General features: G+C 37.3%; 56 protein-coding genes and 1 other annotated feature (1 of these 57 running past the window's edge). Of the genes, 51 read left to right on the top strand and 5 right to left on the bottom strand.

Features of this window, described 5'->3' with window-relative positions:
* Both AC6UD4_RS05070 and rpsD read right to left on the bottom strand, forming a co-directional pair.
* A protein-coding gene (locus AC6UD4_RS05070; RefSeq protein ID WP_500694368.1) for a YueI family protein crosses the window boundary here: on the bottom strand, positions 1–183 show its 5' end (the start). It extends 276 nt beyond the left edge of the window; 183 of the gene's 459 nt are visible here — the first part of the coding sequence; the start codon lies at positions 181–183; the stop codon falls past the left edge of the window.
* Positions 184–291: 108 nt separating this feature from the next.
* Complete coding sequence (gene rpsD, locus AC6UD4_RS05065) at positions 292–897, bottom strand: 30S ribosomal protein S4 (RefSeq protein ID WP_039144319.1); 606 nt, start codon at positions 895–897, stop codon at positions 292–294.
* 329 nt (positions 898–1,226) lie between these two features.
* Between rpsD and ezrA the strand changes: the two genes are divergently transcribed.
* From ezrA to trxA, 33 genes are all read left to right on the top strand, one after another.
* On the top strand, positions 1,227–2,945 hold the full coding sequence (gene ezrA / locus AC6UD4_RS05060) for a septation ring formation regulator EzrA (protein WP_500694369.1): 1,719 nt from the start codon (positions 1,227–1,229) through the stop codon (positions 2,943–2,945).
* 113 nt (positions 2,946–3,058) lie between these two features.
* Positions 3,059–4,204, top strand: coding sequence for a cysteine desulfurase family protein (locus AC6UD4_RS05055; RefSeq protein WP_500694370.1), 1,146 nt, complete (start codon positions 3,059–3,061; stop codon positions 4,202–4,204).
* A 33-nt stretch (positions 4,205–4,237) separates the two neighbouring features.
* Positions 4,238–5,461: a tRNA uracil 4-sulfurtransferase ThiI gene (gene thiI, locus AC6UD4_RS05050; RefSeq protein ID WP_500694371.1), complete on the top strand. Its 1,224-nt coding sequence runs from the start codon at positions 4,238–4,240 to the stop codon at positions 5,459–5,461.
* Between the two features lie 42 nt (positions 5,462–5,503).
* Positions 5,504–5,707, top strand: a binding site (T-box leader).
* A 36-nt stretch (positions 5,708–5,743) separates the two neighbouring features.
* Positions 5,744–8,410, top strand: coding sequence for a valine--tRNA ligase (locus AC6UD4_RS05045; RefSeq protein ID WP_500694372.1), 2,667 nt, complete (start codon positions 5,744–5,746; stop codon positions 8,408–8,410).
* A 49-nt stretch (positions 8,411–8,459) separates the two neighbouring features.
* The gene (locus AC6UD4_RS05040) at positions 8,460–9,803 is read left to right on the top strand and encodes a bifunctional folylpolyglutamate synthase/dihydrofolate synthase (RefSeq protein WP_500694373.1); all 1,344 of its coding nucleotides are present in this window, start codon (positions 8,460–8,462) and stop codon (positions 9,801–9,803) included.
* Between the two features lie 107 nt (positions 9,804–9,910).
* Positions 9,911–10,915 (top strand): rod shape-determining protein, encoded by a 1,005-nt coding sequence (locus AC6UD4_RS05035; RefSeq protein WP_500694426.1) that lies wholly within the window; start codon positions 9,911–9,913, stop codon positions 10,913–10,915.
* A gap of 59 nt (positions 10,916–10,974) precedes the next feature.
* Positions 10,975–11,823: a rod shape-determining protein MreC gene (gene mreC / locus AC6UD4_RS05030; protein WP_500694374.1), complete on the top strand. Its 849-nt coding sequence runs from the start codon at positions 10,975–10,977 to the stop codon at positions 11,821–11,823.
* A complete protein-coding gene (gene mreD / locus AC6UD4_RS05025) occupies positions 11,807–12,355 on the top strand; it encodes a rod shape-determining protein MreD (RefSeq protein WP_500694375.1) in 549 nt (182 codons plus the stop codon). Before mreC ends, mreD begins: the two co-directional genes overlap by 17 nt.
* 18 nt (positions 12,356–12,373) lie before the next feature.
* Positions 12,374–13,054: a septum site-determining protein MinC gene (locus tag AC6UD4_RS05020; RefSeq protein ID WP_500694376.1), complete on the top strand. Its 681-nt coding sequence runs from the start codon at positions 12,374–12,376 to the stop codon at positions 13,052–13,054.
* Positions 13,054–13,857, top strand: coding sequence for a septum site-determining protein MinD (gene minD / locus AC6UD4_RS05015; protein WP_500694377.1), 804 nt, complete (start codon positions 13,054–13,056; stop codon positions 13,855–13,857). The genes AC6UD4_RS05020 and minD overlap by 1 nt, the downstream gene beginning before the upstream one ends.
* Before the next feature lie 67 nt (positions 13,858–13,924).
* Positions 13,925–15,187 (top strand): EF-P 5-aminopentanol modification-associated protein YfmF, encoded by a 1,263-nt coding sequence (gene yfmF, locus AC6UD4_RS05010; protein ID WP_500694378.1) that lies wholly within the window; start codon positions 13,925–13,927, stop codon positions 15,185–15,187.
* On the top strand, positions 15,180–16,466 hold the full coding sequence (gene yfmH / locus AC6UD4_RS05005; RefSeq protein WP_500694379.1) for an EF-P 5-aminopentanol modification-associated protein YfmH: 1,287 nt from the start codon (positions 15,180–15,182) through the stop codon (positions 16,464–16,466). The genes yfmF and yfmH overlap by 8 nt, the downstream gene beginning before the upstream one ends.
* Before the next feature lie 71 nt (positions 16,467–16,537).
* Positions 16,538–17,503 (top strand): helix-turn-helix domain-containing protein, encoded by a 966-nt coding sequence (locus AC6UD4_RS05000; protein ID WP_500694380.1) that lies wholly within the window; start codon positions 16,538–16,540, stop codon positions 17,501–17,503.
* 73 nt (positions 17,504–17,576) lie between these two features.
* On the top strand, positions 17,577–18,158 hold the full coding sequence (pgsA, locus tag AC6UD4_RS04995) for a CDP-diacylglycerol--glycerol-3-phosphate 3-phosphatidyltransferase (protein ID WP_500694381.1): 582 nt from the start codon (positions 17,577–17,579) through the stop codon (positions 18,156–18,158).
* Positions 18,159–18,181: 23 nt separating this feature from the next.
* Entirely contained in the window at positions 18,182–19,420 is a 1,239-nt protein-coding gene (locus tag AC6UD4_RS04990) for a competence/damage-inducible protein A (RefSeq protein ID WP_500694382.1), read from the top strand.
* Between the two features lie 139 nt (positions 19,421–19,559).
* Positions 19,560–21,116 carry a ribonuclease Y gene (gene rny / locus AC6UD4_RS04985; RefSeq protein WP_500694383.1) on the top strand — a complete coding sequence of 519 codons (1,557 nt, stop codon included), beginning with the start codon at positions 19,560–19,562 and terminating at the stop codon, positions 21,114–21,116.
* 83 nt (positions 21,117–21,199) lie between these two features.
* Positions 21,200–22,009, top strand: coding sequence for a TIGR00282 family metallophosphoesterase (locus AC6UD4_RS04980; protein WP_500694384.1), 810 nt, complete (start codon positions 21,200–21,202; stop codon positions 22,007–22,009).
* A gap of 15 nt (positions 22,010–22,024) precedes the next feature.
* The gene (mutS, locus tag AC6UD4_RS04975) at positions 22,025–24,673 is read left to right on the top strand and encodes a DNA mismatch repair protein MutS (RefSeq protein WP_500694385.1); all 2,649 of its coding nucleotides are present in this window, start codon (positions 22,025–22,027) and stop codon (positions 24,671–24,673) included.
* 12 nt (positions 24,674–24,685) lie between these two features.
* Entirely contained in the window at positions 24,686–26,602 is a 1,917-nt protein-coding gene (mutL, locus tag AC6UD4_RS04970; RefSeq protein ID WP_500694386.1) for a DNA mismatch repair endonuclease MutL, read from the top strand.
* A gap of 24 nt (positions 26,603–26,626) precedes the next feature.
* Positions 26,627–27,223, top strand: coding sequence for a Holliday junction branch migration protein RuvA (ruvA, locus tag AC6UD4_RS04965; protein ID WP_500694387.1), 597 nt, complete (start codon positions 26,627–26,629; stop codon positions 27,221–27,223).
* 15 nt (positions 27,224–27,238) lie between these two features.
* Entirely contained in the window at positions 27,239–28,252 is a 1,014-nt protein-coding gene (gene ruvB, locus AC6UD4_RS04960) for a Holliday junction branch migration DNA helicase RuvB (RefSeq protein ID WP_500694388.1), read from the top strand.
* A 63-nt stretch (positions 28,253–28,315) separates the two neighbouring features.
* Positions 28,316–28,693, top strand: coding sequence for a preprotein translocase subunit YajC (gene yajC / locus AC6UD4_RS04955; RefSeq protein WP_500694389.1), 378 nt, complete (start codon positions 28,316–28,318; stop codon positions 28,691–28,693).
* Positions 28,694–28,766: 73 nt separating this feature from the next.
* Positions 28,767–29,888: a DNA polymerase IV gene (gene dinB / locus AC6UD4_RS04950; protein WP_500694390.1), complete on the top strand. Its 1,122-nt coding sequence runs from the start codon at positions 28,767–28,769 to the stop codon at positions 29,886–29,888.
* Between the two features lie 55 nt (positions 29,889–29,943).
* Positions 29,944–30,900 (top strand): DHH family phosphoesterase, encoded by a 957-nt coding sequence (locus AC6UD4_RS04945; protein ID WP_500694391.1) that lies wholly within the window; start codon positions 29,944–29,946, stop codon positions 30,898–30,900.
* Entirely contained in the window at positions 30,900–32,261 is a 1,362-nt protein-coding gene (locus tag AC6UD4_RS04940) for a DEAD/DEAH box helicase (protein WP_500694392.1), read from the top strand. Before AC6UD4_RS04945 ends, AC6UD4_RS04940 begins: the two co-directional genes overlap by 1 nt.
* Positions 32,262–32,521: 260 nt before the next feature.
* The gene (gene alaS, locus AC6UD4_RS04935; RefSeq protein ID WP_500694393.1) at positions 32,522–35,173 is read left to right on the top strand and encodes an alanine--tRNA ligase; all 2,652 of its coding nucleotides are present in this window, start codon (positions 32,522–32,524) and stop codon (positions 35,171–35,173) included.
* 57 nt (positions 35,174–35,230) lie between these two features.
* A complete protein-coding gene (locus AC6UD4_RS04930; RefSeq protein ID WP_500694394.1) occupies positions 35,231–35,509 on the top strand; it encodes an IreB family regulatory phosphoprotein in 279 nt (92 codons plus the stop codon).
* Positions 35,510–35,517: 8 nt separating this feature from the next.
* On the top strand, positions 35,518–35,943 hold the full coding sequence (gene ruvX, locus AC6UD4_RS04925) for a Holliday junction resolvase RuvX (protein WP_500694427.1): 426 nt from the start codon (positions 35,518–35,520) through the stop codon (positions 35,941–35,943).
* Positions 35,944–35,962: 19 nt separating this feature from the next.
* Positions 35,963–36,271 carry a DUF1292 domain-containing protein gene (locus tag AC6UD4_RS04920; RefSeq protein WP_500694395.1) on the top strand — a complete coding sequence of 103 codons (309 nt, stop codon included), beginning with the start codon at positions 35,963–35,965 and terminating at the stop codon, positions 36,269–36,271.
* Positions 36,272–36,367: 96 nt separating this feature from the next.
* On the top strand, positions 36,368–36,622 hold the full coding sequence (locus AC6UD4_RS04915) for a cell division protein ZapA (protein ID WP_500694396.1): 255 nt from the start codon (positions 36,368–36,370) through the stop codon (positions 36,620–36,622).
* Positions 36,622–37,116 (top strand): CvpA family protein, encoded by a 495-nt coding sequence (locus AC6UD4_RS04910; RefSeq protein ID WP_500694397.1) that lies wholly within the window; start codon positions 36,622–36,624, stop codon positions 37,114–37,116. Before AC6UD4_RS04915 ends, AC6UD4_RS04910 begins: the two co-directional genes overlap by 1 nt.
* Positions 37,117–37,130: 14 nt before the next feature.
* Positions 37,131–39,491 (top strand): endonuclease MutS2, encoded by a 2,361-nt coding sequence (locus tag AC6UD4_RS04905; RefSeq protein WP_500694398.1) that lies wholly within the window; start codon positions 37,131–37,133, stop codon positions 39,489–39,491.
* A gap of 78 nt (positions 39,492–39,569) precedes the next feature.
* A complete protein-coding gene (gene trxA, locus AC6UD4_RS04900) occupies positions 39,570–39,890 on the top strand; it encodes a thioredoxin (protein WP_500694399.1) in 321 nt (106 codons plus the stop codon).
* A gap of 23 nt (positions 39,891–39,913) precedes the next feature.
* Here trxA and AC6UD4_RS04895 read toward each other — a convergent pair whose 3' ends face one another.
* Positions 39,914–40,384: a YslB family protein gene (locus AC6UD4_RS04895; RefSeq protein ID WP_500694400.1), complete on the bottom strand. Its 471-nt coding sequence runs from the start codon at positions 40,382–40,384 to the stop codon at positions 39,914–39,916.
* 136 nt (positions 40,385–40,520) lie between these two features.
* On the opposite strand from AC6UD4_RS04895, the gene murI reads away from it, so the two are divergent.
* Complete coding sequence (gene murI, locus AC6UD4_RS04890; protein WP_500694401.1) at positions 40,521–41,330, top strand: glutamate racemase; 810 nt, start codon at positions 40,521–40,523, stop codon at positions 41,328–41,330.
* Positions 41,330–41,920: an XTP/dITP diphosphatase gene (locus AC6UD4_RS04885; RefSeq protein ID WP_500694402.1), complete on the top strand. Its 591-nt coding sequence runs from the start codon at positions 41,330–41,332 to the stop codon at positions 41,918–41,920. Before murI ends, AC6UD4_RS04885 begins: the two co-directional genes overlap by 1 nt.
* A 35-nt stretch (positions 41,921–41,955) precedes the next feature.
* Here AC6UD4_RS04885 and AC6UD4_RS04880 read toward each other — a convergent pair whose 3' ends face one another.
* Positions 41,956–42,939, bottom strand: coding sequence for a mechanosensitive ion channel family protein (locus tag AC6UD4_RS04880; RefSeq protein WP_500694403.1), 984 nt, complete (start codon positions 42,937–42,939; stop codon positions 41,956–41,958).
* 139 nt (positions 42,940–43,078) lie between these two features.
* On the opposite strand from AC6UD4_RS04880, the gene AC6UD4_RS04875 reads away from it, so the two are divergent.
* From AC6UD4_RS04875 to AC6UD4_RS04800, 16 genes are all read left to right on the top strand, one after another.
* Positions 43,079–43,495, top strand: coding sequence for a DUF948 domain-containing protein (locus AC6UD4_RS04875; RefSeq protein ID WP_500694404.1), 417 nt, complete (start codon positions 43,079–43,081; stop codon positions 43,493–43,495).
* Positions 43,496–43,509: 14 nt separating this feature from the next.
* The gene (locus AC6UD4_RS04870) at positions 43,510–43,962 is read left to right on the top strand and encodes a YtxH domain-containing protein (RefSeq protein WP_500694405.1); all 453 of its coding nucleotides are present in this window, start codon (positions 43,510–43,512) and stop codon (positions 43,960–43,962) included.
* A gap of 136 nt (positions 43,963–44,098) precedes the next feature.
* Positions 44,099–45,100 carry a catabolite control protein A gene (ccpA, locus tag AC6UD4_RS04865; RefSeq protein ID WP_500694406.1) on the top strand — a complete coding sequence of 334 codons (1,002 nt, stop codon included), beginning with the start codon at positions 44,099–44,101 and terminating at the stop codon, positions 45,098–45,100.
* Positions 45,101–45,176: 76 nt separating this feature from the next.
* Positions 45,177–45,911 carry a YebC/PmpR family DNA-binding transcriptional regulator gene (locus tag AC6UD4_RS04860; RefSeq protein WP_500694428.1) on the top strand — a complete coding sequence of 245 codons (735 nt, stop codon included), beginning with the start codon at positions 45,177–45,179 and terminating at the stop codon, positions 45,909–45,911.
* Between the two features lie 80 nt (positions 45,912–45,991).
* Positions 45,992–46,963 carry a competence type IV pilus ATPase ComGA gene (gene comGA, locus AC6UD4_RS04855; protein ID WP_500694407.1) on the top strand — a complete coding sequence of 324 codons (972 nt, stop codon included), beginning with the start codon at positions 45,992–45,994 and terminating at the stop codon, positions 46,961–46,963.
* Entirely contained in the window at positions 46,944–47,951 is a 1,008-nt protein-coding gene (gene comGB, locus AC6UD4_RS04850) for a competence type IV pilus assembly protein ComGB (protein WP_500694429.1), read from the top strand. The genes comGA and comGB overlap by 20 nt, the downstream gene beginning before the upstream one ends.
* Positions 47,951–48,247, top strand: a complete 297-nt coding sequence (gene comGC, locus AC6UD4_RS04845) for a competence type IV pilus major pilin ComGC (protein ID WP_500694408.1) — start codon at positions 47,951–47,953, stop codon at positions 48,245–48,247. Before comGB ends, comGC begins: the two co-directional genes overlap by 1 nt.
* Positions 48,231–48,677 (top strand): prepilin-type N-terminal cleavage/methylation domain-containing protein, encoded by a 447-nt coding sequence (locus AC6UD4_RS04840; RefSeq protein ID WP_500694409.1) that lies wholly within the window; start codon positions 48,231–48,233, stop codon positions 48,675–48,677. The genes comGC and AC6UD4_RS04840 overlap by 17 nt, the downstream gene beginning before the upstream one ends.
* A gap of 152 nt (positions 48,678–48,829) precedes the next feature.
* Positions 48,830–49,252, top strand: coding sequence for a competence type IV pilus minor pilin ComGF (locus AC6UD4_RS04835; protein ID WP_500694410.1), 423 nt, complete (start codon positions 48,830–48,832; stop codon positions 49,250–49,252).
* A gap of 261 nt (positions 49,253–49,513) precedes the next feature.
* Positions 49,514–50,506 (top strand): class I SAM-dependent methyltransferase, encoded by a 993-nt coding sequence (locus tag AC6UD4_RS04830; protein WP_500694430.1) that lies wholly within the window; start codon positions 49,514–49,516, stop codon positions 50,504–50,506.
* Positions 50,507–50,527: 21 nt separating this feature from the next.
* A complete protein-coding gene (locus AC6UD4_RS04825) occupies positions 50,528–51,736 on the top strand; it encodes an acetate/propionate family kinase (protein ID WP_500694411.1) in 1,209 nt (402 codons plus the stop codon).
* A gap of 203 nt (positions 51,737–51,939) precedes the next feature.
* A complete protein-coding gene (locus AC6UD4_RS04820; protein ID WP_500701380.1) occupies positions 51,940–53,298 on the top strand; it encodes an amino acid permease in 1,359 nt (452 codons plus the stop codon).
* 88 nt (positions 53,299–53,386) lie between these two features.
* Entirely contained in the window at positions 53,387–54,775 is a 1,389-nt protein-coding gene (locus AC6UD4_RS04815) for a bifunctional metallophosphatase/5'-nucleotidase (RefSeq protein WP_500694413.1), read from the top strand.
* A gap of 1 nt (position 54,776) precedes the next feature.
* Entirely contained in the window at positions 54,777–55,307 is a 531-nt protein-coding gene (locus tag AC6UD4_RS04810) for a YutD family protein (protein ID WP_500694414.1), read from the top strand.
* Positions 55,308–55,318: 11 nt separating this feature from the next.
* Positions 55,319–56,104, top strand: coding sequence for a TIGR01457 family HAD-type hydrolase (locus tag AC6UD4_RS04805; protein WP_500694415.1), 786 nt, complete (start codon positions 55,319–55,321; stop codon positions 56,102–56,104).
* Positions 56,085–56,732 (top strand): TIGR01906 family membrane protein, encoded by a 648-nt coding sequence (locus AC6UD4_RS04800; RefSeq protein ID WP_500694416.1) that lies wholly within the window; start codon positions 56,085–56,087, stop codon positions 56,730–56,732. The genes AC6UD4_RS04805 and AC6UD4_RS04800 overlap by 20 nt, the downstream gene beginning before the upstream one ends.
* A gap of 40 nt (positions 56,733–56,772) precedes the next feature.
* On the opposite strand, the gene AC6UD4_RS04795 is transcribed toward AC6UD4_RS04800, so the two are convergent.
* Positions 56,773–57,426 (bottom strand): VTT domain-containing protein, encoded by a 654-nt coding sequence (locus AC6UD4_RS04795; protein WP_500694417.1) that lies wholly within the window; start codon positions 57,424–57,426, stop codon positions 56,773–56,775.
* Positions 57,427–57,671 lie beyond the last annotated feature (245 nt).

Below are 57,671 nucleotides of genomic sequence, written 5' to 3'. Positions count from 1 at the left end.
CATTTCTTTACTTAACTGATCGATTGCATCCTGGTTTTTATCTTCAGAAACCGTAATGGCGAAGTCGACCCGTTCTCGAAAAGTTCCCAAGTATTTTCGTTGCTCATCTGGGTTAATTTGAGGGGAGTTTCCACTCATTGCTTGATCAAGTCGATTTTGAACTGATCCTTTGTCATCTGTCATAATATTTGCTCCTTATTGAGTATTTACTACATTTTAACATTAAAGAAATTGGAGATACAAAAAGGCGGTCTCAATCGAGATCGCCTTTTCTTTAACAGACACAATATTTTAACGGTTGTAGTATTCAACAACTAATGAAGTATCGATGTCTGCATTTAATTCATCTGGTTGTGGATATCTAGTCAATGAACCCTCAAGCTTATCAGCATCAAATGATACATAAGCAGGGCGGCTCACAACTGATTCGACAGCTTCTTTGATGATGCCCATGTCCTTATCCTTTTCACGAACACCGATCACTTGACCGGGCTTTACTTCGTAAGAAGGGATATCAACCCGCTTGCCATCAACGGTAATATGACCGTGGTTAACTAATTGTCTAGCTTGTCGTCTAGTGGTAGCTAAGCCTAAACGGTAAACCATATTATCTAAACGGCTTTCAAGCATAATTTCAAAGTTATCACCATGCTTACCCTCACGGATTTTACCAGAGCGGTTAAACAATGAGTAAAATTGACGTTCAGTTAAACCATACATGTAACGTAATTTTTGCTTTTCACGTAATTGAACACCATATTCTGAAAGTTTTTGACGACGACCTTGGCCGTGAACACCTGGAGCATATGGACGACGTTGTAATTCCTTACCAGTACCTGATAAAGAAACTCCAAGACGACGAGAAATTCTCCAACTTGGACCTGTATATCTTGACATAAATGAATCCTCCAATAAAATATTTGGAGTAAAATAACGATGTATGCTTAGTATTCGTGCATATCCCTCTGAACTTTCGCCTCAGCAGCCAGTGGGTTACTAATTAAACTACAAGTAGCAAGGACATGTTGACGAGCTTACCGCATACTGCTGCATTATTTTACACAAGCCCAATTATATGAAATTAGCACCTAAAAGTCAATGCAACGTTGCAATTGATGATCTTAAAACTCAGAATGCTATCATAAATTTTTCTCATTTATGATATAATTACTTTAATAACGAGGAAAAGTTTATACATAATTAATTTGTTGAAGGACGGGTATTTAATGGTTAACGTCATTATTGGAATTTTAGTTGTAGTAGCTGTAATTTATTGTGCCGTGGTCATGTATCAGCACCATTTATTAAAAATTGCTGAAACAATTGAAAAACGCGTTAAGCGCCTAAATGATTTGAATCTGCAAGATGAGATTAATAAGGTGAAAGATATCGGCCTCACCGGTGATTCATTAAGTAGCGTTAATAGTGCTCAAGCTGATTTTGATAACGTTACTAATAACTTACTTCCTTCCGTCAAAAATAACGTTGAAGCGGTAAAAAGTGACGCAAAGGGAATTAACTTTGTTAAGACACGGGAAGTTTGCTCAGATGTGGAACAACAAATTAAAACCTCAGAAGATGATGTAAGGGTAATTCGTCAGTTTTTAGCTAAAATGAATCAGCTGAATTCTGAACATAAGAAGGCCATTACTGATTTAGAAGGTCGTTATAAAGAACTTCGAAAAGAATTGCTTACTAAGAATGCTTCCTTTGGGCCCGCAATTGATGCGCTTGAAAATCAGTTGTCGACGATTGAAGGGACCTTTGATGATTTTTCTAATCTATCAAAAAATGGTGATCACGAAAAGGCTGATAAAATTCTTGGTGATTTAAATAAGTCAACTAATCAGTTAGAAGCTGATGTGCAACAAATTCCTCATTTATATGCTACTAATAATGTAGAATTTAAAAATCAAATTGATGAGATTAGCTCAACTCATTCTAAAATGAATGCAAGTGGGTATGAATTTGCTGATGATGAATTTGACGTCTCTTTAGAGGAATTAAGAACAGCCGTTTCCGATAACCTTGAAAATATTGCTCACCTTGATTTAAAATTGGCCAAGGATTCTGATAGTGAGATTGAGACCAAGATTGATCGTCTTTACGATTTAATGGAAAAGCAATTAATTGCTAAGAAAAAAGTTGATAAAGGATTTAAGATCACCGGAGAATATATCCAACACGCCAAAAAACAAAATCAGGTTTTAATCGATGAATTAGATCGACTCAGTCATAATTACTCACTAGAACATGGTGAAATTGATAAGGCCAATGCTTTAGGAAAACAAATTGATGAGATTGAAGCTACCTATAAAAAAGATCGTGAGGCAATTGACAACAAGAAAGCCATTTATACTCACATCCTTGACAACGTTACTAGTAGCGATAGTCAATTAACGGAGATTGAAAAGAAACAACGGGCCATTAATGATTCGGTTGCTGACTTTAAGGATGAAGAGCAGAAGGCCCATCAGGTCTTAGATGATCTTGATTTGGAACTTCATGGGATTCAGCGTAAGATTGATGAGCTGAATTTACCGGGTATATCACAGGATTACATTGACTACTTTGGCATTGTGGCTGACGAGATTAAGGATCTTAATCGGACGATGGATAAGGTCAAGATTAGTATGGATGATGTTCAAAAACAGTTAAGCGTGATTAAATCAGATCGGGATACTCTTGAAGAGAAGACTGATGATTTGATTGATAGCTCATCGCTTGCTGAGCAAGTGATGCAATATGCCAATCGTTATCGAAATTCTGATCCAGAGATTAATAGAGCACTGGTAAAAGCTAAGCATCTGTTTGACGATGAATATAAGTATCCTGAAAGCTTAGAAACCATTGCCACTGCGATTGATAAAGCCAATCCTGGATCCTACAAGCGAATTGAAAATACTTATTACAAAAATAAGCAAGATTCACAAAATCAAAAGTAAGCACGAACAAGCTGAATTAGAGTTGGAACAATTCAGCTTGTTTTTATTATGTTTCAATGCTGGTATAATAAATCTTGTTGTAATTTGGACGAATTAGAAAGAGAGGGTACCAAATGATTTACTTTGATAATAGTGCGACGACTAAAGTAGATAGTCAGGTTTTGGATACCTATAATCAGGTAAGTGAAAAGATCTGGGGAAATCCTTCCAGTCTTCATAACTTTGGTCAACAATCGTTTAATCTATTGAATCAATCAAGAAATCAAATTGCGAGAATTTTAGGAGTAGAACCTAACGAAATCTACTTTACTAGTGGAGGAACTGAAGGTGACAATTGGGTTATAAAGGGGACCGCCAAAGAGAAACATCAATTTGGTAAGCATATCATCACTTCTTCTGTTGAACATGCAGCGGTGAAAAATTCAATGCACGCTTTAGAAGATTTGGGATTTGACGTTACTTATTTACCCGTCGATAAAGAGGGACGAGTTTCAGCAAAAGATTTAGAATCCGCTATTAGACCGGATACTATCTTGGTGTCAATCATGGCGGTTAATAATGAGATGGGCGCTATTGAACCCATCAATGAAATTAGTGATGTCTTAAAACAATATCCCAAAATTCATTTTCATGTTGACGCCGTCCAGGCTGTTGGTAAAGGTCTACACGATTTGGTTTTCAATGATCGAGTTGATTTTGTCACATTTTCTGGGCATAAATTTCATGCTCCCAGAGGAATTGGTTTGATATATGGGAAAAACGGTCGTAAGATTGCTCCATTAATGGATGGTGGTGGCCAAGAACGAGGGCAACGGAGTGGGACTGAGAATCTGCCTGCGATAGTAGGGATGGCTAAAGCACTCAGAATCATTTCGGATCATGAATCTGAAAGCATTGCACGTGAACAAAAGATCAGAGAACGAATTTATGCTCATATTACTAAGTTCAACAAGGTTCATCCTTTCTCCGGTTTATCAGACCACTTTGCTCCACACATTCTTTGCTTTGCAATTGAAGGAGTGAAAGGTGAAACGATCGTGCATGCCTTTGAAGAACATGGGATTTACATTTCTACTACGAGCGCTTGTTCATCCAAAAAAGAGGAAACGGCAGGAACTTTAGATGCTATGGGAGTAGACCCAAGCATCGCTCGCAGTGCCGTTCGAATCTCCTTAGGAGACAAAAATACTTTAGATGAAGCTGATAAGTTTAATCAAGTATTTGATGAATTGTACGAAGAATTCAAAAAGTTAAGTTAGATAATCATTAAAGAATAGTAAAGGAGTGAGGGTGTGAAGTATAGTGAGATTATGGTTCGTTACGGCGAACTGTCCACAAAGGGAAAAAATCGCAGGGTCTTTATTGGGCAATTGGGACATAACGTTAGGCAAGTTTTAAAACAGTTTGATGGAGTCACCGTTGACGCCCAACGGGATCGGTTACATGTCAGTTTGCATGGTGAAGATGCAGCCCCAGTGATGGCAGCCCTAAAAAAGGTCTTTGGAATTGAGACTTTTTCACCAGTTGTTAAGTTGGAAAAAAATACTCCAATTGAAGATATTCAGAAAAAGGCACTCGCAATGATTTCGAATCAATTCCAGAGTGGTCAAACATTTAAGATTTCAACTAACCGTCAAAATAAAGATTATCCATTAAACACTTATCAAGTAAATGATGAGGTTGGCGGGTATGTCTTAGATCATTTAGATGGGATTAAAGCTCAAATGAAAAGACCTGACATTAACTTACAGATTGATGTCAGAATGTCTGGCATTTATTTATCAAGTGAGACGATTCAGGGAGCATTAGGACTACCAGTTGGAACTGGCGGACGTGGTACCATGATGATTTCAGGAGGCATTGATTCACCCGTTGCGGCGTACATGGCCATGAAGCGTGGGGTAAAGTTAGATATGATTCATTTCTACAGTCCTCCATACACTAGTGAACAAGCGCTAGCAAAAGCTAAGGATTTGACGGCTAAACTTTCGGCATTGGGTGGAACCGTTGATTTTATCCAGGTCCCATTTGCTAAGATTCAAGAAGAGATTAAAGAAAAAGTTCCAGAAGGTTACTTGATGACGGTTCAGCGCCGGATGATGTTGAGAATTGCCGCAGCAATTACCATTGCACGTCATTGTGATGGAGTATTTACCGGTGAGTCGTTAGGACAAGTTGCTTCACAGACTTTAGAAAGTATGCGCGCCATTAATGATGTGACTAATTTGCCAGTTCTACGTCCGTTGCTTTCTTTGGATAAAACTGAGATTATTAAGATTGCTGAACAGATCGATACCTATGATTTATCAATTCTTCCTTATGAGGACTGCTGTACGATCTTTACTCCACCAGCACCGAAAACGAAGCCGGACGTGGAGAAAGCCAGAAAGTTTGAAAGAAACATTGACGTGGATGGTTTAATGAAAGAAGCCATTGACGGTATTACGATCAGTAAGATTCACCCAAATGATGATTATTTGAACGCTAATGAAGATGTTTTTTCAGAATTACTTTAATGTGATTGACTAAAGATTATAAATTGAGTAATATTTATTATGTTAAATGCTTTGATCAAGAGGTTGGTTGTTATGACGCGCAGAGAGTGGGCACGTGCTGGAAAGTCCATGCGTTAAAATGGTCATTGTTGCTTGTGAGCAGTTATGTTGAATGAATTAAGATGTAATCGGTACTAGCCGTTATCTAGTTAAGTTGGAATTAGCAATAATTCAATTTAGGTGGTACCGCGAGCATTCGTCCTATTCTGGACGGATGCTTTTTATTTTAAATGAGGTGAAGAAATGGCAAAAGAAGTAGATATGTCAACGAAATATGATCCCAACTCAGTTGAAGCAGGGATGTATAAGAAATGGCTTGATGAGGATGTTTTCAAGCCAAATGGGGATAAAAAGGCAAAACCATATTCAATTGTTTTACCTCCGCCAAATGTGACCGGTAAGCTTCACTTGGGTCACGCCTGGAATACTACTCTTCAAGACATGTTAATTAGACAGAAACGGATGCAAGGTTATGATACAGTTTGGATTCCTGGGATGGATCATGCGGGAATTGCAACTCAAGCAAAAGTTGAAGCCATGCTTAACGAGAAGGGGATCTCGCGGTACGATTTAGGTCGTGAAAAATTTGTCGATAAGGTTTGGGAATGGAAAGACGACTTTGCTGATACGATCCATAAACAGTGGGCCAAACTTGGGTTATCACTTGATTACAGTCGTGAACGCTTTACGTTGGATGATGGTTTGTCAAAAGCCGTCAGGAAAGTATTTGTTGACTTGTATAATCAAGGGTTAATTTACCGTGGTGAATACATTATTAATTGGGATCCAAAGGCTCGGACTGCTTTATCTGATATTGAAGTTATTCACAAAGATGATAAAGGCGCTTTCTATCACGTTAAGTATCCGTTTGCTGATGATACTAAATTTAATGGAAAGAATTACATTGAAATCGCTACAACTCGTCCTGAGACTATGATGGGTGATACTGCTGTCGCAGTGAACCCAAGTGATGATCGTTATAAAGATTTAGTAGGTAAAGAGGTCGTTGTTCCACTCGTAAATCGGACGATTCCGATTATTGCCGATCAGTACGTTGATCCTGAATTTGGGACTGGAATGGTTAAGATTACCCCAGCCCACGATCCTAATGATTTTAAAGTTGGGAACAGACATGATTTAAAACGGATTAATACCATGAACGAAGACGCTACGATGAACGAAAATGCTGGGAAGTATGAAGGCATGGATCGTTTTGATGCTCGAAAGGCAATGGTCAAGGACCTTGAAGATCAAGGCTTGATGATTAAAATTGATCCCATTGTTCACTCAGTTGGTCATTCTGAAAGAACCGGAGTTCAGGTTGAAGCTCGTCTTTCGACTCAATGGTTTGTAAAAATGAAACCATTGGCCAAAAAGGCAATGGAGAATCAAAAGACCAATGATGCGGTTAGTTTCATTCCAGAACGATTTGAGCATACCTTTATGCAATGGATGGAAAACGTTCATGATTGGGTTATTTCAAGGCAACTATGGTGGGGACATCGGATTCCTGCCTGGTACAATAATGAGACTGGCAAGATTTACGTTGGCGAAAACGCTCCTAAGGATCCCGAAAACTGGACGCAAGATCCAGACGTGTTGGATACCTGGTTTTCATCAGCTTTATGGCCATTTACAACCCTTGGTTGGCCTGATACTGACTCAAGAGATTATCAACGCTATTTTCCTACCAACACGCTTGTAACTGGTTATGATCTGGTGTTCTTCTGGATCTCAAGAATGATTTTTCAAAGTTTACATTTTACCGGTAAGCGTCCATTTAAAAACGTGCTGTTACATGGTTTAATCCGTGATGAACATGGGGTTAAGATGAGTAAGTCTTTAGGTAACGGGATTGATCCAATGGATGTTATTGATCAGTACGGAGCCGATGCCTTGAGATGGTGCCTTTCAACTGGAACAACGCCTGGACAGGACATGAAGTTTAGTTATAGTAAGGTCGAATCAGCCTGGAATTTTGTCAATAAGATTTGGAATGCCAGTCGTTATGTCATCATGAATTTAGGTGACATGTCTAAACCAGAGTTACCAGCTCAATCAGAATGGAATTTATCCGATCGATGGATTCTTTCGAAATTAAACTCTGTTGTTAAGCATGTTACCGAAGAATATGACAAGTTTAACTTTGGTGAAGCCAACCGTTCACTTTATGATTTTATTTGGAATGATTTTTGTGATTGGTACATTGAAATGAGTAAGGAAATTTTGACTGGCTCAGATGAAAAAGCCAAACAAAACACGCGAAATATCCTAGCGTACGTTTTGGATCAAATCTTGCGATTACTCCAACCAGTTATGCCATTTGTTACTGAAAAGATTTGGCTTTCAATGCCGCACGTTGGTGAATCATTGGTGGTAGCTGCGTATCCAGTAACTCATGATGAATTTGATGATAAAAAAGCAGAATCAAATATGAATCATCTGATTGATGTTATTAAAGCAGTCAGAAATATCCGTTCGGAGGTTAATGCACCCCTATCTAGTCCAGTTGACATTCTAGTTAAAACTAAGAATTCCGATTTGAAAAAGGTACTAGAAGATAACAGTGACTACATTGAACGATTTGGTCACCCTGATAAGTTAGAGATTGGTTCTGACATTAATATTCCTAAATTGGCTATGACATCGATAATTACTGATGCTGAGATCAGCATCCCACTGGATGAACTGGTTGACCTCAATGATGAAAAAGAACGGCTACAAAAAGAAGTCCAAAAATTTGAATCGGAAGTCAAACGAGCACAGAAAAAACTAGCTAATAAAAAGTTTGTAGACAATGCTCCAGAGACAGTTGTCAATGAGCAAAAAGAAAAGCAAACCGACAATGAGGCTAAACTTAAAGCCGTTAAAATCCGACTTAAAGATGTAATCGATGCTTTAAATAAGTAAAATACGAGGCTCAGCTAAACAGCTGAGCCTTCTTTTTAGAGGAGTTGCAATGGTGATTGATAGTTACAGTGCAGCATTAAAGTATATCCATGGTAGACCACGAATTAAAAAAGAACCACCTAAAAAGCGGATGGCTCACTTTATGAAGAAATTGGATTTTCCAGAAAAAACGCTAAACTGCATTCACGTAGCGGGAACTAATGGAAAGGGCTCATGTGTTGCCTATTTGAGTAACATGTTAATGGCTTCTGGACTCTCAGTTGGAACCTTTACTTCACCATTTATGATTAAGTTCAACGAGCGGATCAGTGTGAATAATCAACCAATTTCAGATGATGAAATTTTAGAGTTGGTGCGTGAAATTAAGCCGATTGTCGATGAAATTGATAAGAATGATCCTGATTTAGGTCCCTCTGAATTTGAAATCATTTGCGCTATGATGTTCATCTATTTCCGTGATCATCCCGTTGACGTTGTGATTGTGGAGGCCGGAATTGGAGGAAGATCCGATTCAACCAACGTGGTTAATTCGGAAATGTCAATTATTACTACCATTGGGATGGATCACATGGCACTGCTTGGTGATTCGGAAGAGAAAATTGCGGATAATAAGGCTGGAATTATTCGCCAAAACCGTCCATGTGTGATTGGAGGAATCAAAGAAGGTCCGAGAAAGGTGATTGAACGAGCAGCTATAAAATTAGATAGTCCAATTTGGGAATTAAAGCGTGATTATCAATTCGTGCCGGTAAATCAAAATCATTTTAATTTTTCAAGTGATCATTTGAACATTGATAACATTTCAATGAAACAAATTGGAAGCTTTGAAATGGAAGATGCTGCAATTGCGATTGAAGCTTTCTTGGTTTATGCGTTTAATTATTTAAACATGACAGAACCATCCATGATTTCTTCGGTCAAAGCGGGAATTAGTTCAACAAAATGGATTGGAAGGATGGAAGTAATTAATAATGATCCCACGATTATGATTGATGGGGCACATAATGTCCCAGCAATTCAGAGCCTTTTGTCGTCGCTTCGTTTTAGAAGTAGTAAGTGGAGGAATTCTCATCTTACAATTGTGATGGGGGTTTTCGCTGACAAACAGTATCCAGAAATGCTAAAAATTGTTAAGTCTTTATCTAATAGTGACGTTATTTTGACACGGTTTTCTGCGGGAGAAAAGCGAGCAAGTGCTGACTTTTCTAAACTTGATATCAATAACTTTCCCAATGTTTCATTAGTTAGCGATTGGCATAAAGCACTGAACAAATCGGTAAAAAAGGTCCGTGACAGTAAAAATGATAATCAGTTAATTTTGGTTACTGGATCGCTGTTATTTATCTCGGAAGTTAGAAAATATATTAAAGAAAATGAAGAAAAACTTAAGTAACTAATTTTGGCCTTATATTTCTGACTGATATAAATGCAGTATGATATACTAGTCTTATCAAAGTAATTACTTAAAAATTAAAACTTAAAATTGAAGGGATGAATAAATTGTTCGGATTAGGTACAAAAAACATCGGAATCGATTTAGGAACCGCTAATACCATTGTTTATGTTGATGGAAAAGGAATCGTTTTACGAGAACCCTCTGTGGTTGCTAAAAATACAAAAACTGGCGAGATTGTTGCTGTTGGTCAACAAGCCGAATCTATGATTGGTAGAACGCCTGCCAGCATTGAAGCTATTCGTCCAATGAAAGACGGTGTAATTGCTGATTATGATACTACTGTGACCATGATGAAATATTATATCGATAAAGCATTGGGAAGCCACGGTGGTAAGCCTTACGTAATGGTTTGTGTTCCAAGTGGTATCACTGCTGTGGAAAAGCGTGCCGTAATTGATGCTACTCGAGTTGCTGGAGCAAAGGATGCTTATGTAATCGAAGAACCATTTGCTGCTGCAATTGGTGCCGGTCTACCAGTTATGGATCCAACTGGAAGCATGGTTGTTGATATTGGTGGTGGAACTACCGACGTCGCTACTATTTCTCTTGGTGGGATCGTATCATCACGTTCGGTGAGAATGGCTGGTGATAAGTTGAACGAAGTGATCGTTACCTTTATTAGAAAAAATTATAATGTGCTAATTGGTGAACCAACTGCAGAACATTTGAAATGCACCATTGGTTCTGCATCAATTGGTGCCGCAAAGGACATGAATGATGAAACCGTTCGTGGAAGAGACTTACTGACTGGCCTTCCTAAGTCAGTTGAAGTAACTGCGGAGGATGTGGCTTCTGCAATGCACGAAGACATTCTTGAGATCATCACTACGATTAAAGAAACTCTAGAAGAGACATCTCCTGAAATTTCTGCTGATGTGATTGATCATGGAATTGTTCTTACCGGTGGCGGTGCTCTACTCAAAAATCTCCCAGAAGTAGTATCAGATGCCACTCAAGTTCCTGTGACAATTGCCAAAGATCCGATGGATTGTGTAGCAATTGGAACCGGTGAATCGCTTAAAAGTATTGAGGCAATGAATAGAAAATAAATTGGATAAGCGGGGATGAATTCCCGCTTATTTATTTTAAGCACGTACGGAGGATTATTATGCACAAGTTTTTTTCAAGTCGAAAGCTAGTAATCATTGTCGTTTGCTTAATTATTGGCTTAGGTTTGATTAGTGGGTCAGTGGCAGTGCGAAAAAATCGTGCTACTCCTCCATTGATTCAACAAGTTGGAAATGATGTTGTTGGATTTGGCGATCGAATTGTTAGTATTCCTGCCAATGGCGTTGGCTCATTGTTTGGTGCCACTGATAATTTGTTAAATACTTATCAGGAAAATAATCATTTAAAGGGTCAGGTTGAACAATTAGCTCAAACTCAAGTTAAAAATCAAGCACTGGAAAATGAAAATGAAAAATTAAGACAACAGTTAAATATCAAGGGGACTCCCACGGACTACAAGGCGATTAATGCTAGCGTAATTACTAGGACGCCATCCTCATGGCAAAATCAACTGATCATTAATAAGGGATCGGCTGCAGGAGTTCAAAAGAACATGTCTGTAATTGTTAATTCTGGATTAGTTGGTCGGGTTGCTGAAGTTAATAAGACCAACAGTAAAGTCGAACTAATCACCGACAAAAGTGATACTGCTAGTCGTTTTGCGGTTCAGGTTCAAGGAGAAAAGAAAGTCGTTAATGGATTAATTGACGGTTATAATCGTGATACTAATGAGTTGGTAATGGGAAGTGTTACTAATCAAGACAAGATCAAGACTGGGACGAAAGTTATGACTAATGGTCTTGGTGGCGTGACTCCTAAGGGACTTTATGTCGGAAAAGTTGCTGGAACTAAACAAAATAGTGATGGTATTTCTGAAAAAGTCAACATTAAACCAGCTGCAAACATGGATGATATTGAGGCGGTGACCGTAATTGGCAAGAAGGATTAGAAGAGGAAGTCCAATGAGACGTCCTTCCCGGTTAAAGTTCTTATATCCAATTGGGTTGGTCATTTCATTTCTACTGGAAGGAACGATTTCTAAACTTTTTTCACCAGTACTTTTTGGCAAATTTTCAATGGTACCTTACTTAACCTTATTGTGGTTGGTAATGGCCACTCTTTTTGCGCGCCATGAAAAATTACACATGGGCTGGTGGGCCTTAGGAATTGGAATCGTTTATGATATTTATTACGTTGGAATTATTGGGATCTTTACGTTTGCATTTCCGCTGGTGGTTTATATTAATCGAATGGTTTTAAAATTTGTGCGTGAAAACATGGTCACTTCATCTCTACTTTATGTTGGGGATGTTTTGGTGGTATTTATTTTGAGCTACTTAGGTGACCGAATTGCACATATTGCCTCTCTTAGTGGTGTACAGTTATTGATTTATACTTTAGGGCCAACGTTAGTGTTGAACCTGATCTTATTTGTAATTCTGTATCTCCCAATCAGGGCACTTTTCAATTATTTTAGTTAAACTAGGAGCATTGACTGTATGGAAAATGTAGTTTTAAAGGGTACTCAAAATGGTTATGAAATTAATATTTCTGATACCAGTAGTTTTGATAGTGACATTAATGAATTCAAGAACTTGATGGAACAACTTAGTAGTGGAAAAGAGTTAGGGAATGCTAAACAATTTTCTTTTGATGTTTTTACCGGGAATCGGATTCTCACTGGAGCGCAAAAGCAAACATTAAGGGAGATTGTTTCTAAATATCCAAGGATGAGTATCAGGCGATTTATGGCTGATGTGGTTACTACATCAGAAGCATACCGAATCCGGGACTTAAATAAGGTTTCCGTCATTGGGAGAACCATCAGAAATGGTGAAGAGATTACAGCCAAGGGCGACGTCCTTTTTTTTGGTGCCATTCATGAGGGAGGTAAATTACTTGCGGGCGGTAACGTTTATAATTTAGGATATGTGAGAGGAATTGTGCACGCTGGATTTCCGAACGATGAAGAGGCCATTGTAATTGGCAACTTAAACGATGCCCAGCAGGTTCGGATCGGAGAACAGTTTGATATCGTCAGCGATAATAAGAATAGAATTTCTGAAAACAGCCGTACTGTTATTTACATTAATGACTTACATACTATCGAGTATGGCAATTTAGATCAGATTAAAGACATTAGTCCGAAGTTTTATAATCGAATAGGAGGAACCGAATAATGGGAAAAGCAATCGTTATTACCTCTGGAAAGGGTGGAGTTGGTAAGACAACTACTTCAGCTAACATCGGGACTGCTTTAGCCTTAATGGGGAAGCGCGTCTGTTTGATGGATTTGGATATCGGCCTTAGAAACCTTGACGTGGTTCTTGGACTAGATAATCGAATTATGTATGACATCGTTGACGTTGCCAATGGACGGGTTCCACTGCAAAAAGCATTGGTAAAGGATAAACGCTTTGACGATAATTTATACTTATTACCAGCCGCTCAAAATACAGATAAATCGGCCTTAAAAGAGGACCAAGTTAAAGATATTGTTGATGAATTAAAGCCACAGTTTGATTTCGTGTTGATTGATTGTCCGGCAGGAATTGAACAAGGGTTTCTTAATTCTGTTGCTGGGGCAGATAGTGCCATTGTGGTTACCACACCGGAAATTTCTGCAGTTCGAGATGCAGATCGAATTGTAGGGCTATTAGGGAAGCATCCTTTAAAAGAAGCTCCAAGGTTGGTTATTAATCGAGTTCGACCAAGTATGATGGACAATGGCGATGTAATGGATGTTGACGAAATTACTCATCACCTGGGAATTAGTTTACTTGGAGTTGTAGTTGATGATGATAAGGTGATTACTACTTCAAATCATGGCGAACCAGTAGTTTTAGACACTGATGATCCTGCATCAACGGCTTATCGTAACATCGCACGACGCTTGCTTGGAGAAACCGTTCCATTGATGAAAATTAAGCCACAGAAAAAAGGTTTTTGGTCTAAATTCAAACACGTATTTACAAAGAATTAGTTATACTAATTGATAAAGTTCTCTTAGAATTCTTTCTATGGGAACTTTTTATTTTGGAGGAATTAGTTTGAAAAAAACAATCACAGATGGGGTTCATTTAAATGTTCATGAGAGTAATAAATTCAAAACAACATCGATCACAATTGACTTTGTTGCCCCGTTAAACTATGCAGATTATTCTGCTAGAACCATGGTTTCTGAAATGATGGAAAATTATAGTCACAAGTACGATTCAAAATTAAAGTTGGCTAGAAGACTTTCCGAACTATTTGGTGCCAGCTTTGGAACAAATGTGTTTAAAGTTGGCAATCGTAGTGTGTTGAGAGTGGTTATGAGCTTTGTTAATGATGAATTTACGCTGGATAATTCTGACGTTTTTGACGATGCGTTGACTTTTCTTTCAGAAGTTATTTTTCATCCCAACCTTGATGGTGAACATTACGTCAAGGAACAATTTGAAATTCAACGAAAAAATTTAATTCAATATTTAGATTCTCTTAATGATGACCATCGTTATTATGCAGCGAAGAGAGTTCGAGAGCTTTACTTTTCCGACCAACCCAATTATGCCAATTCAATCATTGGAAATCAGGAGCAAATTAAAAACTTAGAAAATGTAGCTGTTGTAAGAGAGTGGGAAAACCTTCTTAAAAACGACGATATTTATATTTCGATTTTAGGCGATCTTTCGGAGAAACAAACTCAGATGATTGAGACGCATCTACCGTTTTTACCCAGAAGGAAATTTAATGAGCCAATGAATCGCAATTTTAGCTCCTTACCGATCAGGACTCAGGTTGAAAAAATTAATGGAGAACAATCCAAGTTTGATTTAGCTTTTGATTTTCCTATTTTCGTAAATGATAATGACTATTACGCGGCAATTGTTTTTAATGCTTTACTTGGGGGAGCCCAACAATCATTAATGTTTCATAATATTCGTGAAAAACATAGCTTAGCATATTACATTTCGAGTAATTATAATTCTACTTTGGGGTATGTATTAATTGAAAGTGGCATTAACTCGGGAGATGTGGATCAAGTTAACCAGTTAATTGATGAGCAAGTTAGTTTAATTCAGAAACAAGAGTATTCGGATCAGCGATTTTTAGACATTAAATCAGCATTGATTGATGGATATTATTCTAAATTTGATAGCCAACGCCGAACGCTTAATGGTGATTTTATTAATGAACTATATGGGATCGATTTGAGCCCCAGTCAATGGATTAATAGAGTTAGAGGGGTTACCAGTGACGATGTAAGTCAAGTAGCTTCGAAGTTTAAATTGCGGGCTAAATTTTTATTGGAAGGAATTAATAATGGTTGAAATTAAGTATGACAAGCTAAATGAAACGGTTTACCGCTATCAATTAGATAACGGAATGAAAGTATTTATTGACTCTAAGCCAGGCTTTCATTCGACCTACGGTATTTTAAACGTTCATTTTGGTGCAATTAATAATTTGATTTTGGAAAATAAACGATCCCGAAAGATGCCGCTCGGAATTGCTCATTTTTTGGAACATAAAATGTTTGATAAACAAAATTATGATTCAAGTGATCAGTTTGGCAAATTTGGATCGGATTCAAATGCGTTTACGAGTTTTGATCAAACCAGTTATCTTTTCAATACAACTAATCATGTTGGTGATAATTTAGATGTTTTAGTTGATTTGGTTCAGCATCCGTATTTTGACGAAAAAAAAGTTCAAAAAGAGCAGGGCATCATTGGACAGGAAATTATGATGTATCAAGATGATCCCGGTTCTAGAATTTATTTTGATACGATCGGAAATATGTATCATAACTCTCCACTTGATCATGATATTGCGGGCACAATTGATTCAATTGCCAAAATTACGACAGAAGACTTGTATGCAATGTATAACCAGTATTATGTTCCAAACAATATGGATTTAATGCTCGTTGGAAATGTCAACGAGAGTGATGCGATTGAAAGGATTGAAAGACTTGAAAGAACCATTCCCTCAATTAGTCAATCTGAGATTTTAACCCTGAAGCGGCAAACGAACGATGCCATTAAGAAAAGCTCGATTATATCAGATGAGCACACTACTATGAATTTGACAAGAGGGAAAGTTGCGGTTGGATTTAGAGGACCTGACGAGATTAGTAGTGGGGTCCAATTCACTAAAAACGAATTATCACTGGGATTGTTTTTGTCGATGATTTTTTCTGAAGATGCTGAGCCATATCAAAAACTCTATTCCAAGGAGATCATAAATGATTCGTTTGGTTATGACTTTGATCTAGAAGATGGTTATCAATTTGTGATCTTTGCCGAAGACTCAAATCGTCCAGAAGAGTTTCAAAAAGCCGTTGAACGTGAAATTGAGAATGGATTAAATGACGACGCAAAATTGTCTAAGATTTTTAACCTAATTAAACGAGAAGAGATTGGACAGTATATTTCACTTATGAATTCCAACTCGGCTATTGCGAATCAAATGGGAGATCCACTAAATGGATATACCAATCTTTTTGATGAAATTCAAATCTTAAACCAACTTTCCGTTCATGAGGTAATTGATTTTGCTAGTAAATTCTTTGACTTTAATAAAACAACTTTGAAGGTTATTTCCTAATGTATATCTTTTTTTAAGGTAACGCGTTGTGATATACTGACAATGAAATCTAAAACGATGGGGTTTTACATATGGATAAAGAAGAAAAAAATCAAAAAAGTGTAAACATTGGTCAATTATTGCGTAAGGCTAGAGTTGACTCAGGAATTTCAATTGATGACGTTCAAAAGAAAACTAAAATTCAAAAACGTTATTTAGAAGCAATTGAACAAGATGACTTTAAGGCACTGCCTGGTGATTTTTACGTTCGTGCTTTTGTTAAACAGTTTGCAGATGCAGTTGGTTTAAACGGAAGCGAGTTTATTCAAAAATATGACTCCGAGCTTCCTGGTGGAGAAAAGTTTGGCTCTTCTGAGGACGATAACGGTGAGGGTCAAAATAACATTAAGGAAAATCCTCAACCAGTTCAGTCTGAGATGCCCAAACAACGTTCTGTTAGACATCACTCAACGAGTCCAGAATCAGGTCCTTCAGGATCTGGTGTGAAGAAACTAATTCCGATTGTTGGAATTGTGGTCATTGTGATTATTATCATTGGCGTCATCTGGGTTGGAGCCGGAAAGTTAGCTCATCACAATTCAGATACTACTTCAAGTACAACGTCTGTTTCCGTATCTTCGGATAGTTCAAGTTCGATGGCCAGCTCGCGTTCGAAGAAGGCCGCTCAGGATAAGGCCAAAGAGGCCAAAACAAAGAATCAGAATAACCAAGGAACCCAGATTGCTAAGGGTGCTAATGAGAACGAGTACAATGTTAAAACCAATGAAAAAGAAACAAAGGTCACTTTAAAGGGAAATGCTAAGTCTTGGTCAGCTGTTTCGGTTAATGGATCACAGGTTTGGCAGGGAACTTTAAATCCCAACCAGACTCATGATGTCACCATTCCTGCTAACACGAAAGAATTTAACGTTAACCTCGGCAATGCCCCCGCTACTGACATCACGATTAACGGTCAAAAAGCTAATTTAGAGAAGCCCGCTAACAATGGGAATGCTCAAGTTAGAAATGTCACTTTTAAAATTACAAATAAACTTTAACCCAAACCTAAATAACGATCTGTTAAAGATAGCAGGTCGTTATTTTAGCGTTTAACCTCAGGAGGATAAACTTTTGAACTTACCAAATAAATTAACTTTATTTAGAATAATTTTAATACCAATATTTTTAATTTTACTGGTTGTGCCAATGGATCTTGGCAGCGTGATGATCGTGGGAACCATGATTCCAGTTACACAGGTTTTAGCTACCGTGGTATTCATTGTGGCAGCGTTAACGGACTTTTTGGATGGTCAAATTGCGAGAAGACAACACCTAGTGACTAATTTTGGGAAATTCGCTGACCCGTTAGCGGATAAGATGTTGGTAATGTGTGCCTTCATTGTCTTAGTTGGTCTTGGCAGTGTTGCTAGTTGGATTGCGGCTATCATTGTTTGTCGTGAATTAGCCGTGACTGGTTTACGTTTAATTGTTGTTGAAAATGATGGTGAAGTTGTTGCGGCTGCGTGGCCAGGCAAGATTAAAACCTTTTTCCAGATGATTGCGATTATTATTCTGTTATTAAATAATGCATTATTTAATAACATTAATCTTCCGATGGGCCAAATCTGTTTATACATCTGCTTATTCTTTACCATTTACTCTGGTATTGAGTACTTTTACAAGAACCGAAAAGTTTTTTCTGATTCATTTTAATTAATACAGTTAGGAGTGGTTTGATGAATGCTGAAATAATATCAGTTGGGACGGAAATTCTCCTTGGTGAAATTACTGACACCAGTGCGCCCTTTATTGCGCGTCATCTGGCAAATTTAGGAATTGATGTTTACTTTCAAGACACCGTTGGAGATAATTACAAACGGTTAGAAGCTGTTATAAAGCTTGCTGAAAGTCGAAGTAACTTAGTGGTTTTGACAGGCGGGTTAGGTCCTACCGAAGATGACATTACTAAGATTGTGCTAGCTAAGCGTTTGGGTCTTGGGTTAGATACTAATCAAAAAGCACTGGAAAAAATTAATCATTTTCATAAAAATTATCCAATGGAAAAGCCTCAAAATGCTGATATTCAAGCTGAATATATCCACGGTTCGACTGTATTACCAAATGATAATGGTTTTGCTGTTGGTATGTTTTTAAGGACTAAAAACTGTGATTACTTGGTTTTACCGGGACCACCAGTTGAGATGCAACACATGTTTACTAAATATGCACTTCCAATTTTAACTAAATTAGCTAGTGGTAATCCCGTTATTGCTTCCAAAGTAATGCGTTTCTTTGGAATTGGTGAAACAGAACTTGAGGACCAATTAAAGCACTTGATTTCTCATCAAACGAATCCAACTTTAGCAACGTACGCCAAGCGAAATGAAGTTACCCTAAGAATTACTGCGAGTGGAAAGAAAAAATCAGATGTCGATCATTTAATTGATGAAATGATCTTTAAAGTAAACTCAATTGTAGGGAAATATTTCTATGGTTTTGGTGATGATAACTCATTGGCTAAAGTAGCTGTTAATATCCTTAAAAAGAAAGCATTGTCGATCACTGCGGCAGAATCACTTACTGCTGGGATGTTTCAGAGTCGGCTTGGTGATGTCTCAGGTGTCTCTGAGGTTTTCCCAGGTGGATTTGTGACTTATTCGGTTAAAGTGAAAGAGGATGTCTTGCACATTCCAAGCGAAGTGATTGATAAGCATGGAGTGGTTTCATCTGAGACGGCTGTTTGGATGGCTAAAAATTCGAAAGCAATTCTCAATACTGACGTTTCGGTTTCTTTTACTGGAGTTGCTGGACCTGATGAATTGGAAGGACATCCTGCTGGGAATTTCTGGGTAGGAATTTCATTACCTGATGGTGAGGTTAAGACCCGTGAATTTAATTTTGGCAAGGATCGAAATGAAATTCGTGATTACGCTACAAAATGCGGTCTTAAAATGATTTATGATAATTTAAAGTGAAAATAGGAGGATATTGGTTCTCCTATTTTGTACATACTAGTTGACACTAATTTTTCTAAACTTTAGAATTAAGAAGTGAATAACGTTTATGCTAGTTATTTAAATAAATTTTTTATTAGTGATACGGAGGCATATGTAAATGATAGTTACAGTTGTTTCCGCTGTTATCGCTGTCGTTGTTGGTTTTTTGATTGGTCAGTTCACCTATAAGCAGGTATCTGAGAAGAAGTTAGATGCTGCTCATGAAAGTGCAAAAGATATCCTTTCTGATGCTGAAAAGCAAGCTGAGAACTCGCTTAAAGAAGCTAGTTTAGAGGCAAAAGAGAAGGGGAATGCTTATCGACTTCAAGTAGAAAAAGAGTTGAAAAAGCGTCGTCTTGAAGTTCAAAAACAAGAAGATCGTTTGTTGAAACGTGAAGAAACGCTTGATCGAAAGGATAGTGCGTTTGAGAAACGTGATAATTCTTTGGAACGGCAAGAAGAAAAACTTGAAAAAGAAAAGCAAGAACTGACAAAGAAACAACAAAAAGCAGATTCACTTATTGAAAAACGGCAACAGGAAGTTGCCAGAGTTTCTAATTTAACTAAAGAGGAAGCTCGTACGATGGTAATTGATGAGACTAAGCAAGAATTGGCTGATACCCGTGTTCAAATGATTAAAGAGAGTTACGATGCTGCTAAAGAAGCTTCTGCTAAGGATGCTAAAAACTTGATTGTTGAAGCACTTCAACAGAGTTCTGCTGATATTGTCTCAGAGACTACTGTGTCTGTAGTAACTTTACCCAATGATGATATGAAAGGTAGAATCATTGGACGTGAGGGTCGAAACATTAGAACCTTTGAATCATTGACTGGGATTGATCTAATTATTGATGATACTCCCAATGCGGTGGTTTTAAGTGGTTTTAATCCAGTTCGACGTGAAGTCGCCAAAATGGCACTTGAAAAGTTGATTAAAGACGGAAGGATTCATCCAGCACGTATTGAAGAAATGGTTGAGAAGAGTAAAAAAGAACTCGATGCTCAAATTCAAGAGACTGGGGAAAACGTTGTCTTTGATTTAGGGATTCATTCAATGAACCCTGATTTGATTAAATTAATTGGTCAATTGAAATATAAAATTTCATATGGACAAAATGTTTTATCACGCTCCATTCAAGTAGCAAAATTGGCGGGAGTGTTTGCTGCTGAGTTAGGTGAAGATGTTACATTAGCGAAAAGAGCGGGATTGTTGCGTGAGATTGGTCTGTCGTCAAATAGTGGAACTGATGTTTCATATGTTGATGCTGGGATTGATATTGCAAAGAAATATGGTGAGAGCCCAGAAGTAATTGATACAATTCAATTAGGTGGTCAAAAAAGTGAGCCACATTATATGATTTCAGAATTAGTTGATGTTGCCGATAAGATTTCAATGGCACGACCTGGTGCAAAGAGTGATTCACTTGAAAGCTTCGTTCATCGTTTAGATAAACTTGAAAAAATTAGTAATAGTTTTGACGAGGTTTCCAAGAGTTATGCAGTTCAGGCGGGTCGCGAAATTAGAGTGATTGCCAAACCCGAAAAGATTTCTGACACAGAAGCAATTGTACTTGCCAGAGATATTAAAGATAAGATTGAAAAGGAAATGAATCATCCTGGTCATGTCAAGGTAGATGTGATTCGGGAAGTCCGCTCAGTTGAATATGCCAAGTAAAAGATCAGAGATTATCCTGGTCTTTTTTATTTTGATTTATCAGTGTAAAATAAAGGTATTACAGTAGAAGATGGAGAGCGGATATGCGATTTTTATTTTTAGGTGACACGGTTGGCAATATTGGGGTGGCAACGGTAGAAAAATATCTACCCTTGCTAAAACATGACTTAAAACCACAGGTAACCATTGTGAATGGCGAAAATGCAACAAAGGTGGGACGTGGGATTAATCATGATCTTTATTTAAAAATTATGCATGCCGGAGCAGACGTGATTACTTTGGGGAATCATGCCTGGAATAATCCAGAAATTTTTGATTTTATTAATCAAACCCAAAATTTAATTCGTCCCCTTAACTATCCTGGAAAAGATGTCCCAGGAAAGGGCTACATAGAAATGAACGTTAATGGTAGTAAGGTAGCTGTGATTAATCTTCAAGGTCGCGTGTTTATGGATGAAATTGATGATCCATTTAGTAAAGTGGATGCGCTTCTTGATAAGCTACATACCAATGGGTTTAATATCATCTTTGTGGATTTTCATGCCGAAACTACTAGTGAAAAGAAGGCCATGGCGCTTCATTTGGATGGGAAAATCTCCGCATTAGTGGGTACCCATACCCACGTGCAGACTAGTGATGGGCAAATCTTACCAAGTGGGACGGCCTTTTTAACTGATGCAGGGATGACTGGACCAGATGATGGAGTGATTGGGATGAAGTTTGAACCCGTTATTAATAAGTTTATGACGGCACGCCCTAATCGGTTTGAGGTTCAAGAGACTGGCGCAGCAGTGTTGTCAGGTTGCTACATTGATGTCGATAACCAGTCTGGCAAAGCTAAAAAAATTAAGAATATTTTAATCAACAAGGATCACCCATATCAAGAATTTTAAAGAGGAGCGATGTTAATGGCAAAATCAAAACAAACTACGCCAATGATGCAACAATATCAAAAAGTTAAGGATCAATATCCTGATGCTTTTTTGTTTTATCGAATTGGCGATTTTTATGAATTGTTTAACGAGGATGCTATTAAGGGTGCGCAATTGTTGGAGTTAACTTTAACCAAACGAAGTAGGAAGTCAGATAATCCCATTCCGATGTGTGGCGTTCCTCATCAATCCGTTCAAAATTACATTGATACCTTAGTAGATAAGGGATACAAGGTAGCAATTTGTGAACAGATGGAAGACCCTCGGACTGCTAAGGGAATGGTAGATCGGGATGTTATTCAGCTAATTACGCCTGGAACTCAAACTGATGCCAATGCCGAAAATGCCAAGGTCAACAACTACTTAACCGCGGTTACTTATAATAAAGATGAGCATTCTTTTGGATTTTCTTACATTGATCTTTCTACAGGTGAGTTAAAGGTTAGCTTGTTAGCAAGCGATGAAGCTGTCTTAAACGAAGTGATTAATCTTAATTCAAAAGAGATTGTAGTTAACGACTCGATCGATGATAATTTGATTCATCAACTAAAGGAAATCGGTGTTCTTATTTCAAAAGAGAATCAAACTTCTGAGGTGGGGTCAAATGTCATTACTAATATTGATGATCCAACGCTAATTGACTCCCTTAAAATGTTATTAACTTATATTTCGGACACACAAAAGCGTAGTTTATCTCATATTCAACCAGCAGTTAGATATGAGCCAAGTTCTTTTTTGAAAATTGATCATAATTCGCAATATAATCTGGAACTAACTAAAAACATTAGGACCGGCAAAAAGAGTGGCACGTTGCTATGGATCGTTGACGATACTAAAACGGCAATGGGTGGTAGAAAACTTAAGCAATGGTTAGAGCGGCCGCTAATTAATCGGAAAGAGATTGAGCAACGCCAGAATCTAGTTGGGACGCTCTTAGATAATTATTATGAGCGGAGTGAGCTTTCCGACAATTTGATTAAAGTTTATGATTTAGAGCGACTTTCTGGACGAATTTCATTTGGCGGAGTAAACGGTAGAGACTTGATTCAGCTGGAGACTTCACTTGAACAAATTCCCAAAATTAAGCATGTTTTAAATGACCTAGATACTCCAGAGTTTGATGAAATTTATCAAAAACTCGATGATGTTAATGATGTGTATGAATTAATAAAAGACGCCATCGTTTCAGAACCCCCAATTTCTGTCACGGATGGTGGAGTCATTAGAAATGGTTATAATAAACAACTTGATCGGTATCGGGATGCCATGAAAAATGGTAAAAAATGGTTAGCTGATATGGAAGCTAAAGAGCGTCAGGAAACTGGGATCCATAACCTCAAGATTGGTTATAATCGAGTATTTGGCTACTATATTGAGGTATCGAAAGGTAATCTTGGTAAACTTGATGATAGTAGGTATGAACGTCTTCAGACACTTACCAATGCGGAACGTTTTTCAACACCAGAACTAAAAGAAAAAGAATCGATTATTTTAGAAGCAGAAGAGAAATCTAAAAGTTTAGAATATGAAATTTTTGCACAGGTCAGAGATAAGATTAAAAAGCAGATTCCGCGAATTCAGAAGTTAGCGAGTGGGATTTCACGTTTAGACGTTTTGCAGAGCTTTGCGACTATTTCTGAGAAGTATCAATTTGTAAAGCCCAAGTTTAATAATGGTCATGATTTGAACATTAAAGCAGGACGTCATCCCGTTGTGGAGCATGTGATGGGGGCTCAAAGTTATGTTCCAAATGATGTGATAATGAATCCAGATATTTCTGAATTATTAATTACTGGTCCGAACATGTCCGGTAAAAGCACATACATGAGACAGCTAGCTCTAATTGTAATCCTGGCACAAATGGGGTGTTTTGTTCCAGCTGATGCAGCCGAGATGCCCATATTCGATCAAATTTTCACTCGAATTGGTGCTGCCGATGACCTTATTTCGGGTAAAAGTACGTTTATGGTGGAGATGAGGGAAGCCAATGAAGCCTTGAAACATGCTTCCGCTAATTCACTGATTTTGTTTGACGAAATTGGACGAGGAACTTCCACATATGATGGCATGGCACTTGCACAATCTATCATTGAGTATATTCATGATAATATTGGTGCTAAAACACTATTTTCGACTCATTACCACGAATTAACCGAATTAGATCAAGAGTTAAAGCATTTAAAGAACGTTCACGTTGGGGCAGTTGAAAAAGATGGCAACCTGGTTTTTCTTCATAAAATTATGGATGGACCAGCCGATCGTTCCTATGGGATTAATGTTGCTAAGTTAGCTGGCCTTCCTGATCAGTTGTTGAAGCGGGCTAGCACGGTTCTTTTAAAGCTAGAAGATGATGAGCAACAAAAAAGTAATGATAATCATGCTACTCAAGCTCAAAATCCCGTTCATAAGGATAACCCAGCATCTACCACGCCATCTAGTTCAATTGATTTAAATGATTCGGAACAAATGGCGTTGTTTAAAGTGGATGATCCCAAAAGTGATAAGTCATTAGATAAAAATAAAAGTAAGATTATTGAGGACATTGAGAATACTGATCTTATGAGTAAGACTCCAATTCAGATTATGAATTTGGTGTATAAATGGAAAACTAAGTTAGAAAATTAAGGTGGTGATATTGTGTCCGACATTCATCAATTACCGACAATTCTTTCCGATCAAATTTCGGCTGGAGAAGTTGTTGAGAGGCCAGCATCGGTAGTTAAAGAACTAGTTGAAAATTCAATTGATGCCAGTAGTAGTAAAATTGACATTGAAGTGGTTGATTATGGCCTTAAAAAGATTAAGGTGATTGATAATGGATCTGGAATTGCTCCTGATCAAGTTGAGTTGGCGTTTCGACGTTTTGCTACGAGTAAAATTAATAATAAACGTGATTTGTTTCGAGTTAAATCATTAGGATTTCGTGGCGAAGCGTTGCCTAGTATTGCCTCTGTCTCTGATGTGGAAATGAGGACTTCGGATGGTAGAGAACAGGGGTCTGAAATTAAAATTCATGGTGGCAAGGTTGTAAAGATGGAGCCATCACAGGCACGAAGAGGGACATCGGTCGTCGTTTCTGATCTATTCTTTAATACCCCTAACCGGCTAAAATATTTAAAGGCACCATCTACGGAACTATCTAAGATATCTGATATTGTCAATCGATTGGCTCTTAGCCATCCTGAAATTGCTTTTTCTTTGACTCATAATGGTCGAGAACTCCTACGGACTTCGGGTCGAAACAACATGCAACAAGTTATTGCTGGAATCTATGGCAATCGAAGTATGAAGCAAATGATTCCGATTAGTGCTGAAAATCCGGACTTTAAATTAAGCGGCTACGTCAGCTTGCCAGAGTTAACTAGAGCAAGCCGTAAATATACATCTGTGATCGTTAATGGGCGATTTATTCGTGACTTTGGCATTGATCACGCGATTATTGATGGGTACGGATCAAAACTGATGGTTGGAAGATATCCGATTGTCGTTTTAAGTATCGAGATGGATCCAACTTTAGTTGATGTTAATGTACATCCTTCAAAAGAGGAAATCAGAATCTCCAAAAAGAAGGAATTAAGTTCATTCGTCTCACAAACAATTTATGATGCTTTAGCCAAACAAAATCTGATTCCGGATGCTATGAATAACCAGACTTTAAAAAATGGGGTTGCACGTCATAACTCTACGGAAATTTCACTTAATTTAAATCAACTCTATGAAGATCAAAATACACAAAAAAGTTCGATTCCACAGGTTAGTAAGTCAGACTCGATGAAGTCAGTGGCTAATCACAATGCTTATCCAGCTCATCATCAACCGATTATGATTTATCGAAAAAATGATTTAGATTCGAATTCCGCTCGTAAATTTAAAGCAAAGTACGAAAATGAAGAGGTCGACTTACCGTTTGGTGACAATCAGCAAAGTCCAAATTCGTCTCATGATTTTCCACAATTACGGTATGTTGGTCAAGTTCATGGTACGTACCTAATTGCTGAAAGTTCAGATGGGATGTATGTTGTTGATCAGCACGCTGCTCAAGAACGGATTAATTATGAATACTATCGAAGACAAGTTGGCAATGTGAGTGAAGACGAGCAGAAATTATTGGTTCCAATTGTTCTTGATTACACTTCCAGTGATGCTTTAATTATTTCAAATCATTTGGATCTTTTAGAGCAGAATGGAATCCATTTAGAGTCATTTGGGAAAAATAGTTTTGTCATTAGGCAGCATCCGGTTTGGTTTAAAGCTGGTCAGGAAGAAGATACCATTAAAGAAATGATTGACTGGGTTTTGAGTAATCAACAGCTTTCGATTGCACAGTTTAGAGAAAAAGCTGCCATCATGATGAGTTGTAAACGAGCAATTAAAGCTAATCATCATCTGGATAAGCGCCAGGCTCAAGCCTTGTTAGATAAATTACCACAGTGTGAGAATCCCTTTAATTGTCCCCATGGCCGTCCTGTTTTAGTTCATTTTTCTAATTCAGATCTGGAGACCATGTTTAAGCGAATTCAGGACCCGCATCAAAGTAGAGATGTGAATTTTTAATCCAATAGGAAATGAGTTGATTGTATGTATGAATACTTGTATGGGATGATTACGGATGTGACCCCCAAGTACATTGTTTTAGACGTTGATGGAGTTGGTTACTTAGTTTATGTAGCTAATCCATATCACTATAGTACTGACCAACAGGTGCGAGTTTATATCCACCAATCGGTTTCAGACAATGGGATTGCATTATATGGATTTATTTCGTTAGCGGATAAACAACTTTTTGAACAATTACTGAATGTTTCAGGGATTGGATCAAAAAGTGCCTTGGCAATTATGGCTGGTAATGACAGTAATGGTTTAATTAGTGCCATTAATGCTGGAAACATTAAGTATTTAACTAAATTTCCCGGAATTGGGAAAAAGACTGCCCAACAAATTGTGTTGGACCTAAAGGATAAGATTACATCTAATGACGTATTTGTTGGTAGTGTTTCGGTAAATGACGTTGAAGACACTGGAAATAAGCAATTAGATGATGCACTGAGTGCATTACAAGCTCTTGGCTTTAAGCAACGCGAGGTTGATAAAGTTAAAACAAAACTACAGAAAATAGAAGCAGACTATACAACTGATCAATATATTAGTTCAGGTCTCAAACTATTGACTAAGTAGATTAGGAGGAAGTTAATGGCAGATGATCGAATAGTTTCTGGATCAAGTGATGATGAAAACGATGATTCTTTTGAAATGTCACTTCGGCCCCAAAATTTTGACCAGTATATTGGTCAAGATGATTTAAAAAAGAAACTTAAGATTTACATTCAAGCCGCTAGGCAGCGAGAAGAATCGCTTGATCATGTCTTATTGTATGGACCACCTGGTCTTGGAAAGACCACACTAGCAAACGTGATTGCAAATGAGATGGGCGTTGATATGAAGACAACTACTGGTCCCGCCATTGAAAAAAAAGGTGACTTGGTGGCTCTTTTAAACGAATTAAAACCCGGTGATATTCTTTTTATTGATGAAATTCATCGTCTACCTAAAGAAGTTGAAGAGATGTTATATTCCGCGATGGAAGACTACTATGTTGATATTATCATTGGAAATGACGATTCAACCAAGCACCCCGTTCACTTTGAATTACCACCGTTTACGCTGATCGGAGCTACCACAAGGGCTGGATTGCTTGATTCACCATTTAGAGATCGGTTTGGTATTGTTGAACGGATGAATTATTATAATGATCGTGATTTAGAAAAGATTGTGAAACGTTCAGCTAAAATCTTTCATAGTAAGATTAAAGAAGATGGTGCTCACGAAATTGCGCTGCGCTCCAGAGGAACTCCCAGAATTGCTAATCGATTGTTAAAACGGGTGAGAGATTTTGCACAGGTGGCCAATCATGATGAGATTGATGTTGATAGCGTTGATACCGCACTTAATGCCTTAGGCATTGATAAGAACGGATTAGATCGAACTGATCTCAATTTGCTTTCAACGATGATCGACTTTTACGATGGTGGTCCAGTTGGATTAAATACCTTAGCCGCCAATATTGGCGAAGAATCAGAAACAATTTCTGAGATGTATGAACCATATTTGTTACAGATTGGATATCTCAAGCGGACTGCTCGGGGGCGGATGGTAACAAGAGCTGGTTACAAACACTTGGGCCGAAAATATCCTGAAGCTAATTAAATTAATTGGAAATTTTATCGACAATTTGGTAAGCTATTGTTAAATAAAGAATGAGGTGAAAATATGCAGAACATATCACAATATGCTGGAATTATTGTATTAATTCTTTTGTTCGTTTTAATGTATTTTATGATGATCAGACCACAAAAGAAGCAACAACAAAAGCATCAAAACACTTTGAAGAACTTGCGTAAGGGTGATCATGTGGTTACCATTGGCAGACTTCATGGAATTGTTGATCAAATTAATAATGAAAAGCGAACGGTTACTTTAGACTGTGATGGTCTTTATTTAGTATTTGACCTCAACGCGATTGCAAGTGCAAGTCGTCCAGGAGAAGATAGTGCTTCAGATGATTCAAAAAAGAGGGATACTTCCAAAAAGGACGAATCAGAAAAAGCATCTGATGTAAGTAATAATTCAAATGATGACAACGCTTAATAAGAGGGTCGGATGAGTCCGATCTTTTTTATTGGATGAACAAGAACGTACGTTTGGGACAGAAGGTGAACTTTTGGAAGAATCAATTCAAATCAATCATTCACGTCGGATTTTACATGTTGATATGGATGCTTTTTTTGCCTCAATTGAGCAACGTGAGCATCCTGAATTTGTTGATCAACCACTCATTATTTCTAAAGATCCAAGGACGACTGGTGGTCGTGGAGTAGTGACCACTGCTAATTACCCAGCGAGAAAGTTTGGTGTTCATTCAGCAATGCCTGCTAGTAAAGCACTTGAACTTTGTCCTAAGGGAATTTTTAAGGCACCCGAATTTGAATTGTATCGAAGCGTCTCGCATCAAATTCATGCGATTTTTCATGAATATACCGACCGAATTGAAACCGTTGCGCTTGATGAGGCTTACCTTGACATCTCAGATAACAAAAAGGGAATTGATAATCCGGTACTGATTGCTCATTTGATTCAAAGTGAAATATGGGAAAAGACTCATCTAACTTCTTCCACCGGGATTTCTTACAATAAGTTTTTGGCCAAGGAGGCTTCTGATTACCGGAAACCTGCTGGAGTTTCTGTGATCGATGTGGAAGATAGTCACGAATTTTTGATGAAACTTCCCATTGAACGTTATCGGGGTGTTGGAAAAAAGACGCTTCAAAAAATGCAACGATTAAACATCCAAAATGGTTATGATTTATACCAACAATCAGAGATGGATCTTATCAAGAATTTTGGTAAGTTTGGTTATTTTTTGTATCGTCGAGTTCGCGGATCCGATGATCGACCGGTTGAGTATCAAAGAGAGCGCAAATCAATTGGAAAAGAAAGAACTTATGGTCCTGAGTTAAAAAGCCGACAAGAAGTGGAATCACAACTCCATAAGATTTCTGAGATGGTGGAGCAGTCATTAAATCAGCATGAGAAACATGGAAAAGTTTTAGTCTTAAAGGTCAGGTACAGTGACTTTACTACGTTAACCAAAAGAGTTTCGTGGAATGATTTTATGGAAAACGATGCCCGTCTTTTTTATGATTTGGCAATGGAGCTTTTTGATTTGCTTCCTGATGCCACTAATGGCGTTAGATTGTTGGGAATAACACTTACTAGTCTCTCAGACTTAGGGTTTCAAAACGTTAAGCTTCCCTTGTATTCAGATCCTCACTTTGAATTATAGTGTTTGTGGGTTATACTTAACTGTTAAATAATTAAGATTATTAGAGGCTATTTTAATGAATACAAAGCAGCAAATTAACGAAAAAATCAAGGAATATCCGACGATTATTATTCACAGACATCAGAGTCCTGATCCAGATGCGGTTGGTTCTCAAATTGGGTTGGCTAGCATTATTAAGGCATCTTATCCGAATAAAAAGGTTTTGACCGTTGGAAAACAGTATCCAGGCTTTGATTGGTTAGGAAAAGTTACGAAAGCAAGTGACGATGATTACAAGAATGCTTTAGTGATTGTGGTTGATACTGCTAACCAGCCGCGAGTTGATGATGATCGTTATACAAAGGGAAAATATTTAATTAAAATTGATCATCATCCAAATGACGATCAATTTGGGGATTTGATGTGGGTTGAACCAGAAGCATCAAGCACTTCCGAATTAATTTATGATTTATTTGCTGCTAATGATGATTTAAAGATGACAGATGATGCAGCTCGTTTATTGTATGCTGGAATCATCGGAGATACCGGTAGGTTTAAGTATTCATCGACTTCATCGCATACGTTTGAAGTGGCAGGCAAATTAGACCAGTACGATTTTTCGATTACCAACGTGGCCCAAATTGAAGATGAAATTGATACTGCCCAAGCCCGTTTGGCTGCTTATGTATACAATAATTTGAAAATTGACGACAATGGGGCTGCATATGTAGTTTTGACTAATGAAGTAATTAAGGACCTCAACCTAGGTGATGATAGTACGTCATCAGTGGTTCCGTTGCCCGGTAATATTGGCACTGTGGTTTCTTGGGCGATTTTTGTCCAACAAAAAGAAGGAAATTATCGCATTCGATTGCGTTCTAAAGGACCATCCATTAACGAATTGGCTAAAGAACACAACGGTGGTGGTCATGCGCTTGCAAGTGGAGCTAAAGCTGCTGATGAGGATGAGATTAAACAAGTTGTTAAGCAGCTAGGAGAAATTGTGAAACAGTACAAAAAGGAGAACAATTAATGGGAGCTTCATTTAAAGATTATCATTTTCAACCCTTCATTAGTGATGCCATTCAGGACCTGGGATTTCATAATCCTACTCCAATTCAAACTAAGGTAATTCCAACCATTAAACATGGAAAAAGTGTGATTGGTAAGTCTGCTACTGGTAGTGGAAAAACTCATGCCTTTCTTTTGCCCATTTTTGATGGTTTAGATCTTAATAAAGAAGATGTTCAGGTTGTCATTACAACCCCCAGTAGGGAATTAGCATATCAAATTTATGACAATGCAAAACAAATTGCTAAATTTTCTGATAAAACCATTCACATTGGAAATTATGTCGGAGGAACTGATAAGGAACGCCAAGTTTTAAAGCTTGAGCATGAACAACCACAAGTAGTGATTGGTACTCCGGGTCGAATCTGGGATCTTGTTAAAAATGGTGATCTTGAAATCCATCGTGCTCGTCAGCTAGTAATTGATGAAGCCGATATGACTCTAGACTTGGGTTTTTTAGATACAATTGACAAGATTGCTTCTAAAATGGCCGAGGATTTACAAATGATGGTATTTTCTGCTACTGTTCCACCGAAGTTAAGGCCATTTCTAAAAAAGTACATGAAGAATCCGGTCATGGATGATATTCCCACCAAAACGGTTATCAATCAGGATGTTTCTAACTGGTTGATTTCGACTAAGGGAAAAGATAAAAATGATTTAATTTATCAGCTGATCACGATGGGTGAGCCGTATTTGGTACTTATTTTTGCGAATACGCGTGAGCGGGTAGATGAGATCTATGATTATCTAAAACAACGTGGATTAAAAGTTGCTGAAATCCATGGAGGAATGCAACCGCGAGTTAGAAAGCGGGTTATGAAGCAGATTCAAAACCTTGATTATCAATTCGTGGTGGCGTCTGATCTAGCGGCCCGTGGAATTGATATTTCAGGAGTTTCTCATGTTATTAATGATGATATTCCAACTGATCTAGAATATTTTATTCACCGAGTTGGAAGAACCGGTCGAAATGGGATGAAAGGGACTGCCATCACTCTATATGCACCAGGTGAAGAACAAAAGATCTCTGAATTGGAGAAAATGGGGATTAAATTTACTCCTAAAGAAATTAAACATGGAGAAGTAGTTGATACTTATGATAGAAGACGGCGAGCTAAACGTCGTGAGCCCCAAAATAAATTGGATCCTACTATGATTGGTTTGATTAAGAAAAAGAAGAAAAACGTTAAACCTGGATACAAAAAGAAGATTCGCCGTGCTATTAAGCAAAAAAGTGATGAAGATCGTAAAATTGAGATCAGAAATCAAATTCGAGCCCGCAAGAAGCAAAAAAAGCGTAGCTCGCAGCGTTATCAGTAAGAGTCTAATTGACAGTAGTTTATTTTCTGGATATAATTTAAATTAGTTGGATATGTCAAATTAGTGAAGTACTACAGGAAGGTTTGAAAAATGAAAACAGACCGTACTTAGTTATTTTGATGCTACCAAACAGTAGATCGTTTCCCACGTTATAGGGACTAAAGAGGTAATGACAACATCGTTGCAAGTAAAGTGGTACCGCGTCCCGGCGTCTTTGCTAGCAAGGGTGTTTTTTATTTTTTATTATTATGGAGGATATCATGAAAAAGCTCAGCAGTAGTCAAGTTCGTCAAATGTTTCTTGATTTTTTCAAAGAGAAGGGTCATACCGTGGAACCAAGTGCCTCACTAGTCCCAAAGGATGATCCCACTTTACTTTGGATTAATTCTGGGGTTGCCACCATGAAAAAGTATTTTGATGGTTCAGAAGTTCCAAGTAATCCACGATTAACTAGTTCGCAGAAGAGTATTAGAACTAATGATATTGAGAACGTTGGTAAAACGGCAAGACACCAAACTCTGTTTGAGATGCTTGGTAATTTTTCGGTTGGTGATTATTTTAAAAAAGAAGTCATTCCATGGGCATATGAGTTATTGACTAGTCCGAAGTGGTTTGGATGGGATCCAAATAATTTATACGTCACCGTTTATCCTGATGACAAAGAAACAAAGGAATTATGGGAAAAGGTTGGGATTGCGCCTGATCATATTGTTGAAGCAAAGGACAATTTTTGGGACATTGGTCAGGGTCCCTCAGGTCCTGATTCGGAAATTTTTTATGATCGAGGTGAAAAGTACGATAACTTGGCACCTGATGATCCCGAAAATTATCCTGGCGGTGAAAACGAACGATATTTGGAAGTTTGGAATATTGTGTTTTCTCAGTTTAATCACACGCCTGAAGGAACCTATGAGCCACTTCCAAGAAAAAACATTGATACTGGAATGGGACTTGAACGGGTTGTATCAATTTTCCAAGATGCACCAACTAACTTTGAAACCGATTTATTTATGCCAATTATCAAGAAAACTGAGGAATTAAGTGATGGTAAGAAGTATGATGGTAATCGGAAAGATGACATCCCCTTTAAGGTCATTGCTGATCACATTCGGGCAATTACCTTTGCCATTGGTGATGGGGCCCTTCCCTCAAATGAAGGACGAGGTTATGTCATTAGACGCCTGATTAGACGGGCAACTGTTAATGGACACGAATTAGGTATTAATGATGCCTTTTTGTATAAACTAGTTCCCGTTGTTGGTCAAATCATGCAATCTTATTACCCCGATGTTCTTGAACAGAGTGGTTATATTAAAAAGATCGTTAAAAATGAGGAAGAGCGTTTTAACACCACGCTAAGCGATGGCTTGCAACTGCTTAATAACCTTATTTCTGAGACTAAGACCAATTCTAAAAAAGAAATTTCTGGTAAAGATGCCTTTAAACTCTACGATACTTATGGTTTTCCCCTTGAACTTACCGAGGAATATGCTGGTAATGAAGGGGTTAAAGTTGATGAAACTGGTTTTGATGTTGAAATGCAAAAGCAACAAGACCGGGCTAGAAACGCTCGTGGGTCGAAGAAATCGATGAAAGTTCAACGAGATTTGTTACTTGATATTAAAACTCCTAGTGAATACGTGGGATACGATCGACTAACCGTTGATGCTGCTAAACTTAATGATATTATTTTTGATGAAAAGCTGACAAATCAGATCACGCCGGACCAAAAAGAAGCTGAATTAATTTTCGATAAAACACCATTCTATGCTGAAATGGGTGGTCAAGTAGCCGATAGTGGTAAGATTTATAACCAAAATGGTGACGAAGTGGCTGAAGTTGAGGATGTCCAAAAAGCTCCAAATGGTCAAAATCTTCATACTGTTAAAATTACCGGTGATATGAAGAAAGGTGAGAAGTACGAGTTAGTTGTTGACCGCAATTTCCATGATCGGGTTGAGAATAACCATACGGCAACTCATCTATTAGATCAGTCACTAAGAAATGTTCTTGGTGGTCATACGCAACAAGCTGGCTCACTAGTTCGTCCTGATTATCTTCGTTTTGACTTTACCCATTTTGGTCAAGTCACTGACGTTGAACTGCAAAAAGTTGAGAACATGGTTAATCAAAAGATTTTTGCTGCCATTCCCGTTCAAACCGTTGTGACCGACCAAAAAACCGGAAAAGAAATGGGTGCTATTGCACTTTTTGACGCAAAGTATGGCGATGAAGTTCGAGTAGTAAAGATTGATGATTTTTCAATTGAGTTTTGCGGTGGCGATCATGTTAAAAATACCAGTCAGTTGGGATTATTTAAAATTGTCTCTGAGACCGGAGTTGGATCTGGAGTCAGAAGAATTGAAGCTGTTACCTCTAAAGATGCTTTTAATCTTTTAAATGATGAGGAACGAATGTTAAAGGAAATTGGAAAGACAGTTAAGTCGCCAACAACCGATGAAATTCCCGGCCGTGTTAAACAATTACAAGGTCAAATTAAGGATTTGGAAAGTCGACAAGAATCACTTGAAACTAAGCTAGCTAACCAGGAAGCCGTAGACATTTTTGATGATGTTCAAGACGTTAACGGAGTCACTTTGATTGCAGGACACTTAAAAAATGCTAATATGAGTCAACTAAGAGAATTAGCTGATACCTGGAGAGATAAAAACGCTTCAGACGTTCTTGTTCTTGGGACTGGTACTGATGACAAAGCTAATTTATTAGTTGCAGTTAGTGAGGATCAAGTGAAGGCTGGAATTAAAGCTGGTGATTTAATTAAATCAATTTCTAAAAATATCAGCGGTGGCGGAGGGGGTCGTCCTAACATGGCCCAAGCTGGTGGTAAAAATCCAGCTGGTATTGATGATGCTTTAAAAGCTGCCAAGACCTGGATTAAGGAACATAAGTAATAGTTGTTATTTGAAAATTAGTCGTGTATTATCTTTTTTGTAGGGGAGGGATCTATGATGGAGCACAAACAAGAAAACATTTCATTATTTAAAGACAAGTCGAATCTAGATATTCATAAGACGCTGGCGACTGTTTACCAAGCCTTAATTGAAAAGGGTTATGATCCTTATGTTCAATTAGTTGGTTATTTAACATCTGGCGATCCAGCATATCTTCCAAAATTGAATAATGCGCGGACGCTAATGTGTCATTACGATCGAGAAGAAATAATTGATGTGCTTTTACATTCATATTTGAAGGGTAGAACACCATCAATGGATGGGACGTCAGATTAGTGAGATTAATGGGATTAGATGTTGGATCGAGAACCGTTGGTGTAGCCATGAGCGATGCTTTAGGGTGGACATCTCAAGGAATCGAAATCGTTAAAATCAACGAAGATGAAAAAGAGTTTGGGTTAAAACGAATGAAGGAATTAATCCAGAAATATGATGTCAAAGGCGTTGTCATTGGACTACCTAAGAATATGAATAATACTTCTGGTCCAAGAGTAGAAGCTTCGAAAAATTATGGGGATTTGATAAAGAAAAATTTTAATCTGCCAGTTGATTTTGAAGATGAACGACTCACCACTGTTGAAGCTGAACGAATGCTGATTGAACAAGCTGATGTTTCAAGAGCAAAACGAAAAAAAGTTATTGATAAGGTTGCGGCTGAATTGATTTTACAGAGTTACCTTGATCGTAAAGGTAAGTTATGTAATTTCTAATTAGAAAAGAGGAACTAATATGAGTAAAGAAAACGAGAACAACCAACAAGAACAAGTTACGCTTGTCGATGAAGATGGAAAAGAAAGTTTGTATAATATTTTATTTACCTTCTCATCTGATGATTACAATCGTTCCTATATTTTTATTTATCCAGCAACAGATGATGATAACGATGAAGTAGATATTGAGGCTTATGCATTGCCAAAGGATGATGATCCTGCTAATCCAAGTGGTGGAGAATTAGAACCAATTGAAGATGACAATGAGTGGGAAATGGTTCAAGAAATGCTTGATACATTCCTGCAATCAGGACAAGATCAAAAATAATTAAATAATTAAGTGATGCTGGAAATCCAGCATCCTTTTTTTAATTAATTTAAATGATTTTCATGATAAAATGGAAGCATTGCGGGAGGTTTTACTTTGGCTGGTAAAAATAGATTTAAAACTAAAATTGGTGGGAAGGAATATACTTTTATTGGGGATGCTTCAGATGAACACATGGAGACAACTGCGCGTATCTTAAACAATCAGTTGGCACAGTTAAAAAACATCTCCAAGGGTGTAAGTGATGAAGATGCTGCCATTTTAATTGCGTTTAATGCAATTTCTGATCAATTAAAAAAACAATTAGAACTTGATAAGATTAACAATAAAGCGGAGGATGACGAAGACTAATGTTATTTACAATTATCATCATAATTATACTAATCTTTTCGATTGTCCATGGTTATCATCGTGGCCTGGTAAATGAGTTATTCAGCTTTATTAGTTATTTGATTGCTGCAATAATTGCGTTTGTTTATGTGATTCCGGTTGCTGATTTTTTAAGAACCGTCTCTAATATGATTTTAGCGACCCATGCTTACAGCAATACTGGCTTCTGGCGGGGACTATCATTTTTGATAACTTTTGTAGTAGTGGCGGTTATTTTAAGATGGGTTTCACATCTATTGAATCGAATTGTTTCTTTGCCAGTGTTAAGACAACTGAATTCACTCTTGGGTGCGGTTGTTGGCGTAATCATTAGTTTGTTAGTGATAATGTTAATACTTGATGGATTATTATTGACTAACAATAATTGGGTAAATACTGAATATCAAAATTCAACCGTCTCACAGATGATCACGATGGATTCTCCACACTTATTTAATCAAATGATAAATCGGTAAAATGGGATGAAAAAATGAACGAAAAAGTACTTGATACATTAGAATATAACAGAGTGAAGCAGTTGCTGGGTCAATTTCTAACTACTGAAAATGGATCAAGAGAATTAAAACAATTAAGGCCAAGTAGTGATTATGATGTAGTCTCTCACTCATTGGATGAGTCAGATGACGGCTCACATATTTATCGCCTAAACAAAATGATCCCAGTTCCTAGGTTAAATGACATTACTCCATACGTGAAACGATTAGCGGTTAATGCCGATTTAAACGGTACTGAGTTGGCTCAAGTTAGTGCGGTTTTACTTGCAAGTGTGCGGGTTAAAACTTTCTTTGATAATTTAGCGGATGATAAAATTGATTTGAACGTTTTGTACGATGAAGCCAAGAACTTTAATGATCTTCCGGAAGTTTCAAAACGACTTGAGACGTCAATTGACGAAGATGGACGAGTGTTAGATTCGGCATCTAATCAGTTGCGTTCTATTAGAAGAGAAATCGCGCGCTTAGAAGCTAATATCAAAACTACCATGAATAAGTTTATCCATGGCAAACAATCGAAATATTTGAGTGAGCCAATCATCACGGTTCGAGATGGTCGTTATGTTATTCCAGTTAAGGCAGAAGACAAACAAAAATTTGGTGGAATCGTTCATGATCAAAGTACAAGTGGATTGACTTTGTACATTGAACCTCAAAGTGTAGTCTCATCTAATAACGATCTGAGAAGATCACAACTAGATGAGCGCAAAGAGATTCATAAAATTTTGGGTGAATTATCCGACATGATTAGACCTTATCAAGAGGAACTCATGGAAAATGCTTCTAAATTAGGCCATTTTGACTTGATCAATGCTAAAGCCAAGTTTGCAGATCAGATGAATGCAACTAAGCCAAGTGTTTCAAGGGATAATCATGTTAATTTAAAAAATGTCAGGCATCCGTTAATTGACCAGCAAAAAGTTGTTGGAAATGATATTTCAATTGGATCTGATTTTCGACAAATTATTATTACTGGTCCGAACACGGGTGGTAAGACGATTACCATCAAAACGCTTGGGATAAATCAGTTAATGGCCCAATCTGGAATTTTTGTAATGGCAAATGAAGGTAGTCAAATTGGTGTTTTTGATAATGTGTTTGCTGACATTGGGGATGAACAGTCGATTGAGGCTAATCTTAGTACCTTCTCGTCTCATATGGATAATTTGATTGACATTTTAAAACACATTACTAAGAGAAGCTTAATTTTAATTGATGAACTAGGTGCTGGAACGGATCCTAAAGAAGGAGCTGCATTAGCTATGTCGATTCTAGATAAAATCAGTGAATCAGGTAGTGAAGTGTTGGCTACCACTCATTACCCAGAACTGAAAGTTTATGGATACAATCGGCCAGAAACGATCAACGCCTCAATGGAATTTGATGAGAAGACCCTTGAGCCAACCTATCGACTATTGATGGGGGTTCCAGGGCAAAGTAATGCTTTAAACATTGCTAAGCGACTGGGATTGGATGAGTCGATCATTTCTGAAGCTAGTTCACTAATGGATTCTAATAGTCAAGATATTAATAAAATGATTAAGCAACTAACAAAACAGACTAAAGCTGCCGATGAACGTGCCCGTAAACTCAAGGTGGAACTGGCAGATAATGAACAATTGCACGCTAGGTTAGACGAGCAACTCACTAAGTTTAATAATAATAAAGATACGATGGTTAATGATGCCAAGCGTCAGGCCAATCAAATTGTTTCAAAAACAAGACGAGAAGCTAACGAAATTATTAATCATCTTCATCACCTTCAACGTCAAAGTAAACAATCAGTCAAAGAAAATGAATTAATTGATGCTAAGGGAAAGATCAATTCTCTTGAACAGCACCCAGAACTTAAACATAATCGTGTTTTGAAACGAGAAAAAGCAAAGCATAACTTTAAAGAGGGTGATGACGTACTGGTTAAGTCTTATGGGCAAAGGGGTGTTCTGCTTAATAAGATTGGTAGAGATAATTGGGAAGTGCAACTTGGAATTTTAAAGATGAAAGTTTCCGAGTCTGACCTTGAAAAGGTTCAAAAAGAGACTTCAAAGCCGAAAAAGCACACGCCTAGTGTGCGGCGAACGCGTTCAAGTGGGATTTCACCAACCCTTGATTTACGTGGTGAAAGATATGAATCAGCCATGCAACAACTAGATCGTTACATTGATTCCGCTCTTTTGGCTGGTTATCCGTCCGTTACCATTATTCATGGGAAGGGAACCGGGGCTCTACGTAAGGGAGTCATAAATTATCTAAAACGCAATCGCCGCGTTAAGGAATTTGGTTTTTCACCAGCAAATGCTGGTGGGGACGGCTCAACTGTTGTCAAGTTTAAGTAGATTGTATGCAACTTAGTTGCATTTGAATCAATACGTGTTTATACTTACTCATAGTAAGAAGTTAAGGAGGCAAATGTTATGGTTAATGAAACTAATGATGCAAACTTTAAAGAAGACACTGCCGATGGGATTTCAGTTGTTGATTTTTGGGCACCATGGTGTGGCCCATGTAAGATGCAATCACCAGTAGTTGAAGACTTGTCTGAGGATCCTGAAGTAGCAGATAAGGTTAAATTCTTTAAAATGAATGTTGATGATAATCCAAATACTTCACGTGAATTTGGAATTATGAGTATTCCAACTTTGATGGTGCTTAAGGATGGCAAGGTTATCGACCAAATTGTCGGCTTTCATTCAAAGGATCAGTTAAAGAAATTGTTGTCTGCATATACAGCATAAAAAAAGAGCCAAATGGCTCTTTTTTATTTTGCGATGATAATTGGTTTAAAATCACTAGGATTGTTGACCGGAGCATTGGGATCAGAAACAACTATAAAGTTCACACTGTTTAATTTAATGGTTGCTTCGCATTCGGTTGCGATTTGATCGATCTGCTGTTTCGTTTGTGCTAAAAAGCCAGCTTCAAGCATAAAATCGGGATCCTTGTTCAGCTTTAATCTGGTTTCGACTTCTGGTCCAGCTAATTTCCAGTTGATTTTTTTGAGACTTTCCTTTTTAAGTTCTAGATTACCAAACTGACTTTGTTTAAAGAATACTTGAAGATCATCATTTGATGCTAGTGGGAACTTAGTGGCAAGATCCTTGCCAGCCCAGTATAAGATGTCGTGAATATCTTGATCCAACAAATCTGGTAAAAGACTATCTCTTAAAAGTTCGATTCCCCAAAAGGGTGAATCAGAATGTTCTTTGCGAAACTTTTCGTATTTATTCATATCAGAGTCCTCTTCCAAAAAGATACTTTACAAATAACATTTTATCATAGAACACCGTGAAATAAAGGAGAAAGGCAACTTGAACTAAATTTAAAAAAACGCCATAATTAGATTTGAAGTTAATAGGAGGGATAATATGAAATCATCACCAGTAGCTTATATGGATTCTGGAATTGGTGGAATGACAGTTGCAAAAGTGGCACTTTCAAAATTACCACATGAAAACATGATTTATCTTGGAGACGAAGCACGACTTCCTTACGGCGAAAAAACCGCAGATGAGGTTCGCAAGTACTCAGCTGAGATCGGGAGTTTTTTTGTTGATCAAGGCGCTAAGATGATGGTGATTGCTTGTAATACTGCCACGGCAGCAGCTCTTTCGTATTTAAGAAAGATCCTTCCAATTCCCGTGATTGGAGTTATTGAACCGGGAAGCTTAGCTGCAGTTAAAAAAACTAAAAATCAAAAAATTGGTGTGATTGCAACCAAGGGCACGGTTACTAGTCACTCTTATCGAGATACCATTAAAGGCATTGATTCTAATATCACTGTGAAAGAAGTGGCGTGTCCAGATTTTATTCCACTTGTTGAGAGTGGTGATTATCAAAGTTCGACTGCTAAGAAAACGATTATTGACGGTTTGAAACCGTTTAAGGATAGTGGCATTGATACATTAGTGTTAGGTTGTACTCACTTTCCAATTATTGCGGACTTAATTGCGGATGTGATGGGTCCCGATGTTACTTTGGTTAATCCTGGGTATGAAACGGTTAATGCTGTTAAAAATGAATTAAAACAAAAGGGTGAACTAGCAAACGTGGAATCGGCTAGTGATTGTTTTTACACCACTGCCGATGTTGAAAGATTTGATAAAGTGGGTAAAAACTGGTTGCATACTGATATTGATGCTAAGTTGATTCCTGTTAAACAATTGGAGAAATACTGATGAAAAATAATCAAATTGTTCTTGCCTCAAAAAATCCTGGTAAAATCAATGAGTTTTCGGAGATGCTTTCAAAATTAGGCTTAACCGTGAAATCAATTAATGATTTTGAAGATGTTCCACCGATTGATGAGAATGGTTCAACCTTTGAAGAGAATGCAAGTATTAAAGCCAGGGTCGTCTCTGACTACTTAAATTTGCCGGTGTTAGCTGATGATTCAGGTTTGGTGGTTAATGCTTTAGGTGGAGCGCCCGGAGTTCACTCAGCGCGTTATGCTGGCAATCATAATGATGAGGCTAATAAAGCTAAATTGTTAAAGAACATGGCGGGTCAAAAGGATCGTTCCGCCCATTTTAATACAACACTGATTGTGAGAAGACCGGATGGTAAACAACTAGTGGTGGTGGGAAGAGTTAACGGTCAGATTGTAGAAACTCCAAAAGGGACAAATGGATTTGGTTATGATCCTCTCTTTTATCTTCCTGACGTTGGTAAAACTTTGGCGGAGTTAACGGACGCCCAAAAGAATCACTACAGTGCTCGTGGCAGTGCTTTGCGTAAGTTAACTAGTGTAATTGAAGATTGGTGGTAAAAAAGAGCCTATCACGATTAGTGATAGGCTCTTTTTTAGTTTGTGCTTTGTGGTGGTTCTGGCACCACTAAAGGTGAAAGTGGGAGATTAATTCCGGCCTTATTAATAGCAGTCAGGTATGCTCCTAGATATTCAGCGTTAACGTCGAATTCACGTTCATTCTTAGTGTGTAAGAAAACGGAGATTGCAAGCGAGCCATCTTGTAAGAAGTTAGTCCCGAAGATGACTGGTTTACCAACAATGTCAGGGTCATTGGGACACTTTTCTTCGTTAACTTTAGCAATGATATCTTCGACCTTGTGGATTGGGGTTTCAGGAGTAATTCGAATATTGATGATGGTCATCATTTCTCCACGGGAAAGGTTGGAAACGGTGGTGATGCTACGATTAGGGATGAAATTTAAAGTTCCATTGATACTTGTGATTTGAGTCGTGCGAAGTCCAACGGCTTTAACGTACCCCTCAATATTGTTAATAATAACGCGTTCCCCCACGTCGATTTGATGTTCAGCTAGGATAAAAAAGCCACTAACAATATCACTGACGAATCCTTGTGCTCCAAGTCCAATTGCTAAACTGAAGATTCCGGCTCCTGCGAGTAACGTTCCAACTGGGATTCCAATCATTGACAATAGGGAATATAACCAGAAGAAAACGACGGTGTAGTAGTAAATGTTGGTGGTAAGGGTGTACATCGTTTTATTTCGTCTGGCAGCAATGGGTTCTGACGTTCCGGTTATTTTTGGCAATTTATCTTGTTTTTGCGAGATATCATTTTGACGTTTGTTAAAATAGTGTTTAATAAATTTTCTTCCAATTCTTATTATAATTAAGAATAAAATTGAAACTAAGATAATGCTGATAATCTTGGTAGTAAGATTAGAGAATATTTTAGCCCAGTCAAAACTTCTAAAATACTTAGTTAAAAACGATGGATTTGCTACGTTTTCAACGGATCCTGATTTAAGGGCCGATGAAGCGTTAGCTCCGTTAGCCACTAATTGGATAAATATGTTCATAATGTCCTCCACTCCTAATTCTTCGATTATCAACATTTTAACAGAGACGAGACCCAAATAAAATTAAGCTTTTTAAATTGTCATATGGGTTAGATAATGCTATTCTAAATGGAGAAGAAGCCATTAGGAGGATAATTAAATGGGGATTGGTGAGTTAGCAGCGCTAATTGCTGCAATTGCTTTTTTAGTATTAGTTGTATTTTTATGCTTGTTTTTGGTCCGTTTATCAAAAACGGTTAAAGACTTAAGTGAAAATGTTGATAGTCTTACTAATGATGCAAATCATATTAGCAAAGAGTGTGAGCAGATTATGGTGATTTCAAATACATTGTTAAATAATGTTAACTCAAAGTTGGATCAAGTCGACCCAGTTTTTCAGGCTGCTGCTGATTTAGGTGTTAGTGTTTCAGATTTAAATGAAGCAACTAGAACTGCAACTGAAAAAGTTAGATCGAAGAGTGGTTTGTTAGCTAAGACTTCGGCTTTAACTTTTGCTGGTAAAATGATTGGTAGATTGTTCTCCAAACGCAACAAAAATTCTGAAGGAACAAATTAAGGGGTGGATTGGTTATGAATTTTAAAAAGGGAATGCTTTTAGGATCAGTAATCGGTGGAACTGCTGCATTTATAGCATACAAATTATTAGATGAATCGAGAAAGCGTGAGATCAAAGACTTTCTTCTTGATACCACTGAAGATGTTAAAGATCGTGCGCTAGATTACGTCTATTACGCAAATGATACTGCTGAAGACCTTAAGGATCTTGCTTCAGATAAGATGGATGATGCTAAAGACTCAGTGCAAAAAGTAAATGAATCACTGGGGGATAAGTTATCTGATTTGCAAGAGGCTGTTAATTCATTAAGGGCGAACGTTGAGGAACATCCTGCTCCTAGAAATGAATTAGATGATCTTGCTAAAGAAAAAGAATCTGATGACATTGTGATTGATCCTGATGATGCCTTTAGTGATCAAGATCGAGCAGAAACAATTTATCCAATTCACGAACATCACGAAAAGTAATTTATTTACCCAAATCGGACGGTAGTCCGGTTTTTTTTGCCTCAAAATGTAACCGATTTCACTTGAATGAGTTCTTTTACTTTGATATATTTATAATAATTAATGGTCTAGTAGTACATAATAGGAGAAACCAAATTTGAAAAAACAAAATGTGACAATTTATGATGTAGCTCGTGAAGCCAATGTTTCAATGGCAACTGTCTCAAGGGTAGTAAATGGGAATCAGAATGTGAAAGATGCTACCAAACAAAAGGTTTTGAGTGTCATTGATAAACTTGACTATCGACCTAACGCAGTTGCTAGGGGACTAGCAAGCAAAAAGTCAACGACGGTTGGAGTTATTATCCCCAATGTTACCAATACCTATTTTGCTTCGCTTGCACGCGGGATTGACGATATAGCAACGATGTATAAGTACAATATTATCTTGACTAATTCGGATGGGAACAATCAGCGTGAACTCACTTCAATGAATACATTGCAAGCCAAGCAAGTTGATGGAATTGTATTTATGGGAAATGAAATTTCTGATGAACTTCGGACTGAATTTAAAAAGTCACACGCCCCAGTTGTTTTGGCAGGTTCAGTTGATGCTAGTGGTAAGATTCCTAGTGTGAACATTGATTATCGCCAAGCCGTGTATTCCGAGGTTACCCATTTGATTAGTAACGGGAACGATCGTATTGCTTTTATCTCCGGACCCTTAAACCGATCGATTAATAAAGATTTCAGGTTAAAAGGGTATAAAGACGCGCTTTCAGATGCTGGAATTCCGTTTGAGAAAGCATTATTATTTGAGACCGATGTAAGCTATTCTGGTGGATATGCTTTAAGAGAGCAACTAAAAAAGAATGAAGTAACTGCGGCAATTGTTACCGATGATGATATGGCTGCTGGGGTGATGAACTCAATGACCGATGACGGTGTCAGTGTCCCCGGGGAATTTGAACTGGCCACTAGTAATGATACTAAACTGACTGAGATGACTAGACCAACTATGTCAACTATTACTCAGCCGCTTTATGATGTTGGAGCTGTTGCCATGCGACTCTTAACCAAGTTGATGAATAATGAAGAAATTGATGAAAACAAGGTCTTTTTACCCTTTGGATTAAAGAAGCGTGAATCGACCAAATAGAACTATGCTTGATACTAGGGCCACCAATTGATATAATTGTAGAGTTAATATGTTTAAAGAGAGAGGAGTTGTGATCATGTCAGGACATTCAAAGTGGCATAACATTCAAGGACGAAAGAACGCCCAAGATGCTAAGCGTGGAAAGATTTTCCAGAAGATCTCACGTAACTTATATCAAGCTGCAAAAGCTGGTGGAAGTGATCCCGAAGGAAATCCTCAATTAAGACTAGAAATGGAAAAAGCTCGTGAAGCAAACATGCCAAAAGATAACGTTCAACGAGCAATTGACAAGGCTTCAGGAGTTGGTGGAGCTAAATTTGAAGAAGTAACATATGAAGGTTATGGACCTGGTGGAACTGCCGTTATGGTTTCTGCTTTAACCGATAATAAAAACCGAACCGCTGCTGCTATTCGTTCAGCTTTCACTCACCATGGTGGTTCCCTTGGAACTGACGGATCGGTCTCATATATGTTTGACCGAAAGGGTCTTATTACGATTTCAAAGTCAGATACTGATGACGACGAGGATAGTATGTTGATGGCAGCGTTGGATGCTGGTGCTGATGATATGAAATCAACGGATGATGAGTATCAAATTCTTACTGATCCTGCTAGCATGGCTAGTGTTCGTGATGCATTACAAGATGCAGGATACAAATTGGATGCCGAAGTTAAGTTGATTCCACAGAATACGACAGAAGTTCCTTCAGATAAAGTTGAACAGTACAGTGGTCTAATTGATGAATTAGAAGATAACGACGATGTTCAAGATGTTTATGAAGCTGCCGTATTACCTAATCAAGCTAAATAATTAAATTAGTTTATAAAAGATGCAATCTTTAATTAGATTGCATCTTTTTTTCGTATTTAGTTATGAAGGATGTGATTAAAGTGAAAGTGACACAATGGTTGAACAATATTATGGAATTTGCAGTTCAACGACAAGCTTCGGATGTTTTTATTTTACCTAAGGAAAAAGACTATTGTATCAAAGTTCATACGGCCGTTCGGACGATTCAAATTACGGATTTGAGCAAAGACATGGCTAAAAAAGTCATTTCATATTGTAAATATCAAAGTGGGATGTCGGTTACGGATAATCGCAGGCCCCAATTAGGATCGATGGACTATGTAATCAAAGGTCAAAAATTACGTTTACGATTGTCATCGGTGGGTAATTTCAGTCAAGATGAATCAATGGTAATTAGGATTATCTATGACAGTAATCATGTCGATAGTGGCTTTTTTTATGCTGATCAAATTCAAAAGATCGAGTCCTCTTGTAAAAAACGTGGTTTACTTTTGTTTGCTGGTCCTACTGGTTCTGGTAAGACGACCACGATTTATCGAATCGTTAGAAGCATTAGTAAAAATCAGATCGTGATGACAATTGAAGATCCAGTTGAAATTTATGAAGAAAATTTTTTACAACTTGAGGTTAATGATCGGGCCCAAATGACTTACGCTGATTTACTTAAAGTGGGATTAAGACAACGTCCTGATGTTTTTATAATTGGTGAGATTCGTGATCATCAAACGGCCGAAGTGGCAATCTCAGCGGCTCTATCGGGACATTTAGTGCTAAGCACAGTTCATGCAAGGTCTCCTGAAGGAACAATTCAAAGATTGCTAGAGCTCGGGGTTGATTATGAAAGAATCAAATCAGCTTTGAATTTAGTGGTGTATCAACGATTAATACCAACCGTTTCAAAGAAGACTGAGACTCTTATGACTATTAAAGATAAATTTGGTGATCATGCGCTGTTAAAAGACGATATGAGTGATTGGAAGAATCGAATTGATGAGCTTTCGAGGAAAGGAATAATTAGTGAAAAAGTTAAAGATGAATACTATTACGGGTAAATGTGTTTCCCTTAAACAACAGTCATTCTTGTTCTCAACCTTGGGAGACCTTTTATCGATGGGATTTTCTATCCAACAAAGCTTGAAGTTTATTAAAGTGGTGTCAACAAAAAATCAGAAAATAGTTACTAGGATCATGCAAAGTTTGGCGGACGGGAATTCGCTGCCAGAATCGATGAGATTCTTTTTGAGTGAATCAATTTATTACCAATTAGAAATTGCCGATAAACATGGAGATTTGATTAATGAGATGAAAGAGGTCGGGGAGTTCTTAAAGTTAAGAATTGCTCAAAATGAAAAGATTAAGGGAGTTGTAATTTATCCAGCATTTTTGTTTGTGGTCTTGTTTAGTATTATTTTTGCAGTTAGGTTTTTGATCATGCCCCAAACTGCTGATTTAACCGGTAAATCAGCTTCTAATGGAAGTCATTTTATTCAATATGTCGTTTATGGATTAATATTCATGGCGCTTGTGGCGGGAATTTTTGGTTATCAAAGTTTTAAAAATAAAAAGTGTATTGATCGAATTAATTTGTTGGTAAAGATCCCATTACTTGGTTCATTGTTTAAGTCATATTACCAATATTTTGTGACCTCCAACTTTGCGCTAATGATCAAAGGAGGATTGGACTTAAAACAAGTTGTTTTTAGTTTATTAAAATTTGATCATCAGAGTCTTCTATATGATGTTGGGAAGACCATGCAAGATGGTTTTAACAATGGACTTAGTTTTGGATCAAGTTTAGCTCATTATTCCTTTGTTTCCGAGGAAATGATTGTATTTCTATCAAATGGAAGTACTCAGTCTGAATTAGCCCAAAATTTAAAAGCTTTAAGTCAGCTCAGCTTTAAAGACATGATCAAAAAGTCGAATTTACTGATTAAGTTAATCCAGCCGATTTCATTTGCGGTGATCGGCATCCTAATTGTGGGTGCTTACTTGCAGATGTTACTGCCAATGTATAACTCAATGAAAGGAATTTACTAATGAAGAGAAAAGGATTCACACTAATTGAAATGACAATTGTCTTATTCATTATCTCGCTACTGGTTCTAATTATTATTCCGAACTTAAGCAATCAAAAGGATCACGCCAAAAAAATTCATGGATCGGCGATGGTGTCGGTTATTCAAACTCAAATCGATGCTTATGAAGACGAAAAGCATGACGGAAATATAACCATTAACAAGTTAGTTAGAAGCCATTATTTAACGAGTAAGCAGGCTAAACAAGCTCAAGTGGAAAGAGTGGTCGTAGTAAAAAATCATGCCGTTCAAAGATAATCAAGAGGGTTTTACGTTAGTGGAAAGTCTCCTCGTTTTGTTTGTAACATCCCTTATTTTAGGGATCACATTGGTTGCCGGGAACTATTTGGGATTTTTTGAGGGTAAAGAGGAACGCTTTTTTCAAACTTTAGATTCAGGGTGGAACGACGCGTTACTAGAGTCACAGAATAGTCATCATTCAACGGACGTATTGTTTTATCCAGATGATGAAGTGGTGTTTGCTAAGTGTGGCAAATCGAAACAAAAAGATAAGATAATTAGGATGCCAAAGGGATTAAGCGTTAAAAGTTACCATGATATTGAGATCAAAAGTGATGGATACGTTAAACCGCAAACAATTCGATGGTATTCGCAGAACCAAAGGAAAACGATTTTACAAAAAATTCAACTTGGATGGGGTGCATATCATCTTGAGACTATTAAGTAAAATTAGATTAGGGTTCACGTTGATTGACTCTTTAGTTGGTCTAATTCTGATTTGCAGCGGTGTGGTCTTTTATTTAAACGTTAATGATTTTGAATATCATTGCTTAAGAAAAAGTCAGTATGAAACACATCAGGTTAGGATGAACTATGAACGTGAATTACTTAAAAAATATAAATGATCGAGCCGGTTTTTCGTTGATTGAGTCCATTTGTTCACTTTTGTTGGTCTCGTTGGCGTTTAGCTTGATTATGATTACTAGTCAATTAGTTCAAAAGGAAAAGTGGAGTGATAATCAGGGAACCTTTTATCGTTATCTTGATGTGATTGAATCACCTGATTATCAGTTTAAGATGATTAAAGTCACTAAAGATGCCATTAAATTAAAGAGTAAGAAGGAAAATAAGGAATATATAATGGAACATTATCATGACATGGTTCGATTGCGTGGAGTAAATGGTGGACATATTCCAATCATATTAAACGTTAGTAAGGCATCTTGGTCATTACATCATCATATATTAACTAGTCAAATTAGAATTAATGGGGTCAATTATGAAGCCAAAAGTCACCTGTAAGAGAAGCGGGAGTTTAACGTTAGTTGCAATTTTGTTTTTAACTTTTTTGTCTGGAATAGTTGTTTATCGTTACCAAAAGATTAATTTTCAAATTCAAAATAATCATATTCGAACCGCAAAATATCAAAGACTAACGAAAGAATTGAATAATTCTAATAGATAAATGAGAAATCTTGAATAATATGCGTGAATTCTGGTAATATTAACCCTAGATATATAAGAAGAGGGGTTGATATTCTGTCTGAGAAAGAATCAATATCATTGTTTCAAGTTTTTGATCAATCCAGTAAAGTCTTGAGTCAGGCGTTAGGTACTTCGTATCTAGACGCTTTCATCGAAACCGCCGATAATATGATTGATAACAATACCGTTCGGGTCGAGGATGGTATTCCGAAATCCAACGTTGTTGATGAACTGACTAAGTTGTATCAAACGGTTGACTATAAAAAGATGGATAATGAATCGATTAGACGTGCTATTCAAATGGTTATGATCAAAGCTACTAAAGAAGATAAGATTCAGGCAAATCATCAAATAACTCCTGATACAATCGCTTACATCATGGGATACATAGTTACGCGGATTTATGAACACAAGTCTAGCGTGAGCATCCTTGATCCAGCAGTTGGAACTGGGAATTTACTTACAGCGGTCATGAATCAGCTACACGATTCACTTCATGATACTGTTAAGGGATATGGAATCGATAATGATGATTCAATGATTTCAATTGCTAGTATTAGTTCTGAAATGCAAGATTTAGATGTTGAACTAATTCAGCAGGATAGTATTGAATATCTGTTGGTTCCTAAGGTTGATTTAGTTGTCTCTGATCTCCCAGTTGGTTATTATCCAATTGATGAAAAGACAAAAAGTTATGCGACGCGGTCACAATCTGGTCATTCATATGTTCATCATTTATTGATTGAGCAGTCAATGAATTACTTAAAGCCTGCTGGATTTGGAGTGTTCCTAGTTCCAAGCAATCTTTTTGAAACGAGTGAAGCAAAGGGACTTTTGAAGTGGTTTCAAGATTCGGTTTATTTACAGGGAGTACTGAATTTACCCCAAGAGTTGTTTGGGGATAAAAGTGCTCAAAAAGCCATTTTAATTTTGCAGAATCGTGGTGGAGATAGTCACCAAGTTCAAAAAGTGATGTTAGGAGAGTTTCCTTCGTTTAAGGATACGACTGCCTTTCAAAAGTTCATGGCTGAGATTGTTGATTGGGAAGAAAACGATTTATTGAAGAAATAGTTGAAATTAAGGAGATTACTCATGGGTAAGATTATTGCAATTAATGCTGGTAGTTCGACTTTAAAGTTTAAGTTGTTTAAAATGCCAGAAGAAGAAGTTCTTGGAGAAGGTTTAATTGAAAGGATTGGCTTACCAAAATCACATGTTGAAATTAAATATGATGATGGGAAGAAATTTGAGGAAACATTAGATGTTAAGGATCATGAACAAGCAATCCAAATTTTGTTAGATCAATTACTCGATCTTGATATTATCAAGGACTATAACGAAATTACCGGAGTTGGACATCGAGTCGTTGCCGGGGGAGAATATTTCGATCAATCGGTAATCATTACTCCTGAAGTTCTCAAAAAGATCGAAAGTTTGGATGAATTGGCACCCTTGCATGAGCCAGCCAATGTTTTAGGAATTAAGGCATTTGAAAAGGTGCTTCCAAACGTGACTAGCGTTGCCGTCTTTGATACATCATTTCATCAAACCATCCCCGAGAAAAATTATCTGTACAGTCTTCCTTATGAGTACTACGAAAAATATACGGCTCGTAAATATGGATTCCACGGGATTAGTTATCGCTATGTCTCTCAAAGAGCAGCTGAGTTAATGGGTAAACCCGTAGAAGATTTAAAGATGATTATCATGCATTTAGGTGCGGGTGCCTCAATCTGTGCCGTTAAGAACGGTAAGTCCTATGACACATCGATGGGATTTACCCCAGTTACTGGTTTAACCATGGCTACGCGTTCAGGTGATGTTGATCCTTCTCTTTTGGCCTATGTTATGGAAAAAGAAGGAATGACAGATATCAACGATATGATTAAAGTCTTAAATACTAAGTCTGGATTACTTGGTATTTCGGGCGTCTCTGCTGATATGCGTGAGGTTGAGGCTGCTCAAAAGACTAATCATCGTGCTAGAATTGCTCGGCAGATCTATGTTAATCGAATTGTTAGATACATTGGATCCTACCTAGCTGAACTTGGTGGTGCTGATGCAATCGTGTTCACTGCTGGAGTTGGTGAAAATAGTATTACCGTTAGACAAGAAGTTACTGACCAATTGTCATACTTCGGGATTGGCGTTGATAAAGAAAAGAACAATGTGCGTGGGGTGGTTAGAGATTTGAGTGCTGATGGCTCAAAGATTAAGACCCTTTTGGTACCAACCAACGAAGAATTGATGATTGCCCTTGATGTTCAGCGACTTGAAAAGGAAAAGAAAGCAAGTAAATAACCTAAAAGAAATCTTGGTAAATCCAAGATTTCTTTTTTATGTCATTGATTTAACCTTTTTTGAAATTTTGGTAGTTTTTCTTACAAAATATCTGTATAATTTCCATAAAAAGTAGCAAACAGCTTCACGTATCCGTGTATAATGTAGGCATACGTAAAGAAAGGATGTTTTTGTTGGAAAAAAATACAAATAATGAAAACCAAATGTCACGTGGACTTAAAAGTCGTCACGTTCAATTAATGGCACTAGGCGGGACCATTGGAACCGGATTGTTTTTAGGAGCTGGTCAATCAATTCATTTGGCTGGTCCATCCATTATCATTGCATATATAATTGCTGGAGTTGCTTGCTTTTTCTTAATGAGAGCACTTGGTGAATTACTACTTTCAAATACGAATAGTGTTTCGTTCATTGAATTTATTAATAAGTACCTAGGAGAAAAAACTGGTTTTGTGGCAGGCTGGACCTACTGGTTTTGCTGGATTGCCATTGCAATGGCAGAAGTAACCGCTGCTGGTCTATACATGAAGTTTTGGTTTCCTGACCTGCCACAGTGGGTAACTGCTGCCTTCTTAATTTTGATTTTATTCTTGTTGAACTCAATCACCGTGTCTGCTTTTGGTGAAACCGAATTCTGGTTTGCATTGATTAAAGTGGTGGCCATTGTGGCGTTAATCATTATTGGAATTGTTTTGGTTTTGATGCATTACAAGACAAGTGTTGGTTATGCACAGGTGTCTAATTTGTATTCTGATGGCTTTTTTGCCCATGGTGCATCGGGATTTGTCCTTTCTTTTCAAATGGTTCTTTTTAGTTTTGCAGGAATTGAAATGATTGGGATGACTGCTTCAGAGACCCAAGATCCGCAGAGAATCATTCCTAAATGTATTAATGAAGTCCCAACTAGAATCATTATTTTTTATGTTGGTTCGTTATTGGCTCTGATGTGTATTTTTCCTTGGCAGTACATTTCAGCAAATTCGAGTCCTTTTGTCCAAGTGTTTTCAAACATTGGAGTTAAGTCAGCAGCTGCTATTATTAACTTCGTGGTCTTGACCGCTGCAGCCTCTTCTTGTAATAGTGCTATTTTTACTACCGGTAGAATGTTATTTTCTCTAACCGACAAGAGCCAAAATAAATTTGCAAAGAAGCTTGGAACGCTTTCAAAAAGGCACATTCCTGCAAATGCAATTTTGTTTTCAACGATTGTGATTGCTATTTCAGTGTTGTTAAACATTTTGATGCCAGACGGTGTTTTTGAATTAGTTTCAAGTATCGCTACCACTTGTTTCTTGTTTGTTTGGTCTTTAATTGTTATTACACACTATGAATATCGCAAGTCACTTAACCAAGAACAGACAAACAAACTTACCTTCAAGATGCCATTTTTCCCATATTCTGACTTTTTCGTTGTTGGATTTATGGTCTTCGTTGCTTTTGTTTTAATTTTCAAAATGCAAACATTGATCGCATTAATTGGATCGGTTGTTTGGCTTCTTGTTCTATATGGATTTAAAGTTTTAAATGATAAAAGAAGAGAAAACAAAGAAGTCGATGATTAAAGTCATCGACTTTTTGATTATAGTTATTGATGGATGTTAAAATAGAAATTAGCGATAGTTACAGAAAACATTTTGAGGAAGTAATTTTATGGATGATAAAGTAGCAATTCTGCATACCAATGATCTTCATTCTCATTTTGAAAATTGGCCCAAGATCAGAAGATTTATGAAACTAAGAACAAAACAATTGGAAAAGCAGGGTTATCGAGTGTTTAAAGTTGATGACGGTGACGCCATTGACCGATCAAACGCGCTGACTGATGCTACTACTGGTAAGGCCAACATTGAATTGATGAATTCGGTTGGTTATGATGCTGCCACAATTGGAAATAATGAAGCACTAACAATGTCACATGACGAACTGGCGCATCTTTATGATGATGCCAATTTTCCCGTTGTTTTGGATAATGTGATTGATGAAAGAACTGGTCAACTTCCAAAATGGGCGATCCCGTATCGTGATTTTAAGCTAAAAAATGATGTTCGGGTCCGTTTTATGGGCTTAACGGCACCTTATCCCACGTACCAATACATGGATTGGAATTCACTTCCAATTAAAAGTACTATTGAGCGTTGCTTGAATGATTGGAAAAGGCAATATGACGTTCTGATTTTGCTTTCCCACTTAGGGATTAGCAATGATCGAAGAATTGCGAAAGCATTTCCTGATATCAATATTATTGTTGGGGGCCACACTCATCATTTGTTAGTTCATGGTGAAATGGTTAATCAAACCATGTTAACCGCGGCTGAGAAATGGGGCCACTACGTCGGTGAAATTACTTTTGACGTTAACGCTGAAAAAAGAGTAGAGAACGTTAAGGCACGTGTATATAAAACGTCTGAAATGGAAACCGATGTGCAAGATGCAGAGGAGATTGAGCGTCTTGAAGATCGCGGTGAGAGAATTTTAGCAAGTAGTAAGGTTGCTGACATTCCTCATACAATGACAACGTCACTAACTGATGATAATGAACTGGTTGACTTGGGACTAAAGGCCATTGAAGCTAAAGCTGGGACGACTGCTGCCGTTTTGAACACGGGTTTGTTTTTAGGTGATTTAAAAAAGGGAATTGTTGACAAAAACGAACTCCATAAATTATTACCACATTCAATTCACGTTATGAAAAGTCAATTTTATGGTTATAACTTGTGGGAAATGATTATGGAAATGGAAAAGAACAAGGACTTTTTAGTTCGTTTTGAGCAAAAAGGAATGGGTTTTCGGGGAAAATATTTTGGAAGGCTCATTTATGATGGGATTCGATACGACACTAATAAAAAGCAGTTATTCTATCATAATCAACTAGTAGAACCCGATAAAAAATACACGATTGCTTTGATTGATCATTATAGTTTTATTCCGTTTTTCCCGGCGATTAGCATTGTGGGTAAAAATAACATTTTTTATGGTGAAACTTTGCGGGATGTTTTTGGTGATTATCTAGCAAAGAAGTTTCCGATCGAGGGGAAGTAAAATGGATCACAACGAAATTGAGAGTTTGATTGAAACAAGGAATGATGAGAGAGATTCCTTGGCTACTATTAAGCAGGTTGATGAAACAACTTTAAGCATTAATGGCCACGTGTACGTTCTTGAAGCTAATATTAGAAATGCTTTTGATTTAGGTGAATTTGCCAATAAATTTAATCCCATTTTGACACGTTTTGATTACATTGTTGGTGACTGGGGATATAATCAGTTACGGCTAAAGGGTTTTTATGCTGACTTTAGAAATGTTAGTAAGGGTTTACGTCATGCGGCAATTCCAGATTATATTATTGAGGATGCCAATTTTGGTTCTAATTACTTTGTCTTACACAATTTGGAAGCCGAAAAGGAAAAGAATCAAAGCCATAAAACTAGTAGAAAAAGACAACGTGCTGGTGGAAAAAATAGAAAAGCAGGAACTGCAAGCAAGCATAATGCTAATCAGACGTCAAATAATAATTTTAAATCAAAACATTTTAGAGATGGCAAGCGTAGCTTTACCATTAGACAGAAATAGGTGAAATCTTGATGAAGAGTTATAAGGGATATTTAATTGATTTGGATGGAACCGTTTATCAAGGAAAAAAGCGAATCCCAGCGGCTAAGCGTTTTATTGAGAGACTCCAGAAAAATCACATTCCTTTTTTATTTGTTACGAATAATTCAACCAAGACTCCAAGTGAGGTGGTCCATAATTTGGCACTTAATCACGATATTCATGTTACAAATGACAACGTTTATACTTCGGGGATGGCTACAGCTGCTTTTGTTAGTGAGGATGCGAAGTCGCATGATGATAAAGCCAGAACGGCGTACGTTATTGGAGAAAATGGATTAAAGGAATCCATGGAGAAAATGGGTTTCAATATTTTTACAGATAATCCAGAGTATGTAGTGGTTGGTCTTGATCGTGACTTGACGTATGAAAAATTAGCACGAGCAGTGCTGGGGATTGCCCACGGAGCTAAATTTGTTGGAACTAATCCAGATGCGAGAATTCCAAGCGAATATGGGATGCTGCCAAGTGCTGGTTCAATTATCGACTCAGTTCGGTATGCTTCAGGGGTTGAGCCGGTGATGATTGGCAAACCCAAGACCTTAATTGTTAGAAAAGCTTTAGATCAATTGAATTTAAGCAAAGCAGACGTAATCATGGTAGGCGATAATTATGACACTGATATTATGGCCGGCATTAACGATGGAGTAGATACTTTGCTGACTTATACTGGTGTGTCTACCAGGGAACAGGTAAAAAAGAAAGAAGTTCAACCTACTTATGAGGTAAATAGCTTAGATGAATGGAATACTTTATAGTTTGAAAGATTTAGTAGTATTTGTTTTAATACTACTTTTTTTAATAACATTTGCCGTTTTTTTTGTTATCAATGCTAGTTGGCTTTATTATGTTGCATTTTCCGTGTTGAATTTAACTAATCAATTTCATGTTTCAAGTGGATTATTAATGAGTAATTTTTATAAAATGATTGGTTTCATTCAGAATCCATTTGCGTCTAAATTAAGTTTGGACCAGTTTCCAATTTCGGCAAATGGAATGGTACATTTTAACAATGTAAGAGCGTTGGTATTAACTAATAATTTGGTATTGTTAATTGTATCCATGGTTTTACTTGTCATTATGATTCGTTTCCTTTACTTTAAGAAGTTATGGAAGTTTCAGTTGCTTTCAGAGATGACGATTTTATTTATAATTTTTTTTGGAGTCTTTTGTGTTTTGGATTTTCAAGATGTTTTTATTTATTTCCATGATGTTCTTTTTAGAAATCAGGATTGGGTTTTTACGCCAAAGAAAGATCCAATCATTAACGTATTGCCGAATCAATATTTTTTAATGTGCTTTTTGTTGTTTTTTTTAATTATTCTTTTGGGATTATCTTTTATAATTTGGATTGGTAAAAGACAACTAAAAAAAGAGTCTGTCTAGAAGATTAAGATCTAATAGACAGGCTCTTTTTGTTTGAAACCTATTTCGATGTAGAAATCTTGCTTTTTAGATATCCAATTAAAGCTGGAATTAGTGAAATTACGATAATCAAAATGATTACTAGTGAAAAGTGTTCTTGAACGAATGGAATATTTCCGAAGAAATACCCGGCTCCACAACAAATCAGTACCCAACTGATACAAGCAATGAGGTTGTATTTAAGGAATTTTTTATAGCTGAAATCTGTGCCAGCGGCTACAAATGGGGCAAAGGTTCTGATAATTGGCATGAATCTAGCCAAAAATATGGCAATTGCACCGTATTTATCGAAGAATTCACGTGCACGAGTTAGATCTTCTTCCTTGATAAATTTACCAAAAAAGTGGTGTTCAGTTAGTGCGTTTCCAACTTTTCTTCCAATAAAGAAGTTAAGGGAGTCTCCACCGGCAGATGCTAAGAAGAAGATAATGATGAATATCCAGATACTAAGATGATAATTGGAGTTAGCAGATAGGGCAGCGGCTGCAAATAAAAGTGAATCTCCAGGAAGGAAAGGTAAAATGACCGCTCCAGTTTCAATAAATATGATTGCAAATAAGATTAAGTATGTCCAATCGCCAAACATGTTTACGATCGTGATTAAGTGATGATCAATGTGTAATATAAAGTCAATTAAAAATTTAAAAAAATCCATGTTTTTCCTCTTTTTATATAAGTCATTAACTATTTAAGTGTATCAATAAAATGAGGATTTTTGAATTTAATTTTTTCTTATTTAAATTAATTTGGGTTTATTTAAAAAAAGTATTGACGTTAACTGTGATAGATAGTATAGTATTAGTTGTCGTCAAGTGCGGCATATCAATTTGGTTAAAATTAGTCAAACTTTTCTATTGACAATAAATTAACCACATGGTATATTATTACATGCGGCGTTGA

This window comes from Fructilactobacillus sp. X3R5C2, from assembly GCF_059901175.1.
This window is presented reverse-complemented; position numbering and strand designations above follow the sequence as displayed.

Coding starts and splice junctions, on each gene's coding strand:
- rpsD (WP_039144319.1), bottom strand. CDS start 897: ATGTCAAGATATACAGGTCCAAGTTGGAGAATTTCTCGTCGTCTTGGA.
- AC6UD4_RS04905 (WP_500694398.1), top strand. CDS start 37,131: ATGAACGAAAAAGTACTTGATACATTAGAATATAACAGAGTGAAGCAG.
- comGC (WP_500694408.1), top strand. CDS start 47,951: ATGAAGAGAAAAGGATTCACACTAATTGAAATGACAATTGTCTTATTC.
- yajC (WP_500694389.1), top strand. CDS start 28,316: ATGCAGAACATATCACAATATGCTGGAATTATTGTATTAATTCTTTTG.
- AC6UD4_RS05020 (WP_500694376.1), top strand. CDS start 12,374: ATGGAAAATGTAGTTTTAAAGGGTACTCAAAATGGTTATGAAATTAAT.
- murI (WP_500694401.1), top strand. CDS start 40,521: ATGAAATCATCACCAGTAGCTTATATGGATTCTGGAATTGGTGGAATG.
- AC6UD4_RS04980 (WP_500694384.1), top strand. CDS start 21,200: ATGCGATTTTTATTTTTAGGTGACACGGTTGGCAATATTGGGGTGGCA.
- alaS (WP_500694393.1), top strand. CDS start 32,522: ATGAAAAAGCTCAGCAGTAGTCAAGTTCGTCAAATGTTTCTTGATTTT.
- AC6UD4_RS05045 (WP_500694372.1), top strand. CDS start 5,744: ATGGCAAAAGAAGTAGATATGTCAACGAAATATGATCCCAACTCAGTT.
- AC6UD4_RS04940 (WP_500694392.1), top strand. CDS start 30,900: ATGGGAGCTTCATTTAAAGATTATCATTTTCAACCCTTCATTAGTGAT.
- mutS (WP_500694385.1), top strand. CDS start 22,025: ATGGCAAAATCAAAACAAACTACGCCAATGATGCAACAATATCAAAAA.
- ruvA (WP_500694387.1), top strand. CDS start 26,627: ATGTATGAATACTTGTATGGGATGATTACGGATGTGACCCCCAAGTAC.
- AC6UD4_RS04990 (WP_500694382.1), top strand. CDS start 18,182: ATGAATGCTGAAATAATATCAGTTGGGACGGAAATTCTCCTTGGTGAA.
- AC6UD4_RS04870 (WP_500694405.1), top strand. CDS start 43,510: ATGAATTTTAAAAAGGGAATGCTTTTAGGATCAGTAATCGGTGGAACT.
- ezrA (WP_500694369.1), top strand. CDS start 1,227: ATGGTTAACGTCATTATTGGAATTTTAGTTGTAGTAGCTGTAATTTAT.
- AC6UD4_RS04795 (WP_500694417.1), bottom strand. CDS start 57,426: ATGGATTTTTTTAAATTTTTAATTGACTTTATATTACACATTGATCAT.
- AC6UD4_RS04805 (WP_500694415.1), top strand. CDS start 55,319: ATGAAGAGTTATAAGGGATATTTAATTGATTTGGATGGAACCGTTTAT.
- rny (WP_500694383.1), top strand. CDS start 19,560: ATGATAGTTACAGTTGTTTCCGCTGTTATCGCTGTCGTTGTTGGTTTT.
- AC6UD4_RS04875 (WP_500694404.1), top strand. CDS start 43,079: ATGGGGATTGGTGAGTTAGCAGCGCTAATTGCTGCAATTGCTTTTTTA.
- ruvX (WP_500694427.1), top strand. CDS start 35,518: ATGGGATTAGATGTTGGATCGAGAACCGTTGGTGTAGCCATGAGCGAT.
- AC6UD4_RS04885 (WP_500694402.1), top strand. CDS start 41,330: ATGAAAAATAATCAAATTGTTCTTGCCTCAAAAAATCCTGGTAAAATC.
- AC6UD4_RS04800 (WP_500694416.1), top strand. CDS start 56,085: ATGAATGGAATACTTTATAGTTTGAAAGATTTAGTAGTATTTGTTTTA.
- AC6UD4_RS05000 (WP_500694380.1), top strand. CDS start 16,538: ATGGATAAAGAAGAAAAAAATCAAAAAAGTGTAAACATTGGTCAATTA.
- yfmH (WP_500694379.1), top strand. CDS start 15,180: ATGGTTGAAATTAAGTATGACAAGCTAAATGAAACGGTTTACCGCTAT.
- mreC (WP_500694374.1), top strand. CDS start 10,975: ATGCACAAGTTTTTTTCAAGTCGAAAGCTAGTAATCATTGTCGTTTGC.
- AC6UD4_RS04930 (WP_500694394.1), top strand. CDS start 35,231: ATGGAGCACAAACAAGAAAACATTTCATTATTTAAAGACAAGTCGAAT.
- AC6UD4_RS04860 (WP_500694428.1), top strand. CDS start 45,177: ATGTCAGGACATTCAAAGTGGCATAACATTCAAGGACGAAAGAACGCC.
- AC6UD4_RS05055 (WP_500694370.1), top strand. CDS start 3,059: ATGATTTACTTTGATAATAGTGCGACGACTAAAGTAGATAGTCAGGTT.
- AC6UD4_RS04945 (WP_500694391.1), top strand. CDS start 29,944: ATGAATACAAAGCAGCAAATTAACGAAAAAATCAAGGAATATCCGACG.
- AC6UD4_RS05040 (WP_500694373.1), top strand. CDS start 8,460: ATGGTGATTGATAGTTACAGTGCAGCATTAAAGTATATCCATGGTAGA.
- minD (WP_500694377.1), top strand. CDS start 13,054: ATGGGAAAAGCAATCGTTATTACCTCTGGAAAGGGTGGAGTTGGTAAG.
- trxA (WP_500694399.1), top strand. CDS start 39,570: ATGGTTAATGAAACTAATGATGCAAACTTTAAAGAAGACACTGCCGAT.
- comGB (WP_500694429.1), top strand. CDS start 46,944: ATGAATACTATTACGGGTAAATGTGTTTCCCTTAAACAACAGTCATTC.
- AC6UD4_RS04910 (WP_500694397.1), top strand. CDS start 36,622: ATGTTATTTACAATTATCATCATAATTATACTAATCTTTTCGATTGTC.
- AC6UD4_RS04825 (WP_500694411.1), top strand. CDS start 50,528: ATGGGTAAGATTATTGCAATTAATGCTGGTAGTTCGACTTTAAAGTTT.
- AC6UD4_RS04895 (WP_500694400.1), bottom strand. CDS start 40,384: ATGAATAAATACGAAAAGTTTCGCAAAGAACATTCTGATTCACCCTTT.
- AC6UD4_RS04840 (WP_500694409.1), top strand. CDS start 48,231: ATGCCGTTCAAAGATAATCAAGAGGGTTTTACGTTAGTGGAAAGTCTC.
- AC6UD4_RS04810 (WP_500694414.1), top strand. CDS start 54,777: ATGGATCACAACGAAATTGAGAGTTTGATTGAAACAAGGAATGATGAG.
- AC6UD4_RS04820 (WP_500701380.1), top strand. CDS start 51,940: ATGTCACGTGGACTTAAAAGTCGTCACGTTCAATTAATGGCACTAGGC.
- ruvB (WP_500694388.1), top strand. CDS start 27,239: ATGGCAGATGATCGAATAGTTTCTGGATCAAGTGATGATGAAAACGAT.
- AC6UD4_RS04880 (WP_500694403.1), bottom strand. CDS start 42,939: ATGAACATATTTATCCAATTAGTGGCTAACGGAGCTAACGCTTCATCG.
- AC6UD4_RS04920 (WP_500694395.1), top strand. CDS start 35,963: ATGAGTAAAGAAAACGAGAACAACCAACAAGAACAAGTTACGCTTGTC.
- AC6UD4_RS04815 (WP_500694413.1), top strand. CDS start 53,387: ATGGATGATAAAGTAGCAATTCTGCATACCAATGATCTTCATTCTCAT.